Origin of the sequence: Corynebacterium sp. HMSC062A03, assembly GCF_001811145.1 — a bacterium.
GTDB lineage: Bacteria > Actinomycetota > Actinomycetes > Mycobacteriales > Mycobacteriaceae > Corynebacterium > Corynebacterium aurimucosum.
Window position 1 is genome coordinate 56,928 of sequence record NZ_KV803680.1, and the last position, 57,503, is coordinate 114,430.

A 57,503-nucleotide genomic window follows, 5' to 3' on the forward strand; every position below is an offset into this window, starting at 1 on the left:
GCCAGAGGCCCGCAAAGCAGAGGTTGCCACCACCGTAGTGAGGCGCTCATCCACCATGCGTACGGGCGGAGGTTCCTTCATCCTGTCATCTTTTGCCAAGCGGCGGCGGATACGAAACGCGATTTCCTTGGCATGTTTAACACTTGATGAGCCGTTGCCTTTGAGATCACGCGGCAGGCCAACGGCCACCTCGACGGCGTCATACTCATGGATCAGCTCGAGCAAACGGTCAATATCGCCCTTGTCGCGGTCCTTAAACCCGGTCTCACGCCGGACGGTTTCGACCGGCATGGCCAAGCGCGCGTCTCGGTCAGATACCGCCACGCCGATGCGGACGGTACCGACGTCGAGGCCCAAACGGCGCCCCGGGCCGGGATCGTCGACGCCTGGTTTGTCAGGCTCTACGGCCATCGTGCTCCTCCTGATTCTGCGACTCAGCTATTTGCATGCACCTTACTAGTGCTGACCGAGCTCGTCGCGTACAGCATTGAAGGCCGCCTGCAGGCCGCCCGCGTTCGCGCCCGAGCCCTGGGCCATGTCCGGCTTTCCGCCGCCCTTGCCGTCGACATAGCCAGAAATAACCTTGACCAAGTCACCAGCCTTGACACCGCGCTCGACTGCAGGCTTAGTGGCGCCAACGATGAACGGGAGCTTGCCGCCCTCGTTCTCCGATGCCAGGACAACCACACCGGCGGCATCACCGAGACGGTTCTTGATATCAGAAGCCAGTGTGCGCAAGTCTCCACCGTTGACCCCCTTAGGCAGCTTGACAGCCACGAGGGTGAAATCGTTGACGGTCTTCGCAGTAGAGATCATCTCCGCGGTCTGGGACATGAGCTGGGCCTTGTGAAGCTCGGCGATTTGCTTCTCTGCGGCCTTGAGCTTCTCCGTCAGCTGCGCGATGCGCTCCGGCAGGTCCTCAGTCTGGACCTTGAGCTCACGAGAGACCCCCTCGACGAGGGCGGTCTCCTTCGAGTAGTAGCGGAATGCATCCAGGCCCGAATAAGCCTCGAGGCGGCGCGCGCCCGAACCCACGGAGGATTCGCCGAGGACAGATACCGGGCCGATCTCTGCAGTGTTCTTCACGTGCGTACCACCGCAGAGCTCGATGGAGAAGGGGCCGCCCATCTCCACGACGCGGACCTCAGAACCGTAGTTCTCACCAAAGAGGGCCATCGCCCCCATCTCCTTGGCCTTCTCCAAGGAGGTCTCGATGGTATTGACCGGGAAGTGCTGGTCCACCGCCTGGTTAGTCACCAAAGCGATCTCATCGAGCTGCTCCTGCGTGAGCTGGTCGGTGTAGTTGAAATCAAAGCGCAGGTAGCCCGGACGGTTCAAGGAACCAGCCTGGACTGCGGTCGGGCCCAGCACCTGGCGCAGCGCGGCGTGGATAAGGTGCGTTGCGGAGTGCGCCTGCACAGCGCCGTGGCGCCACTGCTGGTCAACTGCGGCGGTCACGCCATTGCCAAGCTCAAGGCCACCGGCGGTCACCGTGGCCTTGTGAACCCACAACTTCTTGCCAATCTTCTGAACATCCTTGACCTCCAGCAGGGTCTCGCCCGCGATAATGCGGCCGCGGTCGGCGGTCTGGCCACCGGCTTCGGCATAGAGCGGCGACTGGTCCAAGATAACCTCGACCGTGTCCCCTGCCTGGACCTCGGAGACCTTCTCGCCATCGCGCACAAGACCGATGACCTTGGCGTCCGACTCCAAGGTCTCGTAGCCCGTGAACAGCGTCGGGTGGTTATCCACCCAGTCACGGTACAGAGACAGATCAGCATGACCATGCTTCTTGGCTTGGTTATCCGCCTTGGCGCGGCGGCGCTGCTCACCCATGGCGGCGTCGAAGCCTTCCATGTCTACGGTCAAACCGGCTTCCTGCGCCATTTCCAGGGTCAAGTCGATGGGGAAACCATAGGTATCGTGCAGCTCGAAGGCCTTTTCACCGGACAGGACTTTCGGGGTAGCTGCGCGGGAGGTGCTCTTCAGCTCGATCACTGCTTCGTCGAAAAGCTTGGTACCCGACTCCAAGGTCTTGAGGAAGGCCTTCTCCTCTGCCACGGCAACGCGCAGAATACGCTCGCGGTTTTCTGCGATCTCCGGGTAGGACGGCGTCATGGTGTCCATGATGGTGTTCATGAAGCGCTCCATGGTCTCGCCTTTCGCGCCCAACAACTTGGCGGAGCGAATGATGCGACGAAGCAGGCGACGCAGGATGTAGCCGCGGCCCTCGTTACCGGGGGTAACGCCATCCAAGATGAGCATCATGCCGGTACGCGAGTGGTCCGCCACCACGCGGAAACGGATCAGGTCTTCCTTCGGCGCATCCGGAACGTACTTCGCACCGGTGAGCTCTTCGGCTACGTCGATGACTGGGCGCAGCAGGTCCGTTTCGTACACATTGTCCACGTCCTGCAGGATGCAGGCGACGCGCTCGATGCCCATGCCGGTATCGATGTTCTTCTTGGGCAGCTCGCCCACGATCTCAAAGTTGCCCTTGCCAATGCCTTCGCCGCGCTCGTTCTGCATGAAGACCAGGTTCCAGATCTCCATGTAGCGATTATCGTCCGCGACGGGACCACCGTCCTGGCCATATTCCGGGCCACGGTCATAGTAGATCTCGGAGCACGGTCCGCACGGGCCAGGAATGCCCATGGACCAGTAATTATCCTCCATGCCGAGGCGCTGAATGCGCTCGCGGGGAACACCGATTTTGTTGTGCCAGATATCGGCTGCTTCATCGTCATCGAGGTAGACCGTGACCCACAAACGCTCGGGGTCAAGCCCCAAGCCACCATCCTCTACCGAGTTCGTCAACAGGTTCCAGGCGTGGGTAATGGCCCCCTCCTTGAAGTACTGGCCAAAGGAGAAGTTGCCTGCCATCTGGAAGAAGGTGTTGTGGCGGGTGGTAATGCCTACTTCCTCGATATCCAGGGTGCGCACGCACTTCTGGATAGAGGTCGCCGTACCGTTAGCAAAAGGCGGGTTCTGCTGGCCCAAGAAGTAGGGCTTGAAGGGAACCATGCCGGCGTTGACGAAGAGCAGGTTCGGGTCATCCAGGATCAGCGATGCGCTGGGCACGGCCTCGTGGCCGGCCTTGACGAAGTGCTGGGTAAAGCGTTCCCGGATCTCATGAGTCTTCACGAGCAAAAGTCCTTCACTGTTGAATGGTTTCTAGTCAGCGCTCAACTTTACCCGTCCGGTGCTCTGCTTAGCGACGCCGCCCCCGGATGATGCCCCGCAACCTCCCTAGGTACTCGCGCACCCGTTTTTCCGCGCCGTGGTCGGTGGGCTGATAATACTCGGCATCGGTGAGCGTCTCCGGTAAATACTGCTGGGCTAGCACACCGCGTGGATCATCATGCGGGTACCGGTAGCCGACAGCGTTTCCCAAGCGCTTGGCACCCTCGTAGTGGCCGTCGCGCAGGTGCGGCGGGACGTGTCCGCTCTTACCGGCCTGGACATCGGCTTGGGCAGCGTTGATGGCATTAATAACGGAATTCGACTTCGGCGCCGTGGCCAGGTGGATCGTGGCCTGCGCCAGCGGGATGCGCGCCTCGGGCAGGCCAATCAGGGCCGCAGCCTCCGCCGCGGCCACGGCGGTGGGCAAAGCGGTGGGATCCGCCATCCCAACGTCCTCGGAGGCATGCACGATGAGCCGGCGCGCTATGAAGCGCGGGTCTTCGCCGGCCTCAATCATGCGGGCAAGGTAGTGCAACGCGGCGTCCACGTCGGAGCCGCGGATGGACTTAATAAAGGCGGAGACAACATCATAGTGCTGGTCCCCGTCACGGTCATAGCGCACGACCGCGCGGTTGACGTTGTCTTTGAGAATGTCGACGGTGAGCTCGCCGCCATCCGGCACCGCTTCGGCGGCCGCCTCGAGATAGGTCAGCGTCCGTCGAGCATCACCGCCGGCGAGCAGCACCAGCTGATCCAAAGCGTCTTCCGTGGCAGTGATTCGCCCCGCCAAACCGCGCTCACTCCTCAGCGCCCGCTCCGCGAGGCTGCGGAGGGAGACATCGTCAAGCGGCTCCAAGTGCAGCAACAGCGAACGCGAAAGCAGCGGCGCTACCACAGAAAACGAAGGATTCTCGGTGGTCGCGGCCACGAGAAGGACAGTGCGGTTCTCCACGGCCGCCAGCACCGCATCCTGCTGGGTTTTGGAGAAGCGGTGTACCTCATCGATGAAGAGCACCGTGCGGCGACCTTCGATGAGTTCGCGACGCGCATGAGTGATCACTTCGCGGACTTGCTTAACACCAGAGTCCAGGGCAGAAAGCCCAATGAAGTTATCCCCCAAGGAGGAAGCGATCAGGGAGGCGAGCGTTGTCTTTCCGGTTCCCGGCGGGCCGTACAGGATGACCGAGGCTTCCCCCGAGCCCTCCACCAGCCGGCGCAACGGGGTCCCCGGCTCCAGTAGGTGCTTCTGCCCCACCACTTCATCGAGGCTCTGCGGCCGCATGCGCGCGGCAAGGGGTGAGCCTGAATGAGTTGCAAACATATCGGGGCCACCCGGCAGGCTGGGCGCTGACTGGTCATCGCCGAAGAGTGACTCCTGCCCCATCAGGACTCCCGGAGACGGGAAGCAACTGCGCGGCCAAATGCGGCCACCACGGAGCATCCATCATTCTTGCACTGCGCGGCAAACCGCGACAGCGCCTCGAAAGTTTCATAAAGATCACGGCGGATGAGAGCCTCATCCTCGGTGAACGGCCCCTGGTCGGAACGGCGAAGCAACGAGCGATGCGGGTCACGATAAATCTCGGCGTTGCCCTCCGCCAGAGCTACAACGCCTTCGATCCCGCCGGCATACATGGTGGTCACGCTCGACAGGGCCCAGCCTATGAGGCAGGCCACCAGCAATTCATGCAGCGTCTTCTCATCAGCAAACTGGGGCCACACATCGACGATGCGGCGCTGCCAGGCTTGGATGAAGATTTCCGCTTCGCTATCAGTAATCGGCCGTGAGAACAGGAATTGTGGGAAGCCTGCAACAACGCAGGCCACGTCAAAGCCAACGTTACGGAAACCAGCCCATTCATAATCCAGGAAGGTTAACGCTGTCCCCACGATGATGTTGTCTGGGGACAGATCGAAGGGGGTAAAGGCGCGGTTGCGGCCAGAACTAAAGCTCTGCATGGCGGTGCGAGCCAATTCGCGAACGTGTTTCGGCGGTTCCAGTCCGGCCTCATTGAGAATGTCAGCGCCGATCATGATGGAGCTCTTCAGCGAATCATCACGTAGCGCCTGGTGCTCAGCGTATTCGGGATGCCGGCGCAGCTGACGGTTCAGCAGGGCCTCGTAATCCTCCTCGCGCCCTGCGGTTCCTGCGTGCATCTTGCCCAGCGCGCTGCCCAGGGATCGGAGCAGCTCGACGCGGTCTTCATCGCTGCTGTGGGCGAGGGCATCCGCCAAGGTGTCGCCATCGCCCGCGTCGGTGAGCACGAGGATGCGCTTTTCCACATCGTGCGCAAGAAGGACTGGGCCTGGGCGGACCTCTTCAGACAGCGCTGTGGTGAATTGATAGGCCACCACTTCACGCAGGAGTGCGGCATCATCAATAGTGTGTCCGGTGACCGGGTTGTACTTGATGACGACCGACCGATGTGGAAAGAAGGCACTTGGTGTCGTGCGGGCACGAAGCACCACAGCATTGCCCGAGCCGGTGAGCTGTTGAATGTCACTCAACTCAGGCTCGCCGCCATAGCGGCGGGAAATCATCAGCGATGCTTCCGCCACCACGGCATCAGCCGCAGAACTGTCCATGGACTCGTGTCCCATCGAATTCACTTGCTTGCCTGCCTCCACTAGTCGTAGGCCCAACTACCTTACCGGCGCTGCGCGGTCTTAAGACTCCTTCCCAGCCTTTTCACCCTGTGCAGCCTTAGCCGCCTTTTCCGGCTTGAAGTCCACGCCGGTCTCCTTGCGCTGCTCAGCGGGGATGGTGCCCGGAGCATCGGTCAGAGGATCAACGCCGCCGCCCGACTTCGGGAAGGCAATGACGTCGCGGATGGAATCGAATCCGCCCAGCAGGGAGACAATGCGGTCCCAACCGAAAGCAATGCCGCCATGCGGCGGGGCACCGAACTGGAAAGCGTCGAGCAGGAAGCCGAACTTCTCCTGCGCTTCCTCTTCACCAATGCCCATGACATCGAAGACGCGCTTCTGCACATCCTGGTCGTGGATACGGATGGAGCCGCCGCCAATCTCGTTGCCGTTGCAGACGATGTCATAGGCGTAGGCCAAGGCCTCTCCCGGATTCTCATCAAAGTTATCCAGGTACTCCGGCTTCGGCGAGGTAAAGGCGTGGTGGACAGCCGTCCACTTGGAGTGACCCAGAGCCACATCACCCGAAGCGGTGGCATCGGCGGCCGGCTCGAAGAGCGGTGCGTCCACGACCCAGGTGAAGGCCCAGTCGCCGTCCTTGATAAGGTCCAGCTTCTTTGCGATCTCACCGCGCGCAGCGCCCAGCAAAGCACGGGAAGACTTTACGTCACCGGCGGCGAAGAAGATGGCGTCGCCCGGCTTAGCACCGACGTGCTCGGCAATGCCCTCGCGCTCGGCGTCAGTAATGTTTTTGGCCACTGGGCCGCCCAGGGTGCCGTCCTCGGCGATGGTGATATAAGCCAGGCCCTTCGCACCGCGCTGCTTTGCCCATTCCTGCCACGCATCGAACTGGCGGCGCGGCTGGGAGGCTCCGCCTTCCATGACGACAGCACCGACGTATTCGTTCTGGAAGACACGGAAGGTGGTGTCCTTGAAGAAGTCGGTGCACTCCACGATCTTGATGTCGAAGCGCAGATCCGGCTTGTCAGATCCGTAGTACTTCATGGCATCGGCGTAGGTCATGCGCGGGATGGGCGTCTTAATCTCGTAGCCGATCAGCTTCCAGAGAGCGGATACAATCTCTTCCGCTAGTGCAATAACATCGTCCTGGTCTACGAAGGACATTTCGACGTCGAGCTGCGTAAATTCAGGCTGGCGGTCCGCGCGGAAGTCCTCATCGCGGTAGCAGCGAGCAATCTGGTAGTAGCGCTCCATGCCGGCCACCATGAGCAGCTGCTTAAAAAGCTGCGGAGACTGCGGGAGTGCGTACCAGCTGCCCGGCTTGAGGCGGGCGGGCACGAGGAAGTCACGAGCGCCCTCCGGGGTGGAACGGGTCAGGGTCGGGGTTTCAATCTCAGTAAAGTCGTGGTTGTCCAGAACTTCGCGGGCGGCGCGGTTAGCGGCGGAGCGCAGGCGCAGAGCCTCGTGCTGACGCTCGCGGCGCAGGTCCAAGTAACGGTACTTCAGACGGGTCTCTTCACCGACTTCACCGGAAGAAGACGGATCATCAATCTGGAACGGCAGCGCTGCGGACTTGTTGAGCACCTCCAGGTCCGAGACGTTAACCTCAATCTCACCAGATGCCAGGTTTGCGTTAGCCGAACCTTCCGGGCGCGGCTCCACTACGCCGGTAACCTTGACGCAGTATTCAGAACGCAGATCGTGGGCGCGCTCAGCTACCTCAGATTCGCGGAAAACCACCTGGGCAACGCCAGAGCGGTCACGCAGATCAATGAAGATAACACCGCCATGGTCGCGACGGCGAGCGACCCAACCCGTCAGGGTGACGGTCTCCCCTGCCATCTCCTTGCGCAGTTCGCCTGCCAAATGTGTACGCAGCACTCTCGTTCAATCCCTTCTCATTGTTGACGCTCGCACCCACACACGCCACGCGTAGACAGCACGCGCCGAGGGATGCAAGTACTTGAACGGCCCAAGTCTACCGCCCACACCGGACTTGCACAGCGCTAGGGTGAGCACCGTGTGCTTAACAGCAGTCCACCTATCGAGCAGACAGCACCTACGGCTTGTGGCAAAATCTCTGGCATGACTTTTAAATCTGGCGCCAATTTTGATGGTAAGCGAGCTAGCTCCGGCGGTGGAGGCCGCGGCGGCATGATCGCTACCGGCGGCGGCATTGGCTCTCTCCTTCTCATTGGTCTCTATCTACTCCTCGGCGGCGATCCCGGCGCCATCACCGAAAGCGATCCCCAGACCGACCAGACCCAGGTGGGACCAGAGGAAAGCGGCGAAGACGCATTTGCGCACTGCCAAACTGCTGAGGACGGCAATAAGTACGACGATTGCCGCGTCATGTTCGCCGCCCAGTCCGTCGACAAGGTCTGGGCCCAGCAGTTGCCGGATCAGGCAGGCATCGAGTACGTCGAGCCGGGCCGCGTCATCTTCAACAACACCACCATGTCGGGCTGCGGCCAGGCTTCAGGCGCTACGGGCCCGTTCTACTGCCCAGCGGATGAGTCGGCCTACTTCGACACCGCCTTCTTTGATCAGCTCCGCAATTTCGGCGGCGAGAATGCTCCTCTGGCCCAGATGTACATCGTGGCCCACGAGTTTGGCCACCACATTCAAAAACTGGAAGGCACGCTCAGCTTGTCCAACTACAACGAGCCCGGCGAGGATTCCAACGCTGTGAAGATTGAGCTGCAAGCTGATTGCTATGCCGGCCTCTGGGCGCACTACGCCGATGAGGGCGAAGACGCTTTGCTCGAAACGATTACTGAACAACAAGTAACCGATGCCGTGAACACCGCTCGTGCTGTAGGCGATGACAACATCCAGCGCCGCTCGGGCGGCGAAGTACGCCCGGACATGTGGACGCACGGCTCCTCCGAGGACCGCGCTCAGGCCTTCCTCGCTGGATATAACACCGGCAAGATGGAACAGTGCGATACCTTGGGCCGAGGCGTCTATAAGTCTTAATACTGCACTTAAAAGTACTAGTGCGGCCGATGAAAGGTCGCACCACCCCCAAATGTGCCAGAAAAGTGCAGATTAAATTCAAATACATGAAGTGTTTACCTGCCGGCAATCTTGATGCTTTACCCTGATCAAGTTCCCGCCGGATTGTGGTGGGATCCGCTCTGTCTTTAAAAGCATAAAAGAACCGTGCGTGATGCCATCACCCTGCACCGCGACAGGCACATTATCCCCTGCTTTCACGGCGCATTCGCCCTGCCTGTGGCAGCCCGCGCTTCCTCATCACGCAGCGTTCTCTTCATGAAAGGAACGACGTTTTGAGCACCGCCACGCCGACGATGCCTGACCTCGAATCGATGAATGGCAAGAACAAGGACTGGATTTGGCACTTGTTCTTCGGCGCCATCACCGCTGTCACGCTGATCTTCTTCATCATTTGGAGCAACGGAGAAGTTGCTGAGGGGGCTAATCGCGTAGTCCTGATTACAGCGATCATCTTCGCCCTATTCATGGCCTTCAACATTGGCGGCAATGACGTCGCCAACTCCTTCGGCACCTCCGTGGGTGCAGGAACCTTGTCGATGAAGCAAGCCCTCGCGGTCGCTGCGGTCTTCGAGGTATCCGGCGCCATCCTCGCTGGCGGTGAGGTGACGGATACCGTCCGTTCCGGCATCGTGGACCTTGATGCAATTGACGGTCTAGACCCGATGGAGTTCGTCTACATCATGATGGCATCGCTCCTAGGCGCCGCCATCTGGCTACTCGTCGCCACCCGGATGGGCTGGCCGGTTTCTACGACCCACTCCATCGTCGGCGGTATCGTCGGCGCTGCACTGACCGTCGGCTTCATCACCGGCAAGGGTGGCATGGACATGGTGCAGTGGGGCGGAATCGGCACCATTGCCTTCTCCTGGGTCCTTTCCCCAGTTCTTGGTGGCATTGCCGCCTTCCTTCTCTTCAAGTGGATCAAGTCCTCCATCTTGGTGTACAACGACGCTGCGGACGAACGCCTGCGTGAGATCAAGGTTCGTCGCTCGGCACTACGCAAGGAGCACAAGACCCGCTTCGAGCGCATGAATGAGCTGCAGCAGATTTCCTACACCAACGCCATGGCTCGTGATGCTGCTCTCACAGCGGAAGATGATTATGACCCAGAGGCTCTCGAGTCCGACTACTACCGGGACTTGCATAACCTCAACAAGGATCTTGAGGACATCAATGCGCACCGCGCCCTGGAGAACTGGGTCCCGCTGCTGGCTGCTTTGGGCGCCATCATTATTTCCGCGATGATGCTTTTCAAGGGGTTGAAGAACACCGGCGTTGACTTCTCCACCCTGGAGAACTTCCTGGTTATGGGCATGGTAGGCGCCGTGGTCTGGATGGCTGTGTTTATCTTCGCCCGCTCCCTGAAGAAGAAGTCCCTGTCACGCTCGACCTTCCTTCTCTTCTCGTGGATGCAGGTCTTTACCGCTTCGGCCTTCGCGTTCTCACATGGCTCGAACGATATCGCTAACGCTATTGGCCCCTTCGCCGCCGTCTTCGACGTCCTGCGGACGAACCAGATTTCCGATGAAGTCACTGTCCCTCTCCCGGTCATGGTGGCCATGGGTATCGCCCTGATTTCTGGCCTCTGGTTCATCGGCCGCTTCGTTATCCAGACGGTCGGTTCGGGCCTGACTCAGATGCACCCCTCCTCCGGTTTCGCCGCTGAACTGGCCGCCGCTGCCGTCGTCATGGCAGCGTCCCTCTTGGGCCTGCCGGTCTCCTCGACCCACATCCTCATCGGCGCTGTCCTGGGTGTCGGCATCGTAAACCGCGCCGCCAACTGGAAGCTGATGAAGCCGATCGCCCTCGCGTGGGTTATCACCCTCCCGGCAGCGGCAGCCATCGCAGCCGTGACGGTTTCTATCCTGCGCGTCGCCTTCTAAAGCTTCAGCGCATCACACGCGCACAGCACATAGTGCCCTATCGCCGCGAGTGCCCCAACAACCGGGGTCCTCGCGGTGATTGTGTTTTAGCGACCGGGCACAGCACGCACTGCCAAATCCGTACACTGGGGTTTCATGAGCGATAACTCCCTGGCCAGATTCTTTTCCGCCTTCAACGACATTGAACAATTTCTCCGCCAGGCAATTGGGGCGAAGAATTCAGATTCTTTCTGGTGGATTGTTGATCGCGCACACGACAAACATCTGTTGGGCAAGCGCCAAGCGGAACAGTTGAAGGACTTTGGTAACCTGCGCAATGCCATTGCCCATGGCCGCTACTTCGACGGCGCACCCATCGCTACCCCACACCCACAGGTCATCACGCAGCTGGAAAACCTGCAGCGCCTTCTCACGGATCCGCCTACGGCGCAGTCCCTTCTTTCTGACCGTGACGTAACCATTCTTGCCCCCGAAACCCCAATCATGGAGGCCTTACGGCTCATTAACCAGACCGGCTATTCGCAGATCCCTATCTATGATTCGGGGACTTACCAGGCGCTGCTCACGACCAACGTCATCGCCCGGTGGATTGCGGCTGATTTGGGAGACGATGGCGTGGTCAATGCGGCGTCGATTAGCGCCGTTCTGGAATTCGCCGAGAAGAAGGACCGCGCGGAGTTTCTGCCCCGCACAGCCAGCGCGCAAGAGGTTATCGATGCTCTCACAGAGGCCACCGTAGATGGCGTCCATGCCAGCGCAGTCCTCCTCACCGAGCATGGAAAGCCTTCGCAGCGCCCGCTGGCTATCGCGACACCGGGGGATCTCGCAGTGTTGGTCGACGCCCTCGAATGGGAATAATCTCCTGGTACATTATTATTGACACGTCACAGAAGGGAGATTGGCATGCAATTCGGAGTTTTCAGCATTGGTGACGTCACGCAAGACCCGACCACCGGCCGCACCCCCACCGAGGCCGAGCGCATCCGCGCGATAACGGAAATCGCACTCAAGGCGGAGGAGGTAGGGCTCGATGTTTTCGCCACCGGCGAGCACCACAACCCACCTTTCGTCCCATCGGCACCCACCACTCACCTGGCCTATATCGCGGCACAGACAAAGAGCCTTCAACTCTCCACTGCCACCACGCTGATCACTACCAACGACCCCGTCCGCCTCGCGGAGGACTACGCCTTTCTCCAGCACCTCGCCGACGGGCGCATCGACCTGATGCTGGGCCGCGGTAACACTGGCCCGGTCTACCCGTGGTTTGGCAAGGACATCCGCGAGGGCATCCCCCTCGCGGTGGAGAATTATCACTTGCTGCGCCGTCTCTGGCGTGAGCCCGTCGTGTCCTGGCAAGGAAAGTTCCGTACCCCTCTCCAGGGATTCACCGCCACACCGGCGCCGCTCGACAGTATCCCGCCCTTTGTCTGGCACGGCTCCATCCGCTCCCCGCAGATTGCCGAACAGGCTGCCTATTATGGCGATGGCTTCTTCCACAACAACATCTTCTGGAACAAGGAACACACCGCGAAGATGGTGAACCTCTACCGCAACCGCTATGAATCCTATGGGCACGGCCGTGCCGATCAGGCCATCGTGGGCCTCGGCGGGCACGTTTTCATCGGGTCTACTGAGCAGGAGGCGAAGGATTTCTTCCGCCCCTACTTCGATAACGCTCCGGTCTACGGCCACGGTCCTTCCCTGGAAGAATTCACGGCTCAAACCCCCTTAACGGTAGGCACCGTGGAGCAAGTGGTGGAGCGCACGCTGCAGTTTGCTGATTGGGTTGGTGACTATCAACGCCAGCTTTTCCTCATCGACCACGCCGGACTGCCGCAAGAAGTGGTGCTAGAACAGATCGAAATCCTCGGCACCCAGGTCGTGCCGGAACTGCGCCGCCGCTTTGAGGAACGCCGCCCAGATCATGTACCTTCTGACCCACCGACGCACGCCACGCTTGGCTCCTATCCCCCACACGCGCTGGTCAGCCCTGGAGAGGAGAAATAAATGCGCTCACTCGTGGTTGTTACGGCTGGGCTGTCCTTGCCGTCGTCGACGCGCGCGCTTGGCGACGCCCTCTCATCCGCCACCACCGCCCATGTCACCGCCCGGGGTGAAGGCGTGGACATCACCGTCGTGGAGCTACGCGAACTCGCGGGCGAGCTGGCCGAGGCCATGACCAACTGGGTTTCGCCCACGCCCCGTCTTAACGCGGCACAGTCCGCGGTGCTGGATGCCGACGGCCTCATCGCGGTCAGTCCCGTGTTCCAAGGAAGCTACTCGGGCCTGTTCAAGATGTTCTTCGACACCTTGGAGCCGCATTCCTTGGAGGGACTTCCTACCCTTATCGCGGCCACGGGCGGCTCCAGCCGGCATGCGCTGGTTCTGGACTATGCCCTGCGGCCTCTACTCAATTACCTGCACGCCACGGTGGTCCCCACCGGTGTCTTCCAAGCCACGGAGGATTATGGCACCGCGGAGGGCACGCGTAATGAAAGGCGCATCGAGCGTGCCGCTAGGGAGTTAGCGGATCTCATGGTGCGCCCGCTGGACCGGGTCGCTGGGCTTACGGGCACCCTCAGCGAAACGCAGGAAACGCCCCAGGACAGTTCCGAAGACATACTGGAATCGGATCCTGCCGGTTTCCGCGAACTCCTCTCCCGCCACGACGGCCAACCGGACTAAGCAGCTATGGAGGCCTCTCGGTACTATCGTAAAGCGTAACTTATTTAACGCTTCTAAGGAGGTTTGACCCCACATGACAATTAGCGTGACCGATATCTTCTCCATCGGCATCGGCCCTTCCTCCTCTCATACCGTCGGCCCCATGCGCGCCGCCAAGGCTTTCCTCGAGACACTGGATGAACACCCTGCAAAGGTCCACGTCGTACTGCGCGGCTCGCTCTCTGCTACCGGCCGCGGCCACGCTACAGATCGCGCCGTAATTTTGGGCCTTGCTGGTTGGGACCCACTGTCGGTGCCGCTCGACGCCGAGCCGCGCGCTGATGCCTTCATCCCCAGCGAGGGCTCCATCTCAGGCCCTGCAGGTAAGGTGCAGTACAGCATTGAGTTCAACAACGAGCCGGTGCCAGAACACCCGAACTGCCTGATTTTCACTGCCTGGGACGAAGACGGCTCCATCCTCGCCGAGAACACGGAGTACTTCTCCGTCGGCGGCGGCTTCATTCTGTCCCGCGAGGAGTACAACGCCCAGCTCGAAACCGACACTGGAGTTCCGGCCGGTGTCGCTGCGGCGACCGCCGAGGACGCCGTTCCTTATGAGTTCCAATCGGGTGAGCACCTGCTTCACCTGTGCGCGGCCAACGACATGGACATTTGGGAAATCGTCGCCGCCAATGAGGCAGTCCTGCACCGCGAAGAAGGCGGACTCGACTACGTCTACCAACACCTCGACCTTGTGTGGGACATCATGCGCGAATGCGTGACCGAGGGAATTTCCACCAAGGGAATCTTGCCTGGTGGCCTCCGTGTCAACCGCCGTGCGCCGCAGATGTACCAACAGTTGTTGGCCAAGCAGGACGACGAGTCTTGTGGCTTTTCCGCAATGGAATGGGTAAACCTCTACGCGCTCGCCGTCAACGAGCAGAATGCCGCCGGCGGCCGCGTCATTACTGCACCGACGAATGGCGCCTGTGGGATCATCCCGGCGGTGCTCCATTATGCCCGCGACTTTATGGCGGACTTCACGCGCGCCGATGCCCGCCGCTACCTGCTCACTGCGGGTGCCGTTGGCATCATCATCAAGTCCAATGCCTCCATCTCCGGCGCCGAGGTGGGCTGCCAGGGTGAGGTGGGCTCCGCCTCCTCCATGGCGGCGGCCGGTATGGCTGAGCTGCTCGGTGCAACCCCGGAGCAGGTGGAAAACGCCGCCGAGATCGCGCTTGAGCATAACCTCGGCCTGACCTGCGACCCTGTTGGCGGCCTGGTGCAGATCCCCTGTATCGAGCGCAACGCTATTGGCGCCGTCAAATCCATTAACGCCGCTCGCCTAGCGCGCATGGGTGAGGGAACGCACCACGTCACCCTCGACAACGCGGTCCGCACCATGGCCGAAACCGGACGCGACATGCTCTCCAAGTACAAGGAGACCTCGCTCGGCGGCCTAGCGAAGACGATGGGCTTTACCGTCTCCCAGGTGGAGTGCTAAACCAGCTGACGGAGCTGGTTGACGATGTCCCCCACAGGGACGTCGCGCTGCTCGTGCGCGCGCAGGTCCTTGAGCGCCACGGAGCCAGCCTCTAGCTCTTGGTCACCGAGGACGAGTGCGAAGCGGGCGTTGGCACGATCAGCGCCCTTCATCGCTCCCTTAAGGCCACGGTCGCCGAAGGACATATCGGCAGCAATGCCGGCCTTACGCAAGTCATTGATGATGCTGACCATCTTCTGCTTCGCCGCAGCTCCCAAGGCCACACCGTAGACGGCCACGCGCTCGTCGACACCCTCGAGCTCGACTCCCTCAGCCTCGAGGGCCAGAATGGTGCGGTCTACGCCAAGGCCATAGCCGATTCCGGACAGTTCCTGCCCACCAAGCTGGGCCATGAGGCCATCATAGCGGCCGCCGCCACCGATGCCGGACTGCGCGCCAAGGCCATCGTGGACGAATTCGAAACAGGTCTTTGTGTAATAGTCGAGGCCGCGGACCATGCGCGGGTTGATGGTGTAGGGCACGTCCATGTCATCGAGCAGGCCGGTGACCGTTTCAAAGTGCTCGCGGCACTCGGCATTGAGGTGGTCAAGCATCAAGGGAGCATCAACAAGCTGCTCCTGGACCTCTGGGCGCTTGTCATCGAGCACGCGCAGGGGATTGAGCTCCGCGCGGGCCTTAGTGTCCTCGTCTAGATCCAGCTTGAACAGGAACTCCTGCAGCTTCTCGCGGTAGGCCGGGCGGCAGTCGTGGTCACCCAAGCTGGTCAACTCAAGGCGGAATTGGCTCAGGCCTAGGCTGCGGTAGGAGCGATCCGCCAAGGCAATAATCTCGGCATCCAGCGCCGGATCATCCACGCCGATGGCCTCCACACCGACCTGCTGCAGCTGACGGTAACGGCCCGCCTGCGGGCGCTCGTAGCGGAAGAAGGGGCCGAAATAGTTGAGCTTCACCGGAAGCTGACCGCGGTCAAGGTTGTGTTCAATGACCGCGCGCATGACACCCGCGGTGCCCTCTGGTCGCAGCGTCACGGAACGATCACCACGATCGGCGAAGGTATACATCTCCTTCGACACCACGTCCGTGGACTCCCCTACGCCGCGGGCGAAGAGCGATGTGTCCTCAAAGACGGGGAGTTCGATGTGCTGGAAGCCGGACAGGTGTGCCTGATGTACGAAGGCCTCACGGACCTTGGCAAAGATGGCCGATTGCGGCGGGACGTAGTCCGGCACACCCTTAGGCGCGGACAGGGCTTTGAACTGCTTCTTATCACTCACGCCCTTTAGAGTACATCCCCTGCTGCGCGTAGAAACGGATTAGTCGCGCGTTCACGACGCATGGTCGTCGTCGGGCCGTGGCCCGGCAAGATAGCAAGGGAGTCATCAAGACCCCACACCGGACCGCGCAGTGAACGTTGCATCGCGGCGTGGTCGGAGTGTGGCAAGTCGGTACGCCCGATGGAGCCTTTAAATAGCACGTCGCCCGTCAGGGCAATCCCCTCAGCCACGAGGATGACACATCCCGGGGAATGGCCCGGTGCATGGAGCACATCAAATTCAAGGCCGACAAGACTCAACGTTTCCCCGCCGATCAAGTCGCGGCGGTCCACTACCTGCTTCATGGAAGCGGCAGCAAAGAGCATCTGCGACTCGGGGGACACACCGGAGCCATCCACCAGCATGAACGCGTCATCCGGGTGGATGTAGACCGGTAGGTCAAACTCGGCAGCGTCGCGCGTGTGATCAATGTGGCCGTGGGTGAGCACGACGGCTTCAAACTCCAAGGACTTCTCACGCGCGAGCTGCTCAAGCTTCTCGCGCGTGTGCATCCCTGGGTCCACGATGAACGCCCGGGAACCGTTAGCCACCACATAGGTGTTGGTTTTATAGGGCCCAGCGGCGAAACCGTAGATTTCGGGAGCGCTCATTACTTGAGAGCTGCCAAAGCTGCGTCGTAGTCCGGCTCGGTCGTGACCTCCGGAACCAGCTCGGTGTAGGTCACCTTGTGCTCGGCGTCGGTGACGATGACCGCGCGGGCGAATAGGCCCTTGAGCGGGGAGCCTTCCAGGACAAGACCGAGCTTATCGGCGAAATCAGAGCGGAAATCAGAAGCGCTGACGACGTTCTCGATGCCCTCCGCAGCGCAGAAACGCTCCTGCGCGAAAGGCAGGTCGCGGGAGACGGACAGGACAACAGTGTTCTCTAGACCAGCTGCCTCTTCGTTGAACTTGCGCAGCTGTGCCGCGCACACACCGGTGTCCACGGATGGGAAGCAGGACACCACCAGGCGCTTGCCTGCGAAGTCAGCATTAGTCAGCTCTGCCAAGTCGGTTCCCACGAGGGTGAAGTCCGGCAGGGCGTCACCAACCTTGGGCAGCTCGGCATTGGTGTCGACGGGTTTATTCTGAAAATTCGTTGTAGCCATGGCACCCAAGCGTACTGACCCGCGGGGCGGCTCGCCACGGTGAACAACGGTGCGGTTAGGATGAGTGGGTCGAAAGTTTGTGAACCACCACAGTGAAGGAAACATAGGTGTCTACTAACAGCCAGCGCTTGGATGATGCGCTCAATCAGCTCGATCGCGAGCTGAAGTCCCGTGACCGCAAACAAAAGAGCCGCCCACTGGGCGTTGTGCTCATGGCGGCCGTGGTCATTATCGCTCTCGTTGGCGGTATCTGGTTCCTGTCAACGCGCTCATCAGAGGAGGAGGAGATTCAGGCCGAGGAAAGCTCGGCTGCGAACACCACCACCGAAGCCCCCACTGCCCAGGCTTTGAGTGGCAAGCGCGCTAAGCCCCTTGGTGAGACCGTCACCTGCGAATACCCCGAGACCGGCGACGCTTCCCGTGAGGTCCCCACCCCGCAGGGCAAGGGCATTCCTGCCAAGGGTGAGGTGACCGTCAACTTCGCCACCAAGCAAGGCGATATTGAAATGACTCTTGATCGCTCCCTAGCTCCGTGCACCGTCAACGCGATTACAGACATGATTTCGGCAAAGTACTACGACGACACCGTGTGCCACCGCATGACTGATGGCGGCATCTTCGTCCTGCAGTGCGGTGATCCCACCGGCAAGGGTTCCGGCGGACCTGGCTTCCAGTTTGCTAATGAATACCCCACCGATGAAGCTGACGACACAGCAATGGCCCAGCCGGCTCTGTACCCGAAAGGTTCCATCGCCATGGCTAACGCCGGTGAAGACACCAATGGTTCCCAGTTCTTCATTAACTACAAGGACTCGCAGCTTCCGCCTGCCTATACCTACTTTGGCAACCTGACGGAGAAGGGCCAGAAGACCATCGACGCCATTGCCGCTAAGGGCGTCAAGGATGGAAAATCCGATGGTGAACCTGCTGAAGAGGTTCGCATCACCAAGGCCACCATCGAAAGCTAAGTTTTACCCCCTTTACGGTGATCAGCCTCGCACACGTTCAGTGAGCGGGGCTTTTCCTTTCCCGTCCCTCACCATCCATCACGGTCTAAGAATTTCTTAGCCTTGAGCTGTTCATTTAGCAAAGCATTCTTCGCCCAAAGGCGTCATATCGTGATAAACCCAGCTCACATGCGACAGTCAGCAGACCTTCAGACTCGCTATTCGAATGGTAGAACCCTTGCAAAACGCGTAGTGCCTCAGTAGCATCTGTGAGGTCTTTGAAATTCCCGAGATACCTAAGGAACGAGAATGAAGCTCTTCTCCCGTAAGGCACTTGTTGCTGCCGCTACCGCCGCTACCGTTTCCCTGTCCGGCGTGACCGTTGCTACCGCTGAGACCACCAACGATGACACCGCCGCGGTAAACGACACCACCAACGACACCAACACCAACGAGGACGCCGGCAAGGACGCTCCTGAGTCTGAGGGCAAGAACAACACCAACACCGGCGACAACGGCAAGGACGGGAACAAGGACAAGGACAAGGACGAGGAGTCCTCTTCCTCTTCCTCCAATGACTCCGAGGGTTCCTCCATCTCCGACATGAGCCCGCGTGAGATCCGCGACTGGATCGCTGTCTTCACCGCTATCATCGGCGCTCTGGGCACGGTCTTCGCTTTCTACAACAAGAACTTCGCTAAGTAAGTCAGACCGAATAGCTCAGACTTTCCGTTCACATTCGAATCAGATTAGGACCACACCATGAAGTTCTTCTCCCGTAAGTCCATCGTTGCTGCTGCCACCGCTGCAACCATCGCTTTCTCCGGTACCGCAGTTGCTTCCGCAGCCCCGGTTGAGGATGACAGCTCCTCCAAGGCTTTCTTCGCTCTCTCCTCCGACGATGAGGGCAACATCAGCCCAAAGGAGATCCGCGAGTGGATCAAGGTCGTCACCTCCATCATCGGCGCCATGGATGACGCTATGCGTCTCGGCGACAAGCTCGCCGGCACCAAGTAAGCCACTGGCTCCGTACACTCCTCTTGCGCACTCCGCGCAGGAGGAGTTTTTGGTTTTCCGTCCCACCAGATACGGTGCCCCCGATAGGGTCGACGCGGCTTCTTAAGCACTCAATTTCTCAAGAAGCCAGAACATACAGGCTAGTCCGGTTCATCCACTTCCTCGATGCGCTCGGCGCCGAGGACGTCCTTGAACACGGAGGCATCAACAAGCTGGCCTCGACGGATGACAGAAATTTGGCCGGTTGGCTCCAAAATCATCAGCTGCACATCGCTGCGCCGGCCCAGGCCAGCTTTGCGCACTGCGGAATTGACGTCTCTCTCGGTAATGTGGGCGAAACTCATATTGTCTTCTTGCAGCTGCCCCTTGTACACGAGCAAGACTGGCTTGCGGTCGATGAACCGTGACCACGTCACCAGTTGGCGGAAGGTACCGAATGCGGCCTCCAAAAGCATCAGGGTGAAAAGTCCAATGATGCCGGCGGCGAGCGTCGGCGGGTTTCCCACGATGACGCGGCCAGAGACCGCACCAAACATAATGATGATGACGGCGTCAGAGGCAGTGATGGACGTCAGAACACGGCTGCCGAAAAGCTTGACCAGGACCATGAAGGCCAGATAGATACCCAGCGTTGCGAGCATCACCAGGGGGATGCGGTGAAGCTCAATGCCGAGCTGATACATTGCCTCGCGTCCAAAAAGCCTCAGTGTATCCACACCCTACTACCCTACCTTCCGGAAGAAAAAGCTAAAGCCCGCACCGTAGTGCGGGCCTGTACATCAGAAGTGACTAGATGTTGAACTGCTTGCGCAGCTGCTCAATTAACTGCTGTACCGGAGCTGGGAGGGCTGCTACCGGCATGTTAATGGCACCAATGACGGCTGCGATAGCAGCCGCGATTGCGGCAAAGATTCCCACGCCCAAGCCGATAGAGGACCCTACGTCCTTGGCAGAACCGCCGTCCTGAGAGCCGTCATTGCCGTCTAGGAACAGCGGCAGAACTGCTTCAGTACCAGCATCGGTAGTGATGTGCAGTTTCTCATCGCCCACCAGCTTCTCCGGGAGTGTGAGCTTGACGGTCGCGCGGCCGCGCTCCCCGAACTGCTCGTCACCGGGCTGTGCTGCGTTGTCAATGTCTGCCTCGGCCTTAGCGTCACCCAGTGCAACGGTGACCTTCTTAGCCTGTGGCTCTTCTGCGTTGGAGTAGTTCAGGGAGGAAAGGTCGACTGTGATCTCCTCCCCCGGCTTCAGGTCACCAGACACGTGGGCACCAATCTGGCCCTGGCCGGTGCGAACCTTGGACTCGCCGGAAGCGATGTAGTCAATCATCGCCTGGGTGTCCATGTAGCCAACGTCATTGCGGTTCTTGATGGAACCGGGCTCGAAGAAGCCATCGCCGCCGGCCTCCGTCTCGCTGGAGGCAAGGAAGGAGGACAGAGCAATGCTGTAGTTCTTCTCCGGGTCAATCGGTTCACCGTTAATGGTGACAGACTTAACGCGCTTGCCCTGCTCAGCCTTCTGGTCGTAGACAACGGTGACGTTGTTGGACAGGCCCAGAGCCAGGCGCGGGCGGGACTGGCCAGGCTTCCACTGGTTCTCCAACGCGGTAATGAAGTCTGCGCCGCTAACCTCCGCGGTGATCACGTAATTACCGAATGGCTGAACGGCAAAGATGTCCTGGTAGGAAACATCACCTTGCTTGAGGTCGGCGCGCACACCGCCTGCGTTCATGACACCGATTTCGATGTCCTTGTCCGTCTGCTTAGATAGAGCATAGCGCTGGCCATCGGCAATAAAGTTGTTGAGGGTCGACTCCACACCGCGGTTGGTACCGGTGTCCTTGCCCTCATCAGAACCGCGGTACATGGCCTTCTCGGTGGTACCAGCAGTCTTGGCACCCTCAATCTCCGCTACCTTCTTTGCTTCCTCGACAACCTTAGCTACCTCGGGGTCGTCTTCGAGGCCCTGCAGCTGAGCGAAGACATCTGCGTCGGCCACGTCGTACTGCTTGAGATCAATCTTGGTGATCTTCTTCTCGGCCTTGTCGTAGGTGATGTCGGCGTCGTTAAGCACCTTGCCGTACTCGTAGCCCTGTGCCCAGTACAGCGGCAGTGCGTCCTCACGAGCAACCTCGCCCTGGGTCTTGACGTGAGTATCACCGCCAAAGAGGATATCCACATCCTTGTTGAAGCCCTGCGCGAACTGCTGAGCATCCTCGTGCATGAGCGCCACTACAACCTCGGCCTCGCCGGATTCCTTCAGGCGGCTGGCTTCCTTATTGGTGGCCTCGACGGGGTCGGAGAACTCGACACCTGGGATGGAGGCGGCGGACACCTTGTACTTGGTGTTGGTGGTAACGGTGCCAACGAAGCCGACCTTCACACCGTCTACCTCCTTGACGAAGGAAGCATCGAGCAGGGGCTTGCCATCCTTGGTGACGTTGGCGCCCAGGATCGGGAAGTTGGACTGGTCCTTGATACGGCCCATCAGGTCATCGGTGCCCTTGTCGAACTCGTGGTTGCCCACAGCCGTGACATCGAGGTTCATGGTATTGAGGGCCTCGTTGGTGTACTTGTCTTCAGAAATTGCAGACACGAAGGCGGAGCCGCCAACGTTATCACCGGCGGAGGTCAGGGCGTACTCCTGATCCTTGTTGACGGCCTTGATGAGCGCAGCCATGCGAGCAGCACCCATCTCGGTGTAGCCGCTCAATTCCTTAGTGTCCTTGTCGAACTCCTCAGCCAGCTCAAGGTGGCCGTGGAAGTCGGTGAAGTTAGTGACGGAGAAGGTCACTTGATCAGCCTCGGCGGCGAAGGCAGGTGCGCCGGAGATAGCAACGGCGGTAACGGTGGTGGCGGCCAACAGCTGGCCAAAGCGACGGAAGTTCACGTAGGTCTCCTGAGAATGAGAGGAATCTTGTCCACGTGTTTATAACGCATACATCACAATGGCGCAGCGCATGCTGAGACCACCACCAGCGGGTTTACGTAGGATCTTCTACGGTTTCACCCAGGCGCAACCTTGAGTTCAGCCACGCACCCCCGAATCAGGGGTGGCGGGTTAGGCGGTGACGCGATAAACGTCGAAGACACCCTCCGTGTTGCGCAACGTTGTCATGAGCTGGCCCAGTTGCTTGGTATCGGAAACCGAGAAGGAAAAGCGCACGGTCGCGATGTGATCATCACCGCGATTGGACGTCATCGACAGCACATTGAGGCTCTGCTCGCTGAAAATTCGCGTGAGCTCAAAAAGCAGGCCTTGGCGGTCGATGGCCTCCAATTGCAAGGTTGCGGCGAATGCACCGGAGGACTTCGGCCCGCCGGCCCACTCCACCTGCATCATGCGCTCCGGCTCGGACTTCAACTTTTCGGCATTGGTGCAGTCCGCTCGATGGACAGACACGCCACCGCCGCGGGTGACGAAACCAAAGATGGCGTCACCAGGCACCGGCTGGCAGCACTTCGCCAACTTGGCCATGACGTCTGGGCTGCCCTCCACCAAGATGCCGGTACCAGTTGCGGAATCCTTCGTGTGCTGAGCACGGGAGTTCTCCAATTCGCTCAGTGGGGTACGCGAAGCCAAGGCATCGACGGCATCGTCTTGGTCCCCGAACAGGGCCATGAGCTGGTTGGCAACGTGCTGTGCCGACACGTGACCCGCGCCAATAGCGGTATAGAGTGCATCCACATCGGGATAGTGCAGCTGCTCAGCCACCTGCTTCATGGAGCTGGCGGTAAACAGGCGGTGCATGGGCAAGCCGCCGCGCTGCACCTCAGCAGCCAAGGCATCGCGCCCGGCCTCGAGGTGCTCTTCACGGCGTTCTTTGGCAAACCACTGCCGCACCTTCGTCTTCGCCCGAGGCGATACGAGGAATTCCTGCCAATCCCGCGAGGGGCCAGCATTCGGATCCTTTGAGGTAAAAATCTCGACCTTATCGCCGGACTTCAGCTCCGATTCTAGAGCCACGAGCTTGCCGTTGACCTTTGCGCCGATGCACCTGTGGCCGACCTCGGTATGCACCGCATAGGCGAAGTCCACAGGGGTGGACCCCGCGGGCAGATTGACCACGTCACCCTTGGGGGTAAAGGCAAAAATCTGCTTGGCTGTCAGGTCATAGCGCAGCGAATCCAAGAACTCGTTGGGATCTGCAGCTTCCTTCTGCCAATCCAGCAGCTGACGCATCCACGCCATCTGGTCCACTTCTTCTTGGTGGCCCGAGTTCTTGCCCTTAGTTTCCTTATAACGCCAGTGGGCGGCCACGCCGAACTCCGCGTTATAGTGCATCTCGTGCGTGCGCACCTGCACCTCAAGGGTGGAACCGCCGGCCCCAATCACGGTGGTGTGCAGTGACTGGTATACGCCGAATCGCGGAGAGGAAATATAATCCTTGAAGCGCCCTGGAAGAGCTTGATACAGCGAGTGCACCACGCCAATGGCCGCGTAGCAGGAATTGATGTCATCGACGAGGATGCGGATTCCCACGAGGTCAAAAATCTCCGCGAAGTCGCGGCCGCGCACGATCATCTTCTGGTAAATCGACCAGTAGTGCTTCGGGCGCCCCATGACCTCGGCCTCAATACCATTAGCCTTGAGAGCCTGGCCTACCTGGGCCTTGATTTCCTTCAGCGCTCGATCGCGTGAGGGAGCACGATCCGCCACCATGCGCACGATTTCGTCGTACTTCTTTGGGTACAGGATGGCGAAGGCCAAATCCTCAAGCTCCCATTTGACGCTGGCCATTCCTAGGCGGTGAGCCAGTGGCGCAATGACATCGAGAGTCTGGCGTGCCTTCTTCGCCTGCTTTTCGGGCGGCAGGAAGCGCATGGTCCGCATGTTGTGCAGGCGGTCGCACACCTTGATAACGAGCACGCGCGGGTCGGTGGCCATGGCCACGATCATCTTGCGGATTGTCTCTGCCTCCGCGGCGGCACCGAGGGCGACCTTGTCAAGCTTCGTTACGCCGTCGACCAACCGGGCCACTTCGGGACCAAAGTCACGGGTGAGGTCCTCCAGCGAATAGTCAGTATCTTCCACTGTGTCGTGGAGCAAAGCCGCCGCGACAGTCGTGGTGTCCATACCAATCTCAGCCGCAATGGTCGCTACCGCCAACGGGTGCGTGATATAGGGCTCGCCGGATTTGCGGAAAACGCCTTCGTGCAGACGCTGTGCCGTGGTGTAGGCATTGTTGAGCAGCTCCGCATCCGCCTTCGGGTGAAATTCCCGGTGGATCGACATCAACGGGTCCAGAGCCGGATTGATCTTTACTCGACCACCTGTCAGGGAGCGGGCCAATCGCGCGGACATGCCGCGCACACTGCCTGGCCGCCATGCAGTCTTGTCCTGCTTTTCAGTCGTCATGTCTGCCTCCGCGAAGTAGCTTAGGCATACAACCTTAGTCCTTCGTCCCCATCTGGTTGAGCACAATCAGCGGAGAACCTTGCAGGCGCTCGCGGCCCTCAAGTCCTTGGACCTCTAGGACCACGACGTTGCCCACGACCTCAGCTCCAGCGGATTCCAAGAGCAAGGTGGCGCCGTGGAGTGTGCCGCCGGTGGCGAGGACGTCGTCGACAAGCACGATGCGCTTGCCCTTAATATCAATGCCGCTACTGGGGATTTCCAGTGCTGCAGTGCCGTATTCCAGCTCGTACTCCTGGGTCAAGACGGGCGGTGGGAGCTTGCCCTTCTTGCGGATAGCCAAGATTCCTAGTCCCAGCTTGTAGGCTACGGCTGAACCAAGCAGGAAACCGCGTGCATCGAGGCCGCCGATCATGTCTGCGCCGAGCTCCTTGCAGGCCTCTGCTAAGCCATCGACAACGGCGGTGAAGGAATCTGCGTCAGCCAACACCGGGGTCAGATCCTCGAAAAGAATTCCCTCCTCTGGGAAATCCTGGACAAGGCGCACCTTATCCTTCAAGGCTTGTGCTGCTGCGACGTAAATCTCGCTCACGACTCTTCCTTTGTTTCAGTTGCTGTTGTGGGGTTATAGCTCCAACGGTCGAGGTTCCACCCGATACCCGCAAGGCCAGTGTAGGGCACCACGCCGGTGACAGCGCGGTCGACAATGAATGTGCGAGGCTGCGCGGCGATGGGAATAGAGGGCAGCTCCTCCCACAATTCCTGCTCCAGATTCCGCAGCGCCGCCGCGTGTTTCACGCTAGAGGACGGCGCGGAATGCTCACGCATCGGGTCTACGGCGCCGAGGTAGACATCTATCTCCGGCTGCCCAGTTGCAGGATCCGCGGCCAATTGCGCACGGGAAAGCCGCTCGCCGGAACGGTCCTCCACCATGATCCCCGCAGGTTCGCACGCGGCGCGGAGCTCCTCCACCATCGCCTTATAACGCGGGTTAGGCCCGAGGTAACCCACTCCGATGGTGTAGCCGGACAGACCGGATGCCGTTGCATTGTCTACAGGAACGGTTGTCAGCGAAGACATCTGCGCCGCGACCGGATCATCATTGCGCACGGTACGGACGGTGACAGCGGGGACGTCCACGCCAGATTCCTTCGATGAGACCTGCGCCAAGTGCTGTGCATCCACACAGGCCGCAAAGGCAGCGCGTGCCCAGGGCTGAGAAAAGGTCCCAGCATCGGAGAATACTAAGGTGTCTGTCAGGCTTCCTGCCGAAGACGTCACCTCTACTGGCTTGCCTTCTGCATCCCGGTCGAACCACGACGGTGACGCGGTGGCAGCCTCGGCAACGCGGAGCTCATCTGAGGCAACAAACGCGGCAGCGTCTGCGCTTCTCGGAAGCATGAGGATCTCGCGCAGGGTCGGCTTATCGCCGTAATAGTTATCGTTGGCGGTGAGCACAATGGCACCGTCATCCTCAACGCGCTCGATTTGATAAGGACCGAAGGAAACCTGTAACTCCGGGTCAAAGCGCCCAGGCTCCGTAGAGAAACCATAGCGCCACGCCTCTGCTACCGGCTGCAAAGTAGCTACGTCCTGAGAATGTAGAGCTGCATTGAGTTCTTCGAGGTTCATATCAGCCCGCTTGGCTAACACGTGTGCTGGGACAACCGAACCCGGCCCAAACAAATACCGCCACCGCGAGCCGGCATCAGGTGTAAACCATACGGTGAATTTCTTGCTGTGGGGCGCGCATTCCACTTCTGTCACTTCCTCCATCAGGGGAAGGTGGGAACCGAAAATTTCGCTCAGCTGCCCGGCGGTGAAGGCCAAAAGGTAATCATCACAGGTCACGGCTTCACCGTCAGCAAAACGTGCTTGCTCAGTGAGCGTGAAGTCCACGTGCGCCCCAGCGTCCTCACCCTCGGCAGCGAAGAACTCGGCATCGGCAAGATCTGAATTAGGGACCATCTGCCCCGCCGGGCCCGGTACGTAGAGTGCCGGGAAAACACGGCTAGCCAGCTGGGCCGCCCCCACCGCATCCCCCCACGCCGTGGCTGCATTGCTGGTGGCAATGGGGGCGTCGGCCAGCACCGCAAAACGCGATGGCGGGGTGTCTTTGTCAAGGCCGCCTTCCTGTGCCCCGCATGCGGTCACAGTAAGAGCTACCGCGGCACACAGCGCCGCGAATGATGGACTACGCACGGCTTAGCGCCCAGGGCGCCAGGACGCCCCACCGGACTCGTCGCTACGCGGCCCGGATTCGGTCTGTGTTGCGGCTGGTGCAGAAGCTGCGGCCGGGGATGCCACGGTGCGTGTTGCCTTCGGCGCATCCTCATCCTCTGCTTCTGCAGTCCACCCCTCGGCGCGGTAGGCAGCGACCACCTCATTGTGCTTCTTAACGCTCTTGCGCTGATTCGACAAGGTCACCAGCAACGTGGTGGCCAGGAAGATGGAGGAAAAGACACCTTCAATAACGCCAATGAACTGAACCAATGCCAGATCGCGCAAAGTACCAATGCCCATTAACCACACGGCGACGATGAACAGCGCGATGATAGGCAAGGCCGAAATCACCGAGGTGGAGATGGAACGCATCACGGTCTGGTTGACAGCCAAGTTAGTGAGCTCGGCGTAGGTCTTCTTGCGTTGGCCTTCCAGCCCCGTTGTATTCTCATCCACCTTGTCGAAGACAATGACGGAATCGTAGAGGGAGAAGGTCAGGACTGTCAGCAGACCGATGATGACGGCCGGGGACACCTCGAATCCGAAGAGCGCGTAGATGCCCGCGATGAAGACACCGTCAAAGATGAGCGCGAGGATAGCGGCAAAAGCCATATCGCGCTGCAGGCGGACCGCCACATAGATGGTAGCCAGCACGAGGAAGACCGCCATGGCAATAACCATGCGTTGGGTGATCGACGAGCCCCAGGATTCCGACACCGTCGAGGAGCCAATTGCATCCGGGCTCGGCTTGCCGTTGTCATCCTTGACTTGGTAGGTCTCAAAGATAGCCTGGCGGGCTTGGTTAACCTCATCTTGCGACAGGCGCTCGGAGGTGATCTCCAGAGTCTCCGAAGAACCGGCGCCCACAATCTGCACCAGCTCCGGAGTGACACCGGTGGCTTCCGTGAAGGTTTCTTCTACCTGTTCAGTAGAAAGATCGCCTGCAGGCATGTTGAGCTTCGTGCCGCCCTCGAAATCAAGGGACAGATTGAAGCCGCGAAGTACGATAGCCAGGATCGAGGCAATAAGCAGCACGCCGGCGATGGTGTACCAGGTCTTAGCCCGGCCCACGAAGTCAAATCCACTGCCGTCCACATAGAGACGGTCAAAACGGGAAATCTTGCGGTTAGTAGTTTCGACAGCCATGGTTACTTCTCCTCATCCGTAGCAGTAGCGACGGGTTTCTTGGCCGGTTTGGCATAAAAGCCGCGTTCACGGCGTTCCTCCACAAGGTTGTAAATACCGCCTAGGCCGTTCATCGACGGCTTGGCAAAGGCTGGGCGGCTACCAAGAAGCTGCATGAGCGGTGCCATGATCAGGAAGGATACGACGAGGTCGAAGATGGTGGTGAGGCCCATGGTGAAGGCAAAACCCTTGACGGCGCCAATGGACAAGAAATAGACCACGACGGAGCCGATGAGGGTCACGGCCTTACCTGTGACAATCGTTGCTCGCGAACGCTCCCAACCAGTGCGGGTGGCGGAGCGGAAGGTACGTCCGCTCAAGAGCTCATCCTTCATACGCTCGTAGTAGACGACGAAGGAGTCAGCGGTGGCACCAATACCGATGACCAAGCCCGCCATGCCGGAAAGGTCAAGCGAGTAACCGATCCACCGGCCCAGCAGAACCAGTGCGCCATAAAGCAGAACGCAGGTTGCGATGAGGACCAACAGAGCTACCGAGGACAGGGCACGGAAGTAGTAGATGGAATACAGCGACACCAGGATGAGGCCCACGATGCCCGCGATGAGCGCTGCCTCAAGAGCTGCCTTGCCCAGCGATGGCGGAACGGTTTCTACCGTGCCACCCGGCTCGCCGTTAGCGCCGGTAAAGGACAGTGGGAGCGCACCATAACGCAGGTTATTGGCCAAGTTCTGTGCCTCCTCCTGCGTGAAGTCACCGGTAATGGAAGTAGCAGAACCAACCGGGGTCGGGCCTTGGATTACCGGCGCGGAAATCACGGCGGAGTCGAGGGTGATAGCCACCTGCTTCTGGAGGTACTCCTGGGTCAGGGTAGCCCAGGTTTGCGAACCATTGGGGCCATCGCCGGTCTTGAAGGCGAAGTTAATCTCCATCTGACCAGTCTGGGAATTGAGCCCGCCTTGAATCGGGGCGTTGTTATCAATCTCGTTACCGGTCAGGCGAGTTCCGTTCGGATCTTCAATGCCGTCCAGCAGCGGAGCCGGGTTAAGAATATAGGGCTGCTGATTCGAGTAATCACAAGCCACCAAGGGCTTTGCAGGGTCGTCGGTACCTGCCAGCGGATCGGATTCCGCATCACAGGTCATCAGTCCCAAGGCTGCGGTCTGCACGGTGGGGTCTTCGGACTGGCGGTCCTTGAGCAGAACCTCAGTAACCTTGTCGCGGCGCTCAGTTTCCTCAAGGGAGTTCGCTGGGTCCGGAAGCGGCTTTTCGCTCACAGTCGGAGCCGGTGACTTGTCATCCTTCTCCTCGTCCTTCTGATCGCCGCCCTGGGCGGCGTCGGCACTCTGGTTGAGTGCCTCATGGATGGAGGCCAGCGACTGATCAGCATGCTCCGGAGTTACCACCCCGTACTTAACCCACCGGTTAGCCATATCCGTCATGGTCTTCTCAAGCTTGCCCATGTCTGGCATCGGCTGCTCGCCCACTGGGCGGAACAACAGCTGGGAGGTTTGGCCCACGGCCTGCGCCTGGGAGGCATCTTCACCGGGGACGGTAATGACCAAGCTGGAGCCACTGATGACGACCTCAGAACCGGACACGCCCATGCCATTCACGCGCTGCTCGAGGATGGTGCGCGCCTGCTGCAGCTGTTCCTGGGTGGGGTCTTCGCCCTGCGGCACCAGGGTTACGCGGGTTCCGCCCTGCAGGTCAATGCCGAGCTTGGGTGTTGGTGACTTATCACCGGTCAAAAATATCAGCGCATAAACCACGATGACAATGAGCGCGAAAAGCGCCATCGCACGCTTGGGCCATTGCCGTTGACGGCTGCTAACGCCACCACGTTTCGAAGCGGACACAAAGATCTCCTGTGTTGTGAGGAACAGGGCTAAAAATCATAGGTCATGGCAGCAACCGCCGCGCACGCACTGGGCGCCGCGGTGCCTCCATGACTAAAGCACAGTCCACCATGGTACGTCATGGACTGTTGTTTTCCTTAACAGACTTAAGGTACGCGCCCGCACTGTGACGAGCGCAACGCAATCTTAGAGTTTCGGGAAGCGCTCGTCGTTCTCGTCCTCCGTCTCCACTGGCGCATCAGTGTTTGCGCCGGCTGCGTCAGCGGAGCGAACGATGGCCATCGTGTCGAAAGTCATCACCGTGCCGTCCTTCACCTGCAGATCAACCTGCTCGCCGCGGGTTTCGACGACGGTGCCGTGGAGGCCGCCGGCAGTAATCACTTCCTGTCCCGCCTGCAGCGAGGATTGGAGCTTTTGCATCTGCGCCTGGCGCTTGCGCTGCGCTCGCATCGACATGAAGCTCGGCAAGATGACGAGGATGGCGAGAACAAGGAGAAGAAGAAGTTGAGTTCCGTTCATAAAAGGCCAGTGTGCCAGACCGCCCTACCTCCGGGCCAATTAAAAAAGGGTCCCGCCAACCGCTCCCTCGGGCGCCTCCAGTCCTAGGTGTTGCCATGCGGCGGCTGTTGCCACACGGCCGCGGCCGGTTCGTGAGATCATGCCGGCACGCACGAGATAGGGCTCACAGACCTCCTCCACCGTCGATGGTTCCTCGCCCACCGCGATGGCTAGGGTATTCACTCCTACGGGGCCACCGCCGTGGCCTTTGATCAAAGCCCCGAGCACCGCGCGGTCAAGACGGTCCAATCCGCGCTCATCGACGTCGAAGACCCGCAGCGCTGCCTGGGCAGCTGCAACATTAATATGTCCATCCCCGTTGACTTCGGCATAGTCTCGGACTCGGCGCAAAAGCCGGTTGGCAATACGCGGAGTGCCACGCGAGCGGGAACCAATCTCTACCGCGGCATCCTGATCGATGTCCACCTCCAGAATCCGCGCTGCACGGCTAATTACCCGGGTGAGATCCTCAGTATCGTAATACTCCATCTGCGCGGTGAAACCGAAGCGATCACGCAACGGACCAGTCAGCATGCCCGCACGAGTTGTCGCTCCTACCAGTGTAAAAGGCGGGATTTCCAGCGGGATGGACGTCGCTCCTGGGCCTTTGCCCACGATGACATCGATGCGGAAATCCTCCATTGCCATGTAGAGCATTTCCTCAGCTGGGCGGGCGATGCGGTGAATTTCATCGATGAAGAGCACATCCCCCTCCATCAGATTCGACAACATCGCCGCTAGATCCCCGGCCCTCTCCAGCGCTGGGCCCGAGGTCATACGCAAGGAGCTTCCCAGCTCTTGGGCGATGATCATCGCCATGGTGGTCTTGCCCAGCCCAGGCGGGCCGGAGAGCAATACGTGGTCCGGGGTGACACCACGGTTTTTCGCGCCATTGAGCACGAGCGATAGCTGCTCGCGCACCTTGGGTTGGCCAATGAATTCATCGAGGGACTTCGGGCGCAGCGAGCGCTCAATATCGTGCTCGCCCTGTTGCTCTGTGGCGTCCACATCCTGGTTACGCTGCGGGGGCGAGCTTAAATCCATCCCCTCCGGAAGCTTAAATTCAGTGCGTTCTACGTCTGACATGTCACCCACTCTCCCCTATTTCTTGGCGCCAAGCTGGCTCAGCGCTGCGCGCAGCACCACCGGCGTCGCCGCATCGGGTTGCTCTGCCGCCACGGATTCCACCACGGGGCGGGCCATTTTATCAGTAAAGCCCAACCCAATAAGAGCCTCAACGACATCCTCAACCACCGGCCCGGCGGCAGCCGGGGCAGCAGCCGAGAGATCCGCGCCTTCTGCCGGGGCGAAAGCCTTGACCTTATCTTTGAGCTCCAGAATCAACCGCTGTGCAACGCGTTTTCCCACTCCCGGGATTTTCTGCAAGCGTGCGGCCTCCTCCCCCGCAATCGCCTGTGCCAAATCGCCCGCGCTCATCACGGACAGAGCAGCTAGAGCCAGTTTTGGCCCCAGCCCAGAAACCGTTTGGAGGACGTGGAACATATCGCGGTCATCCTGACTGGTGAAGCCGTACAGCGTCATCGAGTCTTCCTTTACCACGAGCGTGGTCATGATCCGCGCTTCCTCGCCACGCTGTAGGGTTCCCAGCATGGCCGGGGTGGCCAGGACCTTATAGCCCACGCCAGCGCATTCCAGCACGGCATGATCAAGCTGGATGTCTAGGACGGTTCCGCGCAAAGATGCAATCATTAATAGGGTTCCTTGGTGTGAGTAGTTGTGCCAGTTAGCTTAGGAGGTCGTCTTCGCCGCCCGGGAGACGGATGCGGTACGCGGCGAGGTGCCGCGTACTCCGCTCGTTCGTGCCCCGGCCCCGACGCCAGCGCTCGCATCACCGCCGGTCATCCATGCCAGGGCTGGCGCACGCCAGCAGTGACACACGGCTAGGGCTAGGGCATCCGCAGCGTCGGCCGGCTTAGGCGCCTCACTGAGCCCCAAGATTCGAGTAATCATGGCAGTCATCTGCTTCTTATCAGCACGTCCATTGCCTGAAATTGCCTTCTTGACTTCGGAAGGGGTGTACATGTGCACCGGAATATCCCGCTCTGCTGCGGCAAGGACCAATACCCCAACCGCGTGCGCGGTCTGCATCACGGTTGAGACTTGACCGCGTTCGAATACGCGCTCGAGGGCCACAACATCCGGCTTATAGTCATCCATCCATTCCCGGACTGCCACCGATAGTCGCTTCAGGCGCTCCCCTAAGTCCTTGTCGCTGGGGGTGCGGACGACCCCTACGGCGATGGGAATGACCCCACGCCCACGACCGGCTTGGACAACTGACAGACCGCAACGCGTCAGACCGGGATCAATGCCCATGACGCGCAACCCCTCCAAGTTCACGGCCGCCTCCTCGCCCTTGTTGCACGCGCCCTTGTGAAGCGCTTGTTTATCTAGGAACAGTGTACACACATGTGTTCTAGTCTAGGCAGTCCCCCAAGCCGCTTACTCGCCTCTCCTACTGCGCGGCGTAGAGTGGCGCGCATGTCTCAACATCCTAATGACTATTCAGAATTTATCCGTTCCCGCCATTCACCGCGCGCATTCCTTCCGGAGCCGCTCCCCGCTGATGTCATAAAGCAGGTGCTTATCGACGCCCGATCCGCCCCCTCCAATTCCAATACCCAACCATGGAATGTGCACCTCGTCGGCGGTACGGCACTGCAAGAACTAAGCGCTGCTCTCATATCCGAATTCGATAAGAACGGCATCAACCCAGACTTCACGATTGATTACGGTCAAGGCATTCACCCGCAGCGCTCTCAGCAACTGGCAGCCAAAATGTATGGGCTCCTCGACATTGCGCGTGAGGATAAAGAAGCCCGCACGGAATTTATCCGTGAAAACCTTCGCTTCTTCGGCGCCCCGCACACCGCGCTGCTTTTCATTCCCCCGATGGGTGACCGCATCCGTGCCGCTTTTGACCAAGGCACCTATGCGGAGAATTTTTTGCTCTCGCTCCAGGCGCACGGCTATCACGGCGTCCCGCAGGGCATGATTTCGCTGCTCGCCCCAACCGTCCGTGAGTTCCTGGGCGTGGACGAGGATTACAAACTCGTCACCGCCCTAACTTTCGGCGTAGCAGACCAGTCCAGCCCTGTGTTCAAGACTGCCCCGGGCCGCGCACCATTGTCAGAGACGGTGACTGCTCATGGCATGGAAGGTCTCGAGCTCGACTAGCCTTCTTAGTCCTCGTCCAGCTCGGCTAGGACCTCTTCGCTTAAGTCCATGTTGGTATAAACGTTCTGGACATCATCCGAATCTTCGAGAGCATCGATGAGGCGGAAGATCTTGCGGGCATCATCTGCCTGCAGCGGCACCTCAACGGAAGCACGGAAGTCGGTATCGGTGTCATCGACCTCGATATCGGCAGCAACGAGCGCCTCGCGCACGGCAGGAACATCGCCCGGTGCGCAGGTGATCTCGAACTTCTCGCCGTTGTCATTGACCTCTTCGGCGCCGGCCTCGAGGACGGCGAGAAGGATGTCATCTTCACTGAGTTCGCCCTTCTCCACCATAACCAGACCGGTGCGGGAGAACATATATGCCACGGAACCGGACTCGCCGAGGTTGCCGCCATTCTTAGACATCGCAGTGCGGACGTCCGTCGCCGCACGGTTACGGTTATCCGTCAGGCACTCGATGAGCATGGCCACGCCGTTCGGGCCATAGCCCTCGTACATCACGGTTTCCCAATCGGCACCGCCCGCCTCTTCGCCGGAACCGCGCTTGCGGGCGCGCTCAATGTTGTCGTTGGGAACGGAGGCTTTCTTAGCCTTCTTGATCATGTCATCGAGGGTGGGGTTGGCTGCAGGGTCACCGCCGCCGGTGCGTGCTGCCACCTCGATATTCTTGATCAGCTTGGCAAATTCCTTGCCACGCTTGGCATCGTTCGCCGCCTTCTTGTGCTTCGTTGTTGCCCATTTAGAGTGGCCTGCCATGTCATCCCTTTCGATGTGGCTTAAAAGACTTGTGTGGAAACTGTTGTAATTATACGGCCTCAACGAGCCTCCACCTGCACAGGGGCTGCATCCCGCCTGCATCCACAGCAGAACCCACTGGAGAAAAGTGTTTTAGGCGTTAGAGATTTTGCCAATTGCCATTGGCACTGGAGACTTCGCTGTCGGGATGCAGGGTGCGTGTCAGCCCCTCCTGCACCGCCACGGCCAGTAGCTCGCCGCGCTGATTGAAAATCTTTCCTTGGGCAAGCCCCGTACCAGTTTGTGCCGAGGGACTGGACTGTGAATACAGCATCCACTCATCAACCCGCACTGGTCGCAAGAACCATAGCGAATGGTCCAAACTTGCTAGCTGAATCTTTTCGCCTTGGTGCGGCAGAAGCGCCGTGCGAATCAGCGTCATGTCAGACATATACAACAACGCTGCCTGATGGAGGGACTGCTCGGGGGTGGTAGCAAGCAGTTCACCGGTATTGCGGAACCAGATATTCCTAAACCCGGCCCCGGTGGTTTCGGCGGCAACAGCATCACGGTCTGCGTCCGGAACAAGCCGCACATCCCAGTCTTCCCACTCTTTCAAAATGATGCGGGTGGAATAAGGCGAGCCCTTAATGCTCTCCGGTGTCGGCACCTGCGGCATCGCAGCCTGGTGTTCAGGGCCACTGTCCCCAGACACGTGGAAACCAGCGCTGAGCATAAAGATCAAACGATCCTCTTGAAAGACACGCACATGGCGGTGCACAAATGAGCGCCCATCCCTAACCCGCTCGACTTGGATGGTGGTGGGTGCGCTCGAATCGCCCGGCCCCACGAAGTAACAGTGCAGGGAGTGCGCTAACTTGCCCTCTACCGTCAGCTGCGCTGCCCTCAGCGCTTGCGCCATAATTTGTCCGCCGAAGGTGCGCTTAATCCGCGATGGAACCACAGGGGCGCGGAACTCATCTGTGCCGATCCGCTCAATATCGACCGCCTGGGCCACCGATGCCATGCCCTACTCCCTTCCTTTAGCGTTGTGGCCTACGCCGTGTTATGGCGCCCGCCACACCAACCTCGACCATCCTACTCACATGCTGATCCACGCCCAGAGGTTGCGTACTATATTCCGCATGACTTCCACCACCCCGCACAGCGTGCACCGCGTGGCCGCTTACCTGGAAATGTTCACGTGGGCCCTACTGATCTTCTCGATGATCCTCAAATACTCCGGCGCCACCGAGGCACTCACCCCCATTGCGGGAGGTATCCACGGCTTCGGTTTTCTCTGCTTCTTGCTTATGACGGCGCTGGTATGGATCAACAACCGATGGTCACTCGGCGTGGGGATTCTAGGCTTGGTAGTCACCGTGATTCCCTTCGCGGCCTTGCCTTTTGCAGTGTGGGTTTCGCGGCGCGGACTCGTCGCCGGCCCATGGCGGTTTAGCGATGACGCTCAGCCACGGGGATTCTTCGACAAGATCCTGGCACAGGCCATCCGCCACCCAGTACGCACCGCAATCATCGCGCTGTTCGTTGTAGCTGTAGTCTTTAGCGTTCTGCTCATGTTGGGTCCGCCCGTCGATGTCGAGTCCACCATTGAAAACAATCGCTAAGGCTCCCAGCATCTGGCTTGGGTGGGTGCTGGCACGCCTTTTCCTTATCTACCTACTCCTCAACGAGAAGGGTCCGCTCGGGGACGTTCGGTATTACCTCGAGGGCGTCTACGGCACTAACCCCAGCGACATGACGGAATATCCCCAAGTCGGCACCTGGCCCAGCGTTCTGCTTGCGTGGCTTACTGGCTACGACTTTGAGCGCTATGCCGTCGGCTTTACCGCAATGGTGCTGCTTGCCGACGCCACCTTCCTCGCCCTTCTCCTGCGCCATCACCGGACCACCCCAGGGGCGTATAGCGCTGGGTGGTTCTGGGTGTTCTTCGGCACCGCGGCGGGCCACGTATTCGCATGGCGACTCGATCTTTATCCTGCCTTGCTTGTCGCTGGCGCGGGCGCGCTTCTGGCTACCCGCCCGAGACTTGCCTCGGTTTTGTTGGCTTGGGCCACCGCCGCGAAACTGTGGCCGGGGGTCCTCGCTGCTGGGCTTGTCGGGCGAGCAACCTCTCGCGATACCTGGCAGCGACTAGCCGTGTTCTTTGGAAGTCTCGTTGCCCTGTGCCTCGGCGTGGCTGCAATGACCAGCGTGGATCGAGTTCTCTCCCCATTGACCTATCAAGGAGAACGCGGCCTCCAGATTGAGTCTCTAGCCGCCACCTGGTTCGTCTACCAAGCTCATCACCAGCCTGATGTGTGGACGATGGGATACGCGGCCTCGAAAAGCTTTGAGATCACCGGCCCCGGCGTCGACACAGCGATTGCGTTGAGCAGCATCGCCATGGGAGCGGCCCTCGCGTGGATCGTGGGAGTGGCACTCGTGCACTTTCTGCGCGGGAATTGGAGCCCGCACTCTTCCCTCGTCTTCTTCATCGCGGCGATCCTCCTTCTCATCGCGACAAATAAGGTCTTCTCCCCGCAATACATCGTGTGGCTTGGGCCGATACTAGCGGTGGCGCTTCGCTCCCCTACTCCCACGGCGGCCACCACCCCACGGAAGGTGGCCGCTGACATTAAAGGGGTACGCGCCATCATGGCGGTGCTCGCTGTAGGAACGGCGGCCTTGGGAACCGTCATCTACCCCTATGGGTATAACTACATCTGGTTCTTTGTGGGCGAAAACCCCAACCCGGTCTACGCGCTCCTGTTGCGCAATCTGCTCATCCTGGCAATGACCGCATGTGCCGTCTACTGGCACCTGCTTGAGTACCGTGTGGCAAGAGCGAATCAGGCGCGGGTGTGACAGGGCGGGTGAATCACACGTCGATCTGACTGAGCTCAAAGTACTCCGGCAATTTCGCGGTTCCTCCCAGACGCAGCAGCTTGACGGCTGGCCGCAGGCGCAGCGCGCGGGTATCGCTGACTGCCTCGTTGTAGAAGCGATGCGCTAGGTGGATGCGACCTTCGGCGTCGGCAAGCACGGGCGGGCGTGACTCAAAGCGCTGCGCAATAGCCGCCGAAAGCTCCCGTTCCCGGGCGGCTCGTTCATCGAAATGCCCTTGCACAAGCTCCGTTGACTCTGCGCGCGCCGCGATAGCCTCAAGCTCAGGAGCCAAGGCACTTATCACTGCTGCGCGGCGATCCAGAGTGGCTTCGAGCTGTGCCAAGGCTGCGTCCGTGCGAATGTGGAGCGAGTTGAGCCGCTGCGCCGTGTACAGCGCCCACATACCTAGTACGAGGAGCACAGCGAGGATGATAACTATCTCGATAGCCATTTATGACACCCGGACCTTTGTGCCATCCGCCACGGTCTCGTATACCTGCATGACGGCTGCGGCCACATGATCCCAGTCGTATTCGCGGGCACGCTCCACCCCCGCCCTAATCAAGGCCTGCCGCTTGTCCGCATTGATCACTAAATCCTGCAACACCCGCGCTAAGTCCGTCGCATCACCGTTCTTAAATAAGGCGCCTGCGGGTTTCTCCGAGTCTGCGTTGCACACCGCGGCGAAGGCCTCCAGATCTGAAGCCACCACTGCGCATCCAGCGGCCATTGCCTCAACAAGAACAATGCCGAAGCTCTCGCCGCCTGTATTGGGAGCCACATAAATATCAGCGCGCCCCAAAATAGCCGCCTTCTCGGCATCACTGACACGCCCCACGAAGTCAACCCCCGGAACGCGTCGCGGGTGTCCCCCGCCCATAACCGTCACCCGGACCGGCTGCGGGAGTAGCGTGAGAGCCTCAAGAAGAATGTCCAAGCCTTTTCGCGGCTCATCGAGCCGGCCCAAGAACACAATCTCAATCTCTGAATCATTCTCTTTATGCTCGGCGCGGGCACGCTCGCGCGCATAGACAGAGGTGTCGACCCCATTAGGGATGAGCACAGGGTCCCCTCCCAACTGCTCAACCTGCCAGCGCCGAGCCATCTCTGAAACCGCAATACCTCCCCGAACCTTTTCCAGATACGGACGGAGGAAAGGCTTAGCCAGGGTCAATGCCAGAGAGCTCGAGGCCGAAGCATGGTACGTCGCTACGATGGGCCCGCGCACCACTGCCAGAGCAGCCATGGAATAACTTGGGGAGTTGGGTTCATGGATATGGAGGATGTCGAAATCTCCCTCGCGGATGAAACGCTTAATATTGCGGCGCACGTGCGGGCCAATAGAGAGACGAGCCACGGATCCGTTATAGGTAATCGGCACCGCCCAGCCACCCTTGCGAACAAAGCTGGGAACCTGCGTGCTCGCCGCTGCGGGCCCGAGTACTTCCACGTGGTGTCCTTGCTCAATGAAGACAGTCGCCAAGTCAAGGATATGAGCCTGAACTCCACCGGGTTCGTCGAAGGAATAAGGGCAGATGATGCCTATGCGCATGATCTGTGTTCTGCCTTTCTACTTCTTCTGGCGAGCGGCTCGCCGCCGCTCCACATCGGCGTTCCAATGCGGCTGCAACATGTGCCAGTCTTCTGGATGTGCCCTGATGTTCTCCGCAAAGCCATCCGCAAGGCGCTGGCACGTCTCCTGCAGGTCAGTGACCTCCACCTCGGGGCTGACCGATAGCCCCCAATCCTTACCGTCAAACCACGAGTGCACGACATGGAGTGCAGCTCCTGTCTCGATGGCCAGCTGGGCGGGGCCGGCGGCAACGTTAGCCTCTTCGCCCATGAAGTCTACCGTCACACCGGTGCGCGTGAGGTCCCGCTCAGACAACAAACACACCACCCCACCGCGTTCCAGAGTGTCCTTCAGACGCGGGTAAGGAGAAGAACTGCCACCGGTCAGTGGCAGGACAGTAAAGCCAAGGCTCTCGCGGTAGTCCACGAAGGCGTCAAAAAGCACCTCTGGCTTCAAGCGCTCAGCCACCGTAGTGAAGCCGCCATAGTGCCCCACGCAGAAGACACCCGCCATGTCCCAATTACCGGAGTGCGGAAGCGCAAAAATCACCCCGCGCCCGGAAGCCACGGAGGCATCAGCATGTTCCTTGCCTCGCAGACCTGCCAATAGATGCCTCTGCAGATCCGGAACCGAATGGATAGCAGGCAGACGGAAAGCCTCGAGCCAGTAGCGCATATAGGAGCGCATCGAATCCCGCACCAACTCCCGCGTGACGTTTTCCGCCCCCACGACCCGGCTCAGGTTCTGGCGCAGCTGTTCCATGCCTTGGCCGTTGTCACTTGCCAGATCCGCGCCGCGTTCGAACAGCCAGGCTGCCAGCGGCTGGGGAAGGAAGCGCACAACCTTCCAGCACGCGATGTATGCGGCGGCGGTCAGCCGGTCACGGTCCAGTAGAGCCACGGTTCGGGAGCCTTTCTGTGTGGGCTGAGGGCGCGGTACCTTCCGGTAGAAGAGGGTGTCGGACTAAATGTGCTTCAGTTCCTTCTTGAAACGCGCCTTGGTGTCCTGACGCGCTGCTTGGCGCATGCGCTGGTAAATGGTGAAGACAGAGCCCACGGCCAGCAGCCACAGGGCAACCTCGAGTGCATAAGGCACGCCCAAGCCTTCCAGCCCCACGCCGCCGAGGCCCAAGATGAGGCGCTCGGGGCGTTCGACGAGTCCGCCGACCATCTTAAAACCGGAGGCTTCGCCGCGCGCCTTGACATAAGAAATGACCTGGGAGCTCACGAGCACCACCATGCAGGCGGCGAAGTTGAGAGGGTGGGCGTTATCGACGTACACCATCCAATAGGCGATCGCTGCGAACAAAGCACCGTCAGTGATGCGATCGCAGGAGGCGTCGAGAGTCGCGCCGAAGTTGGATCCGCCGGTGGTCAGGCGCGCCATGGTGCCGTCGAGCATGTCGAAGGCAGCGAAGAGTCCCGACAGCAGCGCCGCCGCAAAGAGGTGATCAAGCGGGATCAGGATAACCGAAATAGCAATGGTGACGATTGTGCCCACGACGGTGACGACATTGGGCGTGAGCCCCACCTTCAGGAAGAGTTTGGCCACTGGGACCACAACCACGGCGGCGGGTTTGCGCCCATGAACACTAAGCATGCGCTTCTCCTGAAATGATTCCCTCGGCGGCGAGCTCCGCCCACCCCTGCGCCAACAGGGACCGGGTGTCTTTGAGGAGCTGCGGCAGCACTTTGACACCGTCCACAATAGTCATGAAATTTGAGTCCCCGCTCCAGCGCGGAACGATGTGCATGTGCAGGTGCTGCCCCACCGAGCCGCCCGAGGCGCGCCCCAAGTTAAAGCCAGCGTTGACGGCATCGGGGCCGGAGACCTTCTTTAGGACGCGGATGGCGGCTTGGGCAAACTGAAAAAGCTCGCGAGATTCTTCCTCGGTGAGGTTTTCCAGCTCTGATTCCTGACGGTATGGGATCACCATCATGTGCCCGGCGTTATAGGGGTAGAGGTTGAGAACACAATAGACAAACTCGCCACGCGCAACGATGAGCCCGTCCTCGTCCGACATCTGTGGAATCTCCACGAACGGATTATGGGCTTCCTTGGGCACGTCGCCGGCGCCGCCCTCACGCTTGATGTAGCTCATGCGGTACGGCGCCCACAGGCGCTCTAAGCGGTCGGGGGTTCCCAGGCCGGTATCGACGTACTCTCCCACTCTGTGTGTTCTCCTTTTCTAACCTCTACCTAAATGCATCCGCCTAGAAGCGTTCAGCGATAGTGTCCTTAGTCGGTTGCTCGTTGTTGCGCTCACGAACCCATGCTTCAATCACGTTGATTGCTGTCTCTACGGGCACACCGTTGACCTGGGTGCCGTCGAGGAAGCGGAAGGACACCGCGTTGGCATCCACGTCACGCTCACCGGCCAACAGCATGAATGGAACCTTGCCCGTGGTGTGGTTGCGGATCTTCTTCTGCATGCGGTCATCAGAGGTATCCACGTCAGCGCGCAGGCCGCGTGCGCGCAGCTGTGCACAGACTTCCTCGAGGTGCGGGGCGAAGGTATCGGCGACCGGGATGCCCACCACCTGGTGAGGTGCCAGCCACGCCGGGAATGCACCCGCGTAGTGCTCCAGTAGCACGCCGAAGAAACGCTCGATGGAACCGAAAAGTGCGCGGTGAATCATGATCGGGCGCTGCTTGGAACCATCCGACGCCGTGTACTCCAGTTCAAAGCGCTCCGGCAGGTTGAAGTCCAGCTGCACAGTGGACATCTGCCAGGTACGGCCGATGGCATCGCGCGCCTGAACGGAAATCTTCGGGCCGTAGAAGGCCGCGCCTGCTGGGTCCGGGACCAGCTCGAGGCCGGACTTCTCCGCCACCGACTGCAAGATAGCCGTCGAGCGCTCCCAAATCTCATCCGAGCCAACGTACTTGTTGGGGTCCTTGGTGGATAGCTCCAGGTAAAAGTCATCCAGACCGTAGTCCTTGAGCAAGGAAATGATGAACTCCAGAACCTTGGTCAGCTCGTCTTCGAGCTGCTCCGGGGTGCAGTAAATGTGCGAATCATCCTGGGTAAAGCCGCGGGCGCGGGTCAGGCCGTGGATAACGCCTGACTTCTCGTAGCGGTAGACCGTGCCGAACTCGAAGAGGCGCAGCGGCAGCTCACGGTAGGAACGACCACGAGAAGCGAAGATGAGGTTGTGCATCGGGCAGTTCATCGGCTTGGCGTAGTAATCCTGCGGCTGCTTAGTGCAGTTGCCGTCCTCATCCCACTCACCGTCGAGCTGCATCGGCGGGAACATGCCATCCGCGTAGAAGTCGAGGTGGCCGGACTTCTTGAACAGGTCTCCCTTGGTCAGGTGCGGGGTGGACACGAAAGAGTAGCCGTCCGCGATGTGGCGACGGCGGGAGTGCTCCTCCATCTCCATGCGCACGGTAGCGCCATTCGGGTGGAAGACGGGGAAGCCGGAACCAATCTCATCCGGGAAGGAAAACAGGTCCAGCTCAGCACCCAGGCGGCGGTGATCACGCTTTTCGGCCTCTTCGACCATGGTCTTGTAGGACTCCAGGGCCTCCTTGGATTCGAAGGCGGTGCCATAAATGCGCTGCAGGCCAGCCTTGGACTGGTCGCCGCGCCAGTAGGCAGCAGAGGATCGCGTCAGGGTGAAAGCCGGGATGTACTTGGTGGTCGGCACGTGCGGGCCGCGGCAAAGGTCAAACCACTCCACCTCGCCGGTGCGGGGGTTTACGTTGTCATAGTGGGTCAGATCTCCGGCGCCCACCTCGGCGGCCTCATCGGAATCTGGATCCACGTTGCCCTTGTCCTGGACCAGCTCCAGCTTGAAGGGCTCGTTGGCCAATGCCGCTTCAGCTTCTTCGGTGGTGGCGTAGACGTGGCGCTCGAAGCGCTGGCCGCCCTTGATGATCTTCTTCATACGCTTCTCAATGGCCTTGAGGTCCTCCGGGGTGAAGGGCTCAGCGGTCTGGAAGTCGAAGTAGAAGCCATTCTCGATGGCCGGGCCAATGCCCAGCTTAGTGCCGGGGAATTCCGCCTGCACTGCCTGGGCCATGACGTGTCCGCAGGAGTGGCGGATAACGGCGCGGCCGTCTTCCTCGCAGGCAGCAACCGGGGTGAACTCGGCGTCCGTGTCCGGGGTGTGGGAAAGGTCGTAGAGGGTTCCATCGGCGCCGCGGACGACGACGACAGCTTCCGGGCCCTTGTTGGGCAGCTCATGCTCGCGCATCGCTGCTCCCACGGCAGTACCGGCGGGGACCGTGATTGGTTCGTAGTTCACCGGGACTGCTGGAATCATTTCCGCCATGACTTGGTGCGCTCCTTTGCGCTCACGCGCCGCTCGACATACCTGGCCGAGCAGCACTCAACGAGAAAGTTACAGCGGCTTAGTCTACCCCTCTTAACTGCGTATGAGCGATTCGCCCCAGAAGGTTTCGCCTTCAGTTCCGGCCGGCATGTAATACACGGCCGAACCAATGTGGCGAATCCACTCATTGAGGCGATCCGCTTCATCAAGGCGCGCTTGAATAGGCTCGAACTGCGTCGTCGGGTCCTTCTGGTAGCAGATGAAGATCAATCCCGCGTTGCTAAGTTCACCGCGCTGGGTGGTCTCCGGAGTCGGCGGCAGGTTGTAGTTATACGGGCGACGCAAAAGCTTTTGTTCTGGATGCTCTGCCGGCGGATGCGCTCTGGCGACATGCGAGTTTTCATCAATGGCTTTGAGCCCAAACTCGTTGCGGGCATCCAGATCCACCGGGTCGAACTCGTCCTTAGCGCCTAGAGGAGCTCCGGTATCGAGCGTGCGCCCAGTCGAGTTCTCACGTGCCGCGCGATCAAGCTGCTCCCATGTGTCCAGGTTCATGTGAATGCGGCGTACCACCATGGCGCTGCCGCCGGCGAAGGGGCCGTCTTCGATCCACACCTGTTCGTTGAAGTCTTCATCGCTTCGGGGATTGACCGTTCCGTCCTTTTGCCCAAAGAGGTTGCGCGGAGTCATACCCTTCGGTGCGGAGCCATAGGCATGGCTGAATCCCTGTTGGATCCACGCAACATCGGCGTAATCTTTGCCCGCGCGGGTCATATGCCGCAATACGAAGGCGGCAGTGAAAGGGTCATCGCTGCAGATCTGCAGGACGATATCTGTCTGGCCCCATTCCGGGCGGAGGTCATCATGGTCAAAAGCCTGGATATCGCGCAGCCAGCTGGGCTTGGCGACGTCCACCGTGTCGAAGAATCCCTCTCCCCAACCGCACGTGACGGTGAGGTTTGCTGGGGTGGTAGACAATTCGGGCTCGAGGCTACCCAGCGGGTTCTCACCGGTGCACAGGCGGCGGGCGTCTTCCGTCCATAGGCGCATGAGCGCGGTCGCCCCGCGTGCAGTAGTCCCCTTTTTCAGATTAAAGCCCACCAGCTCCACATGCGCCTGGACCGGGGTTTGGATGCCCGCCTGGTGCTTGCCGTCGAAGGCGACGATATCGCCGCCCATGGTTTCCTCGCGGCGCTCCGGCCCAGTGCTCCCAGCGTCACCAGCCTGCGCTGCGCGGGAGGCATCCGCAGATGCCTGTCCAGGTTCATCCCCTTTCGCACAGCTTGCAAGCGCTACCGCGCTTGCCGCCACAGCACTTCCGGCGAGTAATCCACGCCGGCTGACAGGTTCCGCGAACCCGTTCATCCTTGATTTCTCCCTATCTCGTGAGAACCGATTTCTTGCCTACTTTGGCCCAGAGCACGCTAGTTTCTAGTGCGCGTGCTCTTCCTTCTTCATGTCAGACATGTCTGCGGACTCCGAGTGGTCCATGTGCTCTGCATGGTCCATGGATCCGTGGTCCATATCGCCGTAGTCTTCGTCGCCGGCACCAATGGTGCGCACCGGGATATCGCCGAGCTCGACGGAGGAACCGTCGGCAAGCTCCAGCGTGAGGGTGGCAGTCTCACCGGCCATAACAGGCTCGGTCACGCCCATCAACATGAAGTGGAAACCGCCCGGCGCGAGCTCAATGGATTCGCCGGCAGGGATATCGAAGCCGCCCTCCTTCTCCTGCATGACGCCATCGACAACCTCATGGATCTCATAGTGCTTCGCCTTCACCGAAGAGCTGAAGCCAAGCACGTTGATATCCTTGTCCGTGTTGTTGTGGAGAGTGCCGAAGATAGCGGTCATATCGGAGTCCTCCTCCATGGCGCGCACAACAGCATCCTCGAACGTTACGCCAGACTCAGCGGAGGAAGAAGCCGAAGTACTGGTCTCTGCGTCCTTGTCCTTCTCCGCGCTGCTTGCAGCGCTCGACGGAGCTGCGGCGGAATCCTCTTCGCTCGGGGAGCAAGCCGCCAAGGTCAGGCTGCCTGCTGCGAGGGCCGCCACGGAGACACGGAGGAAAGAACGGGTATTCAGCATGGGACATGCCTTTCTGCAGTAACAGTAGTTAAGGAAAGTGCGGATTGACTCTCGTCTCATCGGCGGCGCGTGGTGTTTAGCCTTCTGAGCCTTTTCCACCAGCGCGGCGGGTCTTTGCTCCGAAGGCAAAGAGCGCTGCGCCGACGACGAGAACTGCTCCTACGCCAATGATCCATGTGGCCGCGGTGGGCAAGGAGCTCAGCGGATCCTGAGACTCCTGCGCCTCTTCGCCTTCCTTGGCACCATCAGCAGAAGCATCTGCAGCCTCATGTCCGCCGGCCCCAGAACCCACGCTAAACGGCACGGAACCGAGCGTGGAGTGGCCATCGGAGGAGGTAATGCGGAAACCTACCTGGTATTCACCATCGCCAGGTTCGATGTCCTGAGGAACCTCAACGGTGAGATTGCGGCCATCAATGGTTGGGGTGGCGTCAAAGAGCACCTCGCCGCTTGACTTATCGCTCACGGCAAAAGTATTGAAGTCATCCCGGGGAATACCAGAGAACTCTAGTGTGATTTCACGCGGAAACTCTTCCAGCGGTGCGTCACCCACCACGTTTCCGCCAATGACTGAGTCATGTGCCACCGCTAGCGGCGCGGACAACCCAATCGCAAGGCCCGCGGCCCCAGCGGCAATTCCCGTAGTGACCTGACGCAGCTGCATTTCCCGGATTACTCCTTGATGGTCTGATGAAACTTTTGGTTGAAGGCTCCCTCATCCTATCGCCGGAAGGGATCCTCGAGCCAATCCTTACCCCGCACGGATTGTGCGGGGTTACCAAGTAGTCGTTGCACGCGGCGGAAAAGTTCCCAGCCCTCTCCAGCAGCAAGGTCGTGTTTCTTATAAGACTTCTAGTGGCTACGTCCGCGCAGAAGGATAACTACCAGGATGATTACGGCAACAGCGATGATGCCCAAGGCCGCAGCTAGGAAATAACCGAGAGCGCCAAGGCCGAGGCCTTTATCCTCATCGGCCCTTGCTGCTTGGTCCACATTTCCTTCGTCACCATCACTCTTCGGTGCCTCAGTCTTGTCCTTGACAGGCTCATAAATGGGCCCTTGGATTGGCTCCCCCAACACCTTGGACGTGAGGTAATACTTCATGGTGGCACGTTTGTCAGTGAAATTGCCTTCACTATCCGCTAGATTATTCCCTTTACCTGCATCTAGTGTCACCACGATGTAGTAGTCACCCTCCAACCAGTTCGCGTTGCCATAAGAGGGTGCAGAATCCGAGCTGAAGCGGTTAGTGAAAGCAATAGGGTTTGCTGCCGAGACCGATCCCTCGTCCCCCTCATCGGGCCAGATCAAAGACTCATGCTCTCCAGCTTTCTCACGAACTGGATTGAGGATAGACACATCGAGGCCTGAGTACTGGAGAGCCTTCTTATCCGAAGCCTCTCCAGCTCTAATTGCGGCAGCCAACTGCTGTCCTTCCTTCATGGGGACCTTGTAGACGTGCGCTTCGCCCTGAACAATGTCGGTTTCGATGGCCTGACCGCTGCGAAGCTCCGTGGCATTGTCAAACCAGTTTCCGGGAGCCATCTGTTCAGCATCGTTGGCGTTGGCATGGAGTTCGCCGTCCAGCTCGCTGCTAAGACCACTAACAAGCTCGTCAATGTTGGATACTGGGTCAACACGGTGAAGCAGAATCTCCACGTCGAAAGGTTCATCGGCCTTGTACTGGCCTGCGCGCATCGCCGTCAAGACCAAGTCGCCCTGGCAATTCTTGGAACCGATTTCGTAGGTATAAGCGCTAGCGTTTGCCAAGGCCTCAGATACAGTGCCGGTGTTCGCACTTTCCCAGTCAGCTGTGCAATCATCTGAGCCTTCGTCGCCACCATGCGTACCCGTTGGCGGTTCTGTACCATCGCCGAAAAATGTCTTCAAATACAGGTCGTTCGGTGTTCCCACTGCACCTTCAAGTGTCTTGTACATCGTCGCCACATAGCGCTCACCCGGCTTGACGGGGATCGACCATGACTCAGCATGGAAATCGGTGCGAGATTCCTCGCCGCCGTTCGGTGGGGCATCCAACTCCGCGCGGAAGATGAAGTCCTCACCAGACTCCCAGCGTGGAAGCTGCGTTGGTCGGCTGATGTCTTCGCTGCCTTCAATCTGTTCAACATCGGATTGATAGATGTCCGCGGCGCGCCCTGCTGCCTTCTTGATCATCGCTGCCAATGAGTCTGCATCATCGGCGTCGAGATACTCGCCGCCAGCGGCATCTGCAATACAGGAGAGCTCCTTTCGGGCCTCCTCATCGACGTTAAAACCAATGGTGTTGATGACCAGATCGACGCCCTGCTCGTGAAGCTCTTTGGCCACCTCACATACTGGCGGCGGCGCACAGGTATCGATTCCATCAGAGACAAGCACAATGGTGCCGTGCTGGCCACCCAATTCCTCGGCGGCCTTCTTCAGGGAATCACCAATCGGGGTGTAGCCCTTTGCATGGAGCGCATCGATCGGGCCAGTGAAAGAATCCCCTACATCCTCTTTGGGGCCACTGACCACGTGGATGTCTTGGCACCCTGCTTCCTGATTCTCTGGTGCTTCGTCGACCGTGCCGCCGTAAGTAACAAGCCCTAGTGGGATAGTCCCACCAAGCTCAGAGACGAACTTCTTCGTTGCGTCCTTCGCGGCGTCGAGGCGGGTCTGCCCGCCAGCGTCTTGCGCATTCATCGAGCCAGAAGAATCGAGAACAAGCATCGTTGCGCCGCTCTGGGAATCGGCCGCACCCCCATTGGAGGTTGCTTCGGAGCTCGGCTCGACGCTCGGCGTCACCCCGGTGGGATTCTGTGCAAAAGCTGGTATCGACGCCACGCTGAGAAACGCGATGAGTAGCGCTGCGAGAATAGCAAAGACCCCGCGTAACAGGCCCTGCGGGGAAGACGAAGGTGGAGAAAAGGCTTTCATGATGTCTACTTCCTTGAGACGACAAGACTGTGAGAAACATCATAAACAGCTGACCGGAAGTTCTCTCGCTGACGGGGAAGAGCCCCCTCACCCCCTTAATCCTTAACCCCCCTTAAAATCCGGGAGACAGAAAACTAAAAGTGCCCCTCCAATTTGGAGGGGCACTCGATGTGGAGCGGATGACGAGACTCGAACTCGCGACCCTCACCTTGGCAAGGTGATGCGCTACCAACTGCGCTACATCCGCGTGACGAGCTCTCGCTCGTCGTGGGCTCCTAGTGGAAACCCTGTGCGCGATACTGGGATTGAACCAGTGACCTCTTCCGTGTCAGGGAAGCGCTCTCCCGCTGAGCTAAACGCGCTCACGGCACCCAGAGTTGGGCGCCTGCTCTTGAGGTGGAAACGGGAATCGAACCCGTGTGCACGGTTTTGCAGACCGTTGCCTCACCACTCGGCCATTCCACCGTGGCGATACCGCCTCACACACTACATGTGCTGGAGCGGATGACGAGACTCGAACTCGCGACCCTCACCTTGGCAAGGTGATGCGCTACCAACTGCGCTACATCCGCATTCGAAACCAGGCCCGGTTTCTAGGACTAAGTCCTTGTGCGCGATACTGGGATTGAACCAGTGACCTCTTCCGTGTCAGGGAAGCGCTCTCCCACTGAGCTAATCGCGCCTATGCATTTATCAAGACTCTTACTTGAACCTAGCCAAGTGACCTTGACTTCAAGAAAGTCCTGGAGCGGATGACGAGACTCGAACTCGCGACCCTCACCTTGGCAAGGTGATGCGCTACCAACTGCGCTACATCCGCATTGCACGTTCCCGGCCGGTATGCCGTGGTGCGAGAAGAAACTTTATCGTGCGCCGCCCCAGTTTCCAAATCCGCAGCCCACGGCACTAATCCCCTGACTTCCAACAGGATTCAGATTACATCAGTGTGATTGAGACTGCAGTTACAACGGACACGGCAGGGATGGCGGTTGCAAGCCCCCTTATTAACTCCATCAAGGCTCTAGTGCCGACAAGCCACAAATTAAAACACGGTTGAGCTGGACGATTAGGGGTTTCCATATGCGCGGTGTACTTTAAAGCCTGCACCGAGGTTCTATAGCTCAGTGGGAGAGCGTTCCGTTCACACCGGAAAGGTCGCTGGTTCAATCCCAGCTAGGACCACCATTATTACTGCGAGTCAGCAACATGCAGTACTGGATAAAAGCCTCCACGTGGAGATGATGAGGATAATAAACCTGCATTCATCCTTTCTCGCGGGGGTGTTTTCTCGTTGCGCCTCATACTGACCACCGGAGCTAGACGCATACCTTAACGCGTTGGGGTCACGGCACGGTCGAACAAGCCTGCACAACATTGAACCTGCCCCCTGGCGCAGTTATCCAATTACTCCATAAAAGTTCACTAGCAACAAGTGCAGGAATAGGATGATTTTCGTGCAGTTGCCAAAGTTTGGCCCAGCCTGGGCAGGCGCCTTGATGGGAACCTCCATTGCGTCAACTTTGTCGGGTTTACATGGTTTAGACGTAGGCCAAATTGTCTTCGCTCTTATCGCAGCAATGCTGCTGGTGATTTTTACCGTGGGGACAAAGAATGAACCTCCTCGGCACCAGAACATGGCGGCGTGGGGGATGTACACGATGGGTCTGCTGGCGTGCGGCTCGGCGTGGACTGCGTTAACCGGAAACGTTGCCTTCCAGTTAGTAAGTTGGTGGATTGGCGCACCGCTTTCTGTCGTGGTGTGCCTGTGGCAGCTCTGGGGGTTATTCCAGCAGCCGCACCACTACGACAAGCCCGCTTTTCCTTGGGGGCTAGCGCTGGTTTCCCCTATGGTGGCGGCGACCTCCGCAGGCCAATTGGCTATCAACCATGGGCAGTTCTATCACTTTGCCGGCGAGCTGTGCTTCTTCCTCACCTTCATCACGGCAATTCCACTGTTCGCCTATTGTTACCGGTCTCTTGTACAACGCCGAGATAGGCCGCGGGGCGCAGCTGCAGGTACAGCGTGGATCCCGCTGGGCGTGGTTGGTCAATCAACGGCCGCCTCGACTTTGCTTTTTGACGCCCACCTCTACGGCATCATCATGTTCGCCATCGGAGCACCCTGCGTAGCATTCGCCATGTACTGCTTCTACCAAGCGGTATTCGCGTGGGCTCCCTACGGCCCCGGCTGGTGGGGTTCGACCTTCCCAGTCGGAACGCTGTGCCTAGGTTCATGGGATGAAGGCTGGCACCGGTTGTCCTTCGCTTTACTGGTGCTCTTGCTGCTCCACTGGGGAGCCTCCGCGCTGCGTTTCGGCACGTGGCGGCTCCAGAGCGCCTAAACTTCTGAAGCCCGGCCCAGCCCACAGCCCAGTCCAGCGCAGGGGCAGCCCAGCCCAGGCATAGTCACCCTTTGAGGTACCGTAGGGCGCCATGAGTGACACTGCGCTAATAGAACGCCTGCTGGGCCCAGACCAAGAAGGAATCCGCTTAATTGCGGTGAGTACGCTCCACGGCTCCGCCACCATCGATGGCACCTCCGAACCGATGGGCAACGACACCGACGCTGAACTCTTTGCCGCCCTACGCGAGTGGGCGGACGTTGCCGTCGTCGGCTCAGCCACGGTGGAAGCAGAAGATTATGGGCCGGCGTCAAATACCCGTCTCGCCGTCTTCAGCCACTCCCTCGATTTTTCCGGCTTCGAGGACTTCATTGCAACTGGCCCCCTCGTGCTTACCCCCGCAGAACGCGCATCTTCACTCGAGGCACGGCGCTTAGCCGACGCTGGTGCCGAAGTCGTTAGCACAGGTACCGGAACCATGAGCGAGGCTATTGCTGCCCTCCGCGCCCAGGGCGCGCGCCGCATCAGTTGTGAAGGTGGGCCATCCGTCTACTCCGCCTTTATCGCAGAAGGCCTCGTAGACAAGCTGTATTTGACGCTTGATCCGCACCTTTCCCCTTCCATCGAAAAGCCAGTCGTTGACGGCGAGGCCACCTCCCCCGCGCTCAAGCTCGAGCTAGAGAACGTCACCGCCGTCGACAACACGGTGTTTCTGCGCTACCGGCGCACTCAGACCCCGTAAACTGTGCTGCCGTGACTTCTCCGGCTCCCTCACCCTCAGATTCCACATTCGCTGATTCCGCGCGACTGTGGACGGCCGCCGCGTGGCCCGCCGCCATTGTTTTGGTCTTTCATCGCGTGTTCGTGCTCGCTGTTAACGGCTCGGTGACTGATGATTTCGGCACCGTCTACCGCGCGATCCGGAACCTGTGGGTGGGCACCCCGGTCTATGAACAGAACTATTCTTTCGTCGAACCGCTCTACCTGTATAACCCAGGCGCCACGGTCCTCTTGTCCCCCTTGGGGCTCGTGTCCGAGGAACACGCGCGCCTCGCCTTCATTCTGGCCAACGCCGCCGCCATCATCGCTGCACTAGCCGTGTTGACCCGCTTCGTGGGCCACACCCTGCGGGGCCCACTGTGGCCGGTCAGCATCGCTGCTGCCTTCGCTACCGAATCAGTTATCAACACGTTGGTCTTTACCAACATCAACGGTTTATTGCTGCTCGCGATGGTGGCATTTTTGGTCTTGTTGGACAAGCACGGATGGGCCGCTGGCTTGTGCATCGGACTGGCAATTCTGGTCAAACCACAATTTGCCCCGCTGCTCTTCCTCGCCCTCGTCCGCAAGCGCTGGCTCACTGTAGGCTTGGGCGTAGCCGTACCTTTGGTAGTCAACCTTGCAGCCTGGCCGTTCGTCCCCGGCGTGGAGGGCTTCCGCGCCAACCTTGTGCCTTACCTGTCCACCACGCGCGATTATGCCAACGCCTCGTGGCCGGGCGTGCGCGCCTACTTCGATCTCCCCGGCATCATCTACTACCCCATCTGGTTGCTCTTCGCGGCTCTAGCGGCAGTGGCGATCCTCGGTCTGCTGCGCTGGCACGACAGTGAGCCCACCTTCTGGGCGCTGAGCACCAGTGGTGCCATCATGGTCGGCATCTTCTTCCTTTCCTCCCTGGGTCAGCAGTATTACTCCATGTGGCTTATCCCCATGCTGTTTACGGTGGTACTTGCGCGCTCGGTCTTCCACACGTGGGGAGCATGGTTGGCCGCATTTTTATTCTTGGCGCCGCTCGAGTGGACGTCGTCCAGCATGCCCACCGCCGCGCACTGGATGAGCGTCTTTATCGCTACCCTTGGGTGGGGACTGCTCATTGTGGTCACCGCCGCCTCGGTGGCCGGCTGGTGGGCTGCGGAGCGAGGCACTAGCCCCAAGCATCAAGCGAGCGATAAAATCCCTGCATGACTGATTACAAGCTCATTGCTGATGCTGAATGGCGCAAGCGCCTAAGTCCGGAGGAATACCACGTCCTGCGCGAGGCTGGCACCGAGGCACCGCACGTCGGTGAATACACCAACACCACCACCGAGGGTGTGTACTCCTGCCGTGCCTGCGGTGCCGAGCTCTTCCGCTCCACGGAAAAGTTCGAGTCGCACTGCGGCTGGCCGTCCTTCTTCTCCCCTTTGGCCGGCGACGCCATCATTGAGCGTGAAGACAATTCACTGGGCATGCGCCGCATCGAGGTGCTGTGCGCCAACTGCGAATCCCACCTTGGACACGTCTTCGAAGGCGAAGGCTACGATACGCCGACGGACCTGCGCTACTGCATTAATTCCATCTGCCTCGACCTAGAAGAAAAGCCGGTCGAGGACTAAACCCTCAACCGACTTCCGGTGCCTTTCGCTGCCGCTACCCCGAATTATCGCAGCTCTTAAGGCAGGATAGCGATGAGCTCAGCCACGTCCTTCACGCGGCGTCCGGTGTGGAAGGGAATTTCCTCACGCACGTGGTGGCGAGCCTCGGTGTAGCGCATCAGGTACATCAGGTCCACGATGCGGTGCAGCTCTGGGGCCTCAAAGGCCAGGATCCACTCATAGTCACCCAACGCGAAGGCCGGCACGGTGTTTGCGCGCACATCCGGGTAATCACGGCCCTGCATGCCATGCTCCATGAGGATGCGGCGGCGCTTTTCTTCATCCATGGTGTACCAGTCGTAGGAACGCACGAAGGGATAGACAGAAATCCACTCGCCAGGTTCTTCGCCCATGATGAAGGACGGCAGGTGAGATTTGTTGAACTCCGCCGGGCGGTGCAAAGCATTTCCTACCCACGTCACCTCAGAAACCTGGCCCAGGACGGTCTCGCGGCGGAAATCCGCGAAAGCCTTCTGGATGTCGGCGAATTCTTCCGCGTGCCACCAAATCATGTAATCAGCGCTCTCGCGCATTCCGGACAGGTCATAGATACCGCGAACGGTAACCACGCCTGCTTCCTCGAGCTCAGAGAAGAACTTCTGCGCCTGCGCCACGATCTCCTCGCGCTCCGTGCCCAACGCACCCGGGATCACCTGAAATACCGCGTGCTGCGAGTAACGCTGGACCTTGTTGAGCTCGGCGAAGTTGACCTTCGACATGCCTTTCTCCTTCTTTCAACCGACAGAGTTTCTTATCCATCATAAGTTGGAGGCGCCTCCGCGCGCCACTAGCTTTTCGGCGCGCCTTCCACCGCCACACGGGCGGAGCTTATACCTTGATCCCCGTGAGCAATTCCGACGTTTCTTCGCGCAACCTCGCAGGGGCACCGACCAACCTGCACGATCGCGCCGCCGCCTCTTCCGCCGAATCGCGCCCTGCGGAGCCGAGCACTCCGACCGCCTTCACGGAGGCCGTCGAGTCCCTCCATACCGCACAGCTGCGCCCCGAAATCACCTTGGGCACCATCCGCCCACCGCAACGCCTGGCTCCATTCAGCCACGCCATCGGCCTCGAGGTTGAGCGCACAGAACACGGGGACCTTATCCCTACTGACTCTGAAGGCGATGCCTTCGGCCGCCTCATCCTGTTGCACGACCCAGGCGCTGAGGAAGCCTGGGAAGGTGCGATGCGCCTGGTGGCCTACATCCAGGCAGACTTGGACGATGCCGTCGCCGGGGACCCGCTGCTTCCCGACGTCGCCTGGGAATGGCTCACTGAATCCCTCGACGTGCGCGAAGCTACTCATACGAATTTGGGAGGCACCGTCACCTCGACCGCTTCCGTTCGTTTCGGCGAAATTGGCGGACCACCGCGGGCCTACCAATTAGAAATGCGCGCCTCGTGGACTGCCTCCGGCCTGGATCTCGCCCCACACGTCGAAGCTTTTGCGCAAGTCCTCTCTCTCGTCGCTGGTTTGCCGCCAGAGGGCGTAGCCGAACTCGGACGCTAAGATGAGCGAATTGCGCCAGGTACCGGTTGATGGGACGCCGAAAGTCCTCCTTTCTCCCCGTGAGTTTCAAGCCGGTGCCGCCCGCTTAGCTGCGGGCACCGGGCCGTTTGCCATCGACACCGAACGCGCCTCGTCCTACCGTTTTGATGACCGCGCCTTCCTCGTGCAAATCCGCCGGGAGGGTGCAGGCACGTTCTTGTTCGCCCCGGAGCACCACCGCGATGAGCTCCGCGCAGCACTCGCACCGGTGCTCAATGGGCAAAAGTGGGTGGTCCATGCCGCCCCTTCCGATCTCCCGAGCCTAGCGTGGCTGGGCCTATACCCGGGCATGCTGTTCGATACCGAGTTAGCTGCCCGCTTCGCCGGTTTCGCACACCCTAACTTGGCCGCAATGGTGCTGGAGCTTTTCGACGTTGAACTGGAAAAAGGCTACGGCGATTCCGACTGGTCCGAAACCCCCATCCCGCGGAAGTGGCGCAATTATGCGGCGCTCGACGTGGAGCTTCTCAACGAGCTCGCCGTGACACTGCGAGATATTCTTGCGGAACAGGACAAGCTCGACTGGGCTTATGAAGAGTTTGAGAGGATTGTCGAAGACCACGCCCGCATCACTGGGCCTGAACCTAGGTCGTGGCGGGCCCTCAAGGGTGTCTCCTCTCTGCGCTCCCGAGAGCAACTCGTGGTAGCCCGTGAACTGTGGCAGCGACGCGAATCCATCGCCCGCTCCCAAGACATCGCCCCTAACCGAGTACTGTCGCACCGTGTGCTCGTCGACATCGCGCGCCGCGTGCCCCGGTCGCCGCACGAAATCAATCAAGTTAAAGGCTTCCCCCGCCGCCGCGGCGGCGCCACCTTGCGCTGGTTCGATGCCGTCGAGACCGCCCTTGCTAGCCCGCGCCAGCAGTGGCCGAAGGCGTTGCGCAGCCCACGCCCGGTTCCTTCCAAATCAGCTTTTAACCGAGATTTCCCCGAGCTGTGGCAGCTCTATACCGAGATCCGTAGTGATTTCGAGGCTCTCGGTGAAGAGCTGGGCATGAGCTACGAGCTGATCCTCAAACCCAGCTTGGTCCGCGCTGTAGTCTGGGCGGCCTGCGGACCTGAAGGCGGTGTGGCGGGCGAGATCGCAGCAGACGCCGATATCCCCGATTTCCTGCGTTCCCAAGGCGCGCGCGAATGGCAGGTAGAGCTGTCCACGCCGCTCCTGCGTCGCGGTCTAGCGCGAATGCGCTCTATGCCACCGCGCCTCTAGCTCCGAGCAGCTACCCACTCATTCACGGATTCCGTGATTCCCTCCGGGGTCAACCCGAATTCCTCAAGGATTTCTCCGCGGCTGGCATGCTTGGGGAAGCACCCAGGAACACCAAGGCGGTGGACTGGGGTATCCACATCCGCGGCGTCGAGTGCTTCCGCCACCATGGAACCCACGCCGCCCCGCAAGAGGCCATCCTCTACCGTGACCACAAGATCATGATCAGCAGCGAGTGCAACGATGGATTGCGGGACCGGCACCGGCCAGCGCGGATCCACGACGGTGACGTTGAAGCCTTGGGCTTCGAGCAGCTCAGCTGCTCCCAGGGAACGCGCACTCATGGCACCGATAGCGACGATAAGTACATCAGTGGCCTCCGCCGCAGCAGCATCGGAATAGCTCAGGATATCTACCCCGTCATCGAGGCGCTTGAGTTCGTCGCGGTCATCAAGGAGGTTGCCCTTGGGAAAGCGCACCACCGTGGGGCCATCCTCAATAGCGATGGCCTCATTAAAGAGCTCACGCAGGCGTGCGCCATCGCGCGGCGCGGCAATGCGCATCCCCGGGACGATGCTCATCAACGCCATGTCCCACACTCCGTTGTGCGAAGGGCCATCAGAGCCCGTGACACCGGCGCGGTCGAGCACGATGGTGACGGGCAGCTTGAGCAGCGCGATGTCCATGACGACTTGGTCCACTGCACGGTTAAGGAAGGTGGAGTACACCGCCACTACCGGATGCATTCCGGCCAGCGCCAGACCGGAGGCGGAGGCCATGGCATGCTGTTCGGCGATGCCAACGTCGAAGAATCGCTCCGGGAATTCCTCCTGGAAGGGCGCAAGACCCGTCGGCCCCGCCATAGCAGCGGTAATAGCCACGATATCCTCGCGCGCATGACCGGCCTTGATGAGTTCCTCGGAAAAGGCCGCAGTCCATCCCGGCTGCTTTTGCCCCTTGGAGACACCGGTGACCGGGTCGATAGCTCCGGTGGAGTGCATCTGGTCCTTCGGCTCATTGACCGCCGGAGCAAAGCCATGCCCCTTCTCCGTGACGGTGTGCACGATGATGGGACCGTCATAGTCCCGGGCATAACTCAGTGCCCGGACCACCGCGTCGATATCGTGGCCATTAATGGGGCCAATGTATTTGATTCCCAACTCTGGGAACATCTCGGTAGGCAGAACGGTGGACTTTACGCCCTCCTTGACCGCGTGCAGAGCATCAAAGGTACGCTCGCCTACCCAACCCATCGACTTCAGGCGCTTCTTGCCCAACTCCATGAACTCGTCATAACCATGCTGTGCACGAATACGCCCGAGGTTCTCCGAAAGGCCGCCAATGGTCGGCGAATAGGAGCGGCCATTGTCGTTAACGACGATGACGACGTTGCGGTCTTTATCCGCAGAGATGTTGTTCAATGCCTCCCAGCACATGCCACCGGTGAGGGCACCATCACCGACGACTGCCACGGCATTGCGGTGCGATTCACCGCGAATCTTGAAAGCCTTGGAAAGGCCGTCCACCGTGGATAGCGCTGCAGAAGCGTGCGAGGATTCGGTCCAGTCATGTTCCGATTCCCCACGGTCCGTGTACCCGGATAAGCCGCCCTTCTGGCGCAAGGAATCAAACTGGTTGGCACGGCCGGTGAGCATCTTGTGCACATAAGACTGGTGCGAGGTATCGAAGACGACGGGGTCCCGCGGGGAGTCGAAGACGCGGTGGATCGCCACCGTGAGCTCCACAACGCCCAGGTTGGGCCCGAGGTGACCGCCCGTGGCGGACACCTTCTCAATCAAGCGCTGGCGGATATCCGCCGCGAGCTCAACCAGTTGCGTCTTGCTCAGGGCTTTGAGATCGCCTGGTGATTGAATGGAATCCAGAATGCCCATAGAGCTTGCCTTAAACCCCTTCATCGA

50 protein-coding genes, 7 tRNA genes and 1 pseudogene (1 of these 58 only partly in view) are annotated in these 57,503 nt (G+C 59.9%); 19 read left to right on the forward strand and 39 right to left on the reverse strand.

Annotated elements, in window-relative coordinates:
* The 5 genes from ruvX to aspS form a co-directional block, all read right to left on the reverse strand.
* On the reverse strand, positions 1 to 411 hold the 5' portion of the coding sequence (ruvX, locus tag HMPREF2781_RS06605; protein WP_070446844.1) for a Holliday junction resolvase RuvX. The gene continues 138 nt to the left of window position 1, outside the view; the window shows 411 of its 549 coding nt (coding positions 1–411); the start codon lies at positions 409 to 411; its stop codon lies beyond the left edge, outside the window.
* A gap of 45 nt (positions 412 to 456) precedes the next feature.
* Positions 457 to 3,144, reverse strand: a complete 2,688-nt coding sequence (gene alaS, locus HMPREF2781_RS06610) for an alanine--tRNA ligase (protein ID WP_070644869.1) — start codon at positions 3,142 to 3,144, stop codon at positions 457 to 459.
* Between the two features lie 67 nt (positions 3,145 to 3,211).
* Positions 3,212 to 4,567, reverse strand: a complete 1,356-nt coding sequence (locus HMPREF2781_RS06615) for a replication-associated recombination protein A (RefSeq protein ID WP_070644871.1) — start codon at positions 4,565 to 4,567, stop codon at positions 3,212 to 3,214.
* Positions 4,567 to 5,784 carry a phosphotransferase gene (locus tag HMPREF2781_RS06620; RefSeq protein WP_083308536.1) on the reverse strand — a complete coding sequence of 406 codons (1,218 nt, stop codon included), beginning with the start codon at positions 5,782 to 5,784 and terminating at the stop codon, positions 4,567 to 4,569. The genes HMPREF2781_RS06615 and HMPREF2781_RS06620 overlap by 1 nt, the downstream gene beginning before the upstream one ends.
* 66 nt (positions 5,785 to 5,850) lie before the next feature.
* On the reverse strand, positions 5,851 to 7,671 hold the full coding sequence (aspS, locus tag HMPREF2781_RS06625; RefSeq protein ID WP_070446838.1) for an aspartate--tRNA ligase: 1,821 nt from the start codon (positions 7,669 to 7,671) through the stop codon (positions 5,851 to 5,853).
* Between the two features lie 204 nt (positions 7,672 to 7,875).
* Between aspS and HMPREF2781_RS06630 the strand changes: the two genes are divergently transcribed.
* The 6 genes from HMPREF2781_RS06630 (at position 7,876) to HMPREF2781_RS06655 (ending at position 14,865) form a co-directional block, all read left to right on the forward strand.
* Positions 7,876 to 8,769 (forward strand): KPN_02809 family neutral zinc metallopeptidase, encoded by an 894-nt coding sequence (locus HMPREF2781_RS06630; protein WP_070446836.1) that lies wholly within the window; start codon positions 7,876 to 7,878, stop codon positions 8,767 to 8,769.
* A gap of 314 nt (positions 8,770 to 9,083) precedes the next feature.
* Positions 9,084 to 10,694 carry an inorganic phosphate transporter gene (locus HMPREF2781_RS06635; RefSeq protein WP_070446835.1) on the forward strand — a complete coding sequence of 537 codons (1,611 nt, stop codon included), beginning with the start codon at positions 9,084 to 9,086 and terminating at the stop codon, positions 10,692 to 10,694.
* 135 nt (positions 10,695 to 10,829) lie between these two features.
* Positions 10,830 to 11,552, forward strand: coding sequence for a CBS domain-containing protein (locus tag HMPREF2781_RS06640; protein WP_070644873.1), 723 nt, complete (start codon positions 10,830 to 10,832; stop codon positions 11,550 to 11,552).
* 45 nt (positions 11,553 to 11,597) lie between these two features.
* A complete protein-coding gene (locus HMPREF2781_RS06645) occupies positions 11,598 to 12,704 on the forward strand; it encodes an LLM class flavin-dependent oxidoreductase (RefSeq protein ID WP_070644875.1) in 1,107 nt (368 codons plus the stop codon).
* Positions 12,705 to 13,382, forward strand: a complete 678-nt coding sequence (locus tag HMPREF2781_RS06650; protein ID WP_070644877.1) for an FMN reductase — start codon at positions 12,705 to 12,707, stop codon at positions 13,380 to 13,382.
* Positions 13,383 to 13,455: 73 nt separating this feature from the next.
* Entirely contained in the window at positions 13,456 to 14,865 is a 1,410-nt protein-coding gene (locus HMPREF2781_RS06655) for an L-serine ammonia-lyase (RefSeq protein WP_070644879.1), read from the forward strand.
* Here the strand turns inward: HMPREF2781_RS06655 and hisS are convergent.
* From hisS to tpx, 3 genes are read right to left on the reverse strand one after another with little or no spacing between them, the layout of a single operon-like run.
* Positions 14,862 to 16,139 carry a histidine--tRNA ligase gene (gene hisS / locus HMPREF2781_RS06660; RefSeq protein WP_070644881.1) on the reverse strand — a complete coding sequence of 426 codons (1,278 nt, stop codon included), beginning with the start codon at positions 16,137 to 16,139 and terminating at the stop codon, positions 14,862 to 14,864. The genes HMPREF2781_RS06655 and hisS overlap by 4 nt on opposite strands.
* Before the next feature lie 5 nt (positions 16,140 to 16,144).
* The gene (locus HMPREF2781_RS06665; protein WP_070446822.1) at positions 16,145 to 16,789 is read right to left on the reverse strand and encodes an MBL fold metallo-hydrolase; all 645 of its coding nucleotides are present in this window, start codon (positions 16,787 to 16,789) and stop codon (positions 16,145 to 16,147) included.
* Positions 16,789 to 17,286: a thiol peroxidase gene (gene tpx, locus HMPREF2781_RS06670; protein WP_070644883.1), complete on the reverse strand. Its 498-nt coding sequence runs from the start codon at positions 17,284 to 17,286 to the stop codon at positions 16,789 to 16,791. Before tpx ends, HMPREF2781_RS06665 begins: the two co-directional genes overlap by 1 nt.
* 107 nt (positions 17,287 to 17,393) lie before the next feature.
* Here tpx and HMPREF2781_RS06675 point away from each other — a divergent pair, with 107 nt between their 5' ends.
* From HMPREF2781_RS06675 to HMPREF2781_RS06685, 3 genes are all read left to right on the forward strand, one after another.
* Positions 17,394 to 18,254: a peptidylprolyl isomerase gene (locus HMPREF2781_RS06675; RefSeq protein WP_070644885.1), complete on the forward strand. Its 861-nt coding sequence runs from the start codon at positions 17,394 to 17,396 to the stop codon at positions 18,252 to 18,254.
* A gap of 288 nt (positions 18,255 to 18,542) precedes the next feature.
* Positions 18,543 to 18,938 (forward strand): hypothetical protein, encoded by a 396-nt coding sequence (locus HMPREF2781_RS06680; RefSeq protein ID WP_070644887.1) that lies wholly within the window; start codon positions 18,543 to 18,545, stop codon positions 18,936 to 18,938.
* Positions 18,939 to 18,995: 57 nt separating this feature from the next.
* On the forward strand, positions 18,996 to 19,250 hold the full coding sequence (locus HMPREF2781_RS06685) for a hypothetical protein (protein ID WP_070446814.1): 255 nt from the start codon (positions 18,996 to 18,998) through the stop codon (positions 19,248 to 19,250).
* A gap of 140 nt (positions 19,251 to 19,390) precedes the next feature.
* Here the strand turns inward: HMPREF2781_RS06685 and HMPREF2781_RS06690 are convergent, their stop codons facing one another.
* The 11 genes from HMPREF2781_RS06690 to ruvC all read right to left on the reverse strand — a co-directional run bounded on the left by HMPREF2781_RS06690 (position 19,391) and on the right by ruvC (position 32,749).
* Entirely contained in the window at positions 19,391 to 19,933 is a 543-nt protein-coding gene (locus HMPREF2781_RS06690; RefSeq protein WP_210386015.1) for a DUF421 domain-containing protein, read from the reverse strand.
* A 106-nt stretch (positions 19,934 to 20,039) separates the two neighbouring features.
* On the reverse strand, positions 20,040 to 22,139 hold the full coding sequence (locus HMPREF2781_RS06695; RefSeq protein ID WP_070644889.1) for a bifunctional metallophosphatase/5'-nucleotidase: 2,100 nt from the start codon (positions 22,137 to 22,139) through the stop codon (positions 20,040 to 20,042).
* 171 nt (positions 22,140 to 22,310) lie between these two features.
* The gene (locus HMPREF2781_RS06700; RefSeq protein WP_070446810.1) at positions 22,311 to 24,608 is read right to left on the reverse strand and encodes a RelA/SpoT family protein; all 2,298 of its coding nucleotides are present in this window, start codon (positions 24,606 to 24,608) and stop codon (positions 22,311 to 22,313) included.
* Between the two features lie 34 nt (positions 24,609 to 24,642).
* Positions 24,643 to 25,197 (reverse strand): adenine phosphoribosyltransferase, encoded by a 555-nt coding sequence (locus HMPREF2781_RS06705; RefSeq protein ID WP_070644891.1) that lies wholly within the window; start codon positions 25,195 to 25,197, stop codon positions 24,643 to 24,645.
* A complete protein-coding gene (locus tag HMPREF2781_RS06710; RefSeq protein ID WP_168163682.1) occupies positions 25,194 to 26,807 on the reverse strand; it encodes an ABC transporter substrate-binding protein in 1,614 nt (537 codons plus the stop codon). Before HMPREF2781_RS06710 ends, HMPREF2781_RS06705 begins: the two co-directional genes overlap by 4 nt.
* A gap of 3 nt (positions 26,808 to 26,810) precedes the next feature.
* A complete protein-coding gene (gene secF / locus HMPREF2781_RS06715) occupies positions 26,811 to 27,974 on the reverse strand; it encodes a protein translocase subunit SecF (RefSeq protein WP_070644894.1) in 1,164 nt (387 codons plus the stop codon).
* Positions 27,975 to 27,976: 2 nt separating this feature from the next.
* Positions 27,977 to 29,770 carry a protein translocase subunit SecD gene (secD, locus tag HMPREF2781_RS06720; protein WP_210386016.1) on the reverse strand — a complete coding sequence of 598 codons (1,794 nt, stop codon included), beginning with the start codon at positions 29,768 to 29,770 and terminating at the stop codon, positions 27,977 to 27,979.
* Between the two features lie 246 nt (positions 29,771 to 30,016).
* Complete coding sequence (yajC, locus tag HMPREF2781_RS06725) at positions 30,017 to 30,349, reverse strand: preprotein translocase subunit YajC (RefSeq protein WP_070644898.1); 333 nt, start codon at positions 30,347 to 30,349, stop codon at positions 30,017 to 30,019.
* A 39-nt stretch (positions 30,350 to 30,388) separates the two neighbouring features.
* Positions 30,389 to 31,474 (reverse strand): Holliday junction branch migration DNA helicase RuvB, encoded by a 1,086-nt coding sequence (gene ruvB / locus HMPREF2781_RS06730; protein ID WP_070446798.1) that lies wholly within the window; start codon positions 31,472 to 31,474, stop codon positions 30,389 to 30,391.
* 15 nt (positions 31,475 to 31,489) lie between these two features.
* Positions 31,490 to 32,098 carry a Holliday junction branch migration protein RuvA gene (gene ruvA / locus HMPREF2781_RS06735; protein ID WP_070446796.1) on the reverse strand — a complete coding sequence of 203 codons (609 nt, stop codon included), beginning with the start codon at positions 32,096 to 32,098 and terminating at the stop codon, positions 31,490 to 31,492.
* 39 nt (positions 32,099 to 32,137) lie between these two features.
* Positions 32,138 to 32,749: a crossover junction endodeoxyribonuclease RuvC gene (gene ruvC, locus HMPREF2781_RS06740; protein WP_070446956.1), complete on the reverse strand. Its 612-nt coding sequence runs from the start codon at positions 32,747 to 32,749 to the stop codon at positions 32,138 to 32,140.
* A 141-nt stretch (positions 32,750 to 32,890) separates the two neighbouring features.
* On the opposite strand from ruvC, the gene HMPREF2781_RS06745 reads away from it, so the two are divergent.
* A complete protein-coding gene (locus HMPREF2781_RS06745; RefSeq protein WP_083308533.1) occupies positions 32,891 to 33,586 on the forward strand; it encodes a nitroreductase in 696 nt (231 codons plus the stop codon).
* 5 nt (positions 33,587 to 33,591) lie between these two features.
* On the opposite strand, the gene HMPREF2781_RS06750 is transcribed toward HMPREF2781_RS06745, so the two are convergent.
* Positions 33,592 to 34,347, reverse strand: coding sequence for a YebC/PmpR family DNA-binding transcriptional regulator (locus tag HMPREF2781_RS06750; RefSeq protein WP_070446794.1), 756 nt, complete (start codon positions 34,345 to 34,347; stop codon positions 33,592 to 33,594).
* A 139-nt stretch (positions 34,348 to 34,486) separates the two neighbouring features.
* Positions 34,487 to 35,353, reverse strand: a complete 867-nt coding sequence (locus HMPREF2781_RS06755; protein ID WP_070644900.1) for an acyl-CoA thioesterase — start codon at positions 35,351 to 35,353, stop codon at positions 34,487 to 34,489.
* A 118-nt stretch (positions 35,354 to 35,471) separates the two neighbouring features.
* Here HMPREF2781_RS06755 and HMPREF2781_RS06760 point away from each other — a divergent pair, with 118 nt between their 5' ends.
* Complete coding sequence (locus HMPREF2781_RS06760) at positions 35,472 to 35,954, forward strand: DUF3817 domain-containing protein (RefSeq protein WP_070644902.1); 483 nt, start codon at positions 35,472 to 35,474, stop codon at positions 35,952 to 35,954.
* 25 nt (positions 35,955 to 35,979) lie between these two features.
* Positions 35,980 to 37,194 (forward strand): DUF2029 domain-containing protein, encoded by a 1,215-nt coding sequence (locus HMPREF2781_RS06765; RefSeq protein ID WP_070644904.1) that lies wholly within the window; start codon positions 35,980 to 35,982, stop codon positions 37,192 to 37,194.
* Between the two features lie 13 nt (positions 37,195 to 37,207).
* On the opposite strand, the gene HMPREF2781_RS06770 is transcribed toward HMPREF2781_RS06765, so the two are convergent.
* The 16 genes from HMPREF2781_RS06770 to HMPREF2781_RS06845 form a co-directional block, all read right to left on the reverse strand.
* Positions 37,208 to 37,666, reverse strand: coding sequence for a hypothetical protein (locus HMPREF2781_RS06770; RefSeq protein WP_070644906.1), 459 nt, complete (start codon positions 37,664 to 37,666; stop codon positions 37,208 to 37,210).
* On the reverse strand, positions 37,667 to 38,767 hold the full coding sequence (locus HMPREF2781_RS06775) for a glycosyltransferase family 4 protein (RefSeq protein WP_070446789.1): 1,101 nt from the start codon (positions 38,765 to 38,767) through the stop codon (positions 37,667 to 37,669).
* Between the two features lie 18 nt (positions 38,768 to 38,785).
* Complete coding sequence (locus tag HMPREF2781_RS06780; protein ID WP_070644908.1) at positions 38,786 to 39,688, reverse strand: phosphatidylinositol mannoside acyltransferase; 903 nt, start codon at positions 39,686 to 39,688, stop codon at positions 38,786 to 38,788.
* Positions 39,689 to 39,751: 63 nt separating this feature from the next.
* Positions 39,752 to 40,387: a phosphatidylinositol phosphate synthase gene (pgsA, locus tag HMPREF2781_RS06785; protein WP_070446787.1), complete on the reverse strand. Its 636-nt coding sequence runs from the start codon at positions 40,385 to 40,387 to the stop codon at positions 39,752 to 39,754.
* Positions 40,380 to 40,958 (reverse strand): ATP adenylyltransferase, encoded by a 579-nt coding sequence (locus tag HMPREF2781_RS06790; protein WP_070446786.1) that lies wholly within the window; start codon positions 40,956 to 40,958, stop codon positions 40,380 to 40,382. Before HMPREF2781_RS06790 ends, pgsA begins: the two co-directional genes overlap by 8 nt.
* Before the next feature lie 43 nt (positions 40,959 to 41,001).
* A complete protein-coding gene (gene thrS, locus HMPREF2781_RS06795) occupies positions 41,002 to 43,065 on the reverse strand; it encodes a threonine--tRNA ligase (protein ID WP_070446785.1) in 2,064 nt (687 codons plus the stop codon).
* Between the two features lie 93 nt (positions 43,066 to 43,158).
* A complete protein-coding gene (locus tag HMPREF2781_RS06800) occupies positions 43,159 to 44,430 on the reverse strand; it encodes a Dyp-type peroxidase (protein ID WP_070644910.1) in 1,272 nt (423 codons plus the stop codon).
* Between the two features lie 66 nt (positions 44,431 to 44,496).
* Positions 44,497 to 45,153: a copper chaperone PCu(A)C gene (locus HMPREF2781_RS06805; protein WP_083308534.1), complete on the reverse strand. Its 657-nt coding sequence runs from the start codon at positions 45,151 to 45,153 to the stop codon at positions 44,497 to 44,499.
* A 76-nt stretch (positions 45,154 to 45,229) separates the two neighbouring features.
* Positions 45,230 to 45,817 carry a copper resistance CopC family protein gene (locus HMPREF2781_RS06810; protein ID WP_070644912.1) on the reverse strand — a complete coding sequence of 196 codons (588 nt, stop codon included), beginning with the start codon at positions 45,815 to 45,817 and terminating at the stop codon, positions 45,230 to 45,232.
* A gap of 188 nt (positions 45,818 to 46,005) precedes the next feature.
* The gene (locus tag HMPREF2781_RS06815; protein WP_070644914.1) at positions 46,006 to 48,072 is read right to left on the reverse strand and encodes a vWA domain-containing protein; all 2,067 of its coding nucleotides are present in this window, start codon (positions 48,070 to 48,072) and stop codon (positions 46,006 to 46,008) included.
* Between the two features lie 171 nt (positions 48,073 to 48,243).
* A tRNA-Gly gene (locus tag HMPREF2781_RS06820) sits at positions 48,244 to 48,319 on the reverse strand.
* Positions 48,320 to 48,362: 43 nt separating this feature from the next.
* Positions 48,363 to 48,434, reverse strand: a tRNA-Val gene (locus HMPREF2781_RS06825).
* A gap of 32 nt (positions 48,435 to 48,466) precedes the next feature.
* Positions 48,467 to 48,537: transfer RNA gene (locus tag HMPREF2781_RS06830), tRNA-Cys, on the reverse strand.
* A 31-nt stretch (positions 48,538 to 48,568) separates the two neighbouring features.
* Positions 48,569 to 48,644: transfer RNA gene (locus HMPREF2781_RS06835), tRNA-Gly, on the reverse strand.
* Between the two features lie 38 nt (positions 48,645 to 48,682).
* Positions 48,683 to 48,754: transfer RNA gene (locus HMPREF2781_RS06840), tRNA-Val, on the reverse strand.
* 62 nt (positions 48,755 to 48,816) lie between these two features.
* Positions 48,817 to 48,892: transfer RNA gene (locus HMPREF2781_RS06845), tRNA-Gly, on the reverse strand.
* A gap of 290 nt (positions 48,893 to 49,182) precedes the next feature.
* Here HMPREF2781_RS06845 and HMPREF2781_RS06850 point away from each other — a divergent pair.
* From HMPREF2781_RS06850 to msrB, 5 genes and pseudogenes are all read left to right on the forward strand, one after another.
* Positions 49,183 to 49,257: transfer RNA gene (locus HMPREF2781_RS06850), tRNA-Val, on the forward strand.
* A gap of 260 nt (positions 49,258 to 49,517) precedes the next feature.
* The gene (locus HMPREF2781_RS06855) at positions 49,518 to 50,414 is read left to right on the forward strand and encodes a TDT family transporter (RefSeq protein ID WP_246821797.1); all 897 of its coding nucleotides are present in this window, start codon (positions 49,518 to 49,520) and stop codon (positions 50,412 to 50,414) included.
* Positions 50,415 to 50,619: 205 nt separating this feature from the next.
* Positions 50,620 to 51,063 (forward strand): annotated as a pseudogene (locus HMPREF2781_RS06860) (dihydrofolate reductase family protein); the annotation flags it as partial.
* A gap of 104 nt (positions 51,064 to 51,167) precedes the next feature.
* A complete protein-coding gene (locus HMPREF2781_RS06865) occupies positions 51,168 to 52,379 on the forward strand; it encodes a glycosyltransferase family 87 protein (protein WP_070644919.1) in 1,212 nt (403 codons plus the stop codon).
* A complete protein-coding gene (msrB, locus tag HMPREF2781_RS06870) occupies positions 52,376 to 52,789 on the forward strand; it encodes a peptide-methionine (R)-S-oxide reductase MsrB (RefSeq protein WP_070644921.1) in 414 nt (137 codons plus the stop codon). The genes HMPREF2781_RS06865 and msrB overlap by 4 nt, the downstream gene beginning before the upstream one ends.
* A 56-nt stretch (positions 52,790 to 52,845) precedes the next feature.
* On the opposite strand, the gene hemQ is transcribed toward msrB, so the two are convergent.
* Positions 52,846 to 53,547, reverse strand: a complete 702-nt coding sequence (gene hemQ / locus HMPREF2781_RS06875; RefSeq protein WP_070446778.1) for a hydrogen peroxide-dependent heme synthase — start codon at positions 53,545 to 53,547, stop codon at positions 52,846 to 52,848.
* A gap of 176 nt (positions 53,548 to 53,723) precedes the next feature.
* Here hemQ and HMPREF2781_RS06880 point away from each other — a divergent pair, with 176 nt between their 5' ends.
* Positions 53,724 to 54,338 carry a DUF3000 domain-containing protein gene (locus HMPREF2781_RS06880; RefSeq protein ID WP_070446948.1) on the forward strand — a complete coding sequence of 205 codons (615 nt, stop codon included), beginning with the start codon at positions 53,724 to 53,726 and terminating at the stop codon, positions 54,336 to 54,338.
* A 1-nt stretch (position 54,339) separates the two neighbouring features.
* Positions 54,340 to 55,587 carry an HRDC domain-containing protein gene (locus HMPREF2781_RS06885; RefSeq protein ID WP_070644923.1) on the forward strand — a complete coding sequence of 416 codons (1,248 nt, stop codon included), beginning with the start codon at positions 54,340 to 54,342 and terminating at the stop codon, positions 55,585 to 55,587.
* Here the strand turns inward: HMPREF2781_RS06885 and dxs are convergent.
* The gene (dxs, locus tag HMPREF2781_RS06890; RefSeq protein ID WP_070446776.1) at positions 55,584 to 57,476 is read right to left on the reverse strand and encodes a 1-deoxy-D-xylulose-5-phosphate synthase; all 1,893 of its coding nucleotides are present in this window, start codon (positions 57,474 to 57,476) and stop codon (positions 55,584 to 55,586) included. The genes HMPREF2781_RS06885 and dxs overlap by 4 nt on opposite strands.
* Positions 57,477 to 57,503: the final 27 nt, after the last annotated feature.

Excerpts from the sequence above, each read along its gene's own strand:
- HMPREF2781_RS06615 (WP_070644871.1), bottom strand. The coding sequence starts at position 4,567 with ATGGGGCAGGAGTCACTCTTCGGCGATGACCAGTCAGCGCCCAGCCTG.
- HMPREF2781_RS06620 (WP_083308536.1), bottom strand. The coding sequence starts at position 5,784 with ATGGGACACGAGTCCATGGACAGTTCTGCGGCTGATGCCGTGGTGGCG.
- HMPREF2781_RS06630 (WP_070446836.1), top strand. The coding sequence starts at position 7,876 with ATGACTTTTAAATCTGGCGCCAATTTTGATGGTAAGCGAGCTAGCTCC.
- HMPREF2781_RS06640 (WP_070644873.1), top strand. The coding sequence starts at position 10,830 with ATGAGCGATAACTCCCTGGCCAGATTCTTTTCCGCCTTCAACGACATT.
- HMPREF2781_RS06645 (WP_070644875.1), top strand. The coding sequence starts at position 11,598 with ATGCAATTCGGAGTTTTCAGCATTGGTGACGTCACGCAAGACCCGACC.
- HMPREF2781_RS06650 (WP_070644877.1), top strand. The coding sequence starts at position 12,705 with ATGCGCTCACTCGTGGTTGTTACGGCTGGGCTGTCCTTGCCGTCGTCG.
- HMPREF2781_RS06655 (WP_070644879.1), top strand. The coding sequence starts at position 13,456 with ATGACAATTAGCGTGACCGATATCTTCTCCATCGGCATCGGCCCTTCC.
- HMPREF2781_RS06665 (WP_070446822.1), bottom strand. The coding sequence starts at position 16,789 with ATGAGCGCTCCCGAAATCTACGGTTTCGCCGCTGGGCCCTATAAAACC.
- tpx (WP_070644883.1), bottom strand. The coding sequence starts at position 17,286 with ATGGCTACAACGAATTTTCAGAATAAACCCGTCGACACCAATGCCGAG.
- HMPREF2781_RS06680 (WP_070644887.1), top strand. The coding sequence starts at position 18,543 with ATGAAGCTCTTCTCCCGTAAGGCACTTGTTGCTGCCGCTACCGCCGCT.
- HMPREF2781_RS06685 (WP_070446814.1), top strand. The coding sequence starts at position 18,996 with ATGAAGTTCTTCTCCCGTAAGTCCATCGTTGCTGCTGCCACCGCTGCA.
- HMPREF2781_RS06690 (WP_210386015.1), bottom strand. The coding sequence starts at position 19,933 with ATGTATCAGCTCGGCATTGAGCTTCACCGCATCCCCCTGGTGATGCTC.
- HMPREF2781_RS06700 (WP_070446810.1), bottom strand. The coding sequence starts at position 24,608 with ATGACGACTGAAAAGCAGGACAAGACTGCATGGCGGCCAGGCAGTGTG.
- secF (WP_070644894.1), bottom strand. The coding sequence starts at position 27,974 with ATGGCTGTCGAAACTACTAACCGCAAGATTTCCCGTTTTGACCGTCTC.
- secD (WP_210386016.1), bottom strand. The coding sequence starts at position 29,770 with ATGGCGCTTTTCGCGCTCATTGTCATCGTGGTTTATGCGCTGATATTT.
- yajC (WP_070644898.1), bottom strand. The coding sequence starts at position 30,349 with ATGAACGGAACTCAACTTCTTCTTCTCCTTGTTCTCGCCATCCTCGTC.
- ruvB (WP_070446798.1), bottom strand. The coding sequence starts at position 31,474 with ATGTCAGACGTAGAACGCACTGAATTTAAGCTTCCGGAGGGGATGGAT.
- ruvA (WP_070446796.1), bottom strand. The coding sequence starts at position 32,098 with ATGATTGCATCTTTGCGCGGAACCGTCCTAGACATCCAGCTTGATCAT.
- HMPREF2781_RS06745 (WP_083308533.1), top strand. The coding sequence starts at position 32,891 with ATGTCTCAACATCCTAATGACTATTCAGAATTTATCCGTTCCCGCCAT.
- HMPREF2781_RS06750 (WP_070446794.1), bottom strand. The coding sequence starts at position 34,347 with ATGGCAGGCCACTCTAAATGGGCAACAACGAAGCACAAGAAGGCGGCG.
- HMPREF2781_RS06755 (WP_070644900.1), bottom strand. The coding sequence starts at position 35,353 with ATGGCATCGGTGGCCCAGGCGGTCGATATTGAGCGGATCGGCACAGAT.
- HMPREF2781_RS06760 (WP_070644902.1), top strand. The coding sequence starts at position 35,472 with ATGACTTCCACCACCCCGCACAGCGTGCACCGCGTGGCCGCTTACCTG.
- HMPREF2781_RS06770 (WP_070644906.1), bottom strand. The coding sequence starts at position 37,666 with ATGGCTATCGAGATAGTTATCATCCTCGCTGTGCTCCTCGTACTAGGT.
- HMPREF2781_RS06775 (WP_070446789.1), bottom strand. The coding sequence starts at position 38,767 with ATGCGCATAGGCATCATCTGCCCTTATTCCTTCGACGAACCCGGTGGA.
- pgsA (WP_070446787.1), bottom strand. The coding sequence starts at position 40,387 with ATGCTTAGTGTTCATGGGCGCAAACCCGCCGCCGTGGTTGTGGTCCCA.
- thrS (WP_070446785.1), bottom strand. The coding sequence starts at position 43,065 with ATGGCGGAAATGATTCCAGCAGTCCCGGTGAACTACGAACCAATCACG.
- HMPREF2781_RS06800 (WP_070644910.1), bottom strand. The coding sequence starts at position 44,430 with ATGAACGGGTTCGCGGAACCTGTCAGCCGGCGTGGATTACTCGCCGGA.
- HMPREF2781_RS06805 (WP_083308534.1), bottom strand. The coding sequence starts at position 45,153 with ATGCTGAATACCCGTTCTTTCCTCCGTGTCTCCGTGGCGGCCCTCGCA.
- HMPREF2781_RS06810 (WP_070644912.1), bottom strand. The coding sequence starts at position 45,817 with ATGCAGCTGCGTCAGGTCACTACGGGAATTGCCGCTGGGGCCGCGGGC.
- HMPREF2781_RS06815 (WP_070644914.1), bottom strand. The coding sequence starts at position 48,072 with ATGAAAGCCTTTTCTCCACCTTCGTCTTCCCCGCAGGGCCTGTTACGC.
- HMPREF2781_RS06855 (WP_246821797.1), top strand. The coding sequence starts at position 49,518 with ATGATTTTCGTGCAGTTGCCAAAGTTTGGCCCAGCCTGGGCAGGCGCC.
- msrB (WP_070644921.1), top strand. The coding sequence starts at position 52,376 with ATGACTGATTACAAGCTCATTGCTGATGCTGAATGGCGCAAGCGCCTA.
- hemQ (WP_070446778.1), bottom strand. The coding sequence starts at position 53,547 with ATGTCGAAGGTCAACTTCGCCGAGCTCAACAAGGTCCAGCGTTACTCG.
- HMPREF2781_RS06885 (WP_070644923.1), top strand. The coding sequence starts at position 54,340 with ATGAGCGAATTGCGCCAGGTACCGGTTGATGGGACGCCGAAAGTCCTC.
- dxs (WP_070446776.1), bottom strand. The coding sequence starts at position 57,476 with ATGGGCATTCTGGATTCCATTCAATCACCAGGCGATCTCAAAGCCCTG.